38 protein-coding genes, 4 tRNA genes, 1 rRNA gene and 1 pseudogene are annotated in these 44,808 nt (G+C 37.9%); 34 read left to right on the forward strand and 10 right to left on the reverse strand.

Going from position 1 to position 44,808, the window contains the following annotated elements; all coding sequences use genetic code 11:
- The 9 genes from GD441_RS13120 to dnaA all read right to left on the reverse strand — a co-directional run.
- A 16S ribosomal RNA gene (locus GD441_RS13120) occupies window positions 1-361 on the reverse strand; the annotation flags it as partial.
- 449 nt (window positions 362-810) lie between these two features.
- The gene (locus tag GD441_RS13125; RefSeq protein WP_338091712.1) at window positions 811-1,896 is read right to left on the reverse strand and encodes an HD-GYP domain-containing protein; all 1,086 of its coding nucleotides are present in this window, start codon (window positions 1,894-1,896) and stop codon (window positions 811-813) included.
- A 199-nt stretch (window positions 1,897-2,095) separates the two neighbouring features.
- A complete protein-coding gene (gene gyrA / locus GD441_RS13130; protein WP_153126890.1) occupies window positions 2,096-4,564 on the reverse strand; it encodes a DNA gyrase subunit A in 2,469 nt (822 codons plus the stop codon).
- Window positions 4,565-4,733: 169 nt separating this feature from the next.
- Window positions 4,734-6,656: a DNA topoisomerase (ATP-hydrolyzing) subunit B gene (gene gyrB / locus GD441_RS13135; RefSeq protein WP_153126927.1), complete on the reverse strand. Its 1,923-nt coding sequence runs from the start codon at window positions 6,654-6,656 to the stop codon at window positions 4,734-4,736.
- A 58-nt stretch (window positions 6,657-6,714) separates the two neighbouring features.
- Window positions 6,715-6,978 carry an extracellular matrix regulator RemB gene (gene remB, locus GD441_RS13140; RefSeq protein ID WP_153126891.1) on the reverse strand — a complete coding sequence of 88 codons (264 nt, stop codon included), beginning with the start codon at window positions 6,976-6,978 and terminating at the stop codon, window positions 6,715-6,717.
- A gap of 12 nt (window positions 6,979-6,990) precedes the next feature.
- Window positions 6,991-8,109: a DNA replication/repair protein RecF gene (gene recF / locus GD441_RS13145; RefSeq protein ID WP_153126892.1), complete on the reverse strand. Its 1,119-nt coding sequence runs from the start codon at window positions 8,107-8,109 to the stop codon at window positions 6,991-6,993.
- A gap of 14 nt (window positions 8,110-8,123) precedes the next feature.
- The gene (gene yaaA / locus GD441_RS13150) at window positions 8,124-8,339 is read right to left on the reverse strand and encodes a S4 domain-containing protein YaaA (protein ID WP_153126893.1); all 216 of its coding nucleotides are present in this window, start codon (window positions 8,337-8,339) and stop codon (window positions 8,124-8,126) included.
- A 110-nt stretch (window positions 8,340-8,449) separates the two neighbouring features.
- On the reverse strand, window positions 8,450-9,583 hold the full coding sequence (gene dnaN / locus GD441_RS13155; protein WP_153126894.1) for a DNA polymerase III subunit beta: 1,134 nt from the start codon (window positions 9,581-9,583) through the stop codon (window positions 8,450-8,452).
- Window positions 9,584-9,771: 188 nt separating this feature from the next.
- Window positions 9,772-11,121, reverse strand: coding sequence for a chromosomal replication initiator protein DnaA (gene dnaA, locus GD441_RS13160; protein ID WP_153126895.1), 1,350 nt, complete (start codon window positions 11,119-11,121; stop codon window positions 9,772-9,774).
- A gap of 663 nt (window positions 11,122-11,784) precedes the next feature.
- Between dnaA and rpmH the strand changes: the two genes are divergently transcribed.
- The 11 genes from rpmH (at window position 11,785) to GD441_RS13215 (ending at window position 22,410) form a co-directional block, all read left to right on the forward strand.
- Window positions 11,785-11,919, forward strand: a complete 135-nt coding sequence (gene rpmH / locus GD441_RS13165) for a 50S ribosomal protein L34 (protein ID WP_108672280.1) — start codon at window positions 11,785-11,787, stop codon at window positions 11,917-11,919.
- Window positions 11,920-11,990: 71 nt separating this feature from the next.
- Window positions 11,991-12,350: a ribonuclease P protein component gene (rnpA, locus tag GD441_RS13170; protein ID WP_153126896.1), complete on the forward strand. Its 360-nt coding sequence runs from the start codon at window positions 11,991-11,993 to the stop codon at window positions 12,348-12,350.
- A gap of 77 nt (window positions 12,351-12,427) precedes the next feature.
- On the forward strand, window positions 12,428-13,201 hold the full coding sequence (gene spoIIIJ, locus GD441_RS13175) for a YidC family membrane integrase SpoIIIJ (RefSeq protein ID WP_153126897.1): 774 nt from the start codon (window positions 12,428-12,430) through the stop codon (window positions 13,199-13,201).
- On the forward strand, window positions 13,198-13,815 hold the full coding sequence (gene jag / locus GD441_RS13180; protein WP_153126898.1) for an RNA-binding cell elongation regulator Jag/EloR: 618 nt from the start codon (window positions 13,198-13,200) through the stop codon (window positions 13,813-13,815). The genes spoIIIJ and jag overlap by 4 nt, the downstream gene beginning before the upstream one ends.
- 747 nt (window positions 13,816-14,562) lie before the next feature.
- Window positions 14,563-15,948: a tRNA uridine-5-carboxymethylaminomethyl(34) synthesis GTPase MnmE gene (gene mnmE, locus GD441_RS13185; protein ID WP_153126899.1), complete on the forward strand. Its 1,386-nt coding sequence runs from the start codon at window positions 14,563-14,565 to the stop codon at window positions 15,946-15,948.
- 35 nt (window positions 15,949-15,983) lie between these two features.
- Complete coding sequence (gene mnmG / locus GD441_RS13190) at window positions 15,984-17,870, forward strand: tRNA uridine-5-carboxymethylaminomethyl(34) synthesis enzyme MnmG (protein ID WP_153126900.1); 1,887 nt, start codon at window positions 15,984-15,986, stop codon at window positions 17,868-17,870.
- A gap of 18 nt (window positions 17,871-17,888) precedes the next feature.
- Complete coding sequence (gene rsmG / locus GD441_RS13195; protein WP_153126901.1) at window positions 17,889-18,605, forward strand: 16S rRNA (guanine(527)-N(7))-methyltransferase RsmG; 717 nt, start codon at window positions 17,889-17,891, stop codon at window positions 18,603-18,605.
- 136 nt (window positions 18,606-18,741) lie between these two features.
- Window positions 18,742-19,599: a nucleoid occlusion protein gene (gene noc / locus GD441_RS13200; protein WP_153126902.1), complete on the forward strand. Its 858-nt coding sequence runs from the start codon at window positions 18,742-18,744 to the stop codon at window positions 19,597-19,599.
- Window positions 19,600-19,974: 375 nt separating this feature from the next.
- A complete protein-coding gene (locus GD441_RS13205) occupies window positions 19,975-20,736 on the forward strand; it encodes a ParA family protein (protein ID WP_153126903.1) in 762 nt (253 codons plus the stop codon).
- The gene (locus GD441_RS13210) at window positions 20,729-21,571 is read left to right on the forward strand and encodes a ParB/RepB/Spo0J family partition protein (protein ID WP_153126904.1); all 843 of its coding nucleotides are present in this window, start codon (window positions 20,729-20,731) and stop codon (window positions 21,569-21,571) included. Before GD441_RS13205 ends, GD441_RS13210 begins: the two co-directional genes overlap by 8 nt.
- Before the next feature lie 125 nt (window positions 21,572-21,696).
- Window positions 21,697-22,410, forward strand: a complete 714-nt coding sequence (locus tag GD441_RS13215; RefSeq protein WP_153126905.1) for a DUF554 domain-containing protein — start codon at window positions 21,697-21,699, stop codon at window positions 22,408-22,410.
- Window positions 22,411-22,444: 34 nt separating this feature from the next.
- Here the strand turns inward: GD441_RS13215 and yyaC are convergent, their stop codons facing one another.
- A complete protein-coding gene (gene yyaC, locus GD441_RS13220) occupies window positions 22,445-23,065 on the reverse strand; it encodes a spore protease YyaC (protein WP_153126906.1) in 621 nt (206 codons plus the stop codon).
- 222 nt (window positions 23,066-23,287) lie between these two features.
- Between yyaC and GD441_RS13225 the strand changes: the two genes are divergently transcribed.
- From GD441_RS13225 to GD441_RS13335, 23 genes and pseudogenes are all read left to right on the forward strand, one after another.
- The gene (locus GD441_RS13225) at window positions 23,288-24,172 is read left to right on the forward strand and encodes a mechanosensitive ion channel family protein (RefSeq protein WP_153126907.1); all 885 of its coding nucleotides are present in this window, start codon (window positions 23,288-23,290) and stop codon (window positions 24,170-24,172) included.
- A 14-nt stretch (window positions 24,173-24,186) separates the two neighbouring features.
- A complete protein-coding gene (locus GD441_RS13230) occupies window positions 24,187-24,384 on the forward strand; it encodes a DUF951 domain-containing protein (protein ID WP_153126908.1) in 198 nt (65 codons plus the stop codon).
- Between the two features lie 150 nt (window positions 24,385-24,534).
- Entirely contained in the window at window positions 24,535-26,544 is a 2,010-nt protein-coding gene (locus tag GD441_RS13235) for a molybdopterin-dependent oxidoreductase (protein ID WP_420849698.1), read from the forward strand.
- A 119-nt stretch (window positions 26,545-26,663) separates the two neighbouring features.
- Window positions 26,664-27,764 carry a redox-regulated ATPase YchF gene (ychF, locus tag GD441_RS13240; protein WP_153126910.1) on the forward strand — a complete coding sequence of 367 codons (1,101 nt, stop codon included), beginning with the start codon at window positions 26,664-26,666 and terminating at the stop codon, window positions 27,762-27,764.
- A gap of 370 nt (window positions 27,765-28,134) precedes the next feature.
- Window positions 28,135-28,422: a 30S ribosomal protein S6 gene (rpsF, locus tag GD441_RS13245; RefSeq protein ID WP_153126911.1), complete on the forward strand. Its 288-nt coding sequence runs from the start codon at window positions 28,135-28,137 to the stop codon at window positions 28,420-28,422.
- Window positions 28,423-28,489: 67 nt separating this feature from the next.
- Window positions 28,490-28,981, forward strand: coding sequence for a single-stranded DNA-binding protein (gene ssb / locus GD441_RS13250; protein WP_153126912.1), 492 nt, complete (start codon window positions 28,490-28,492; stop codon window positions 28,979-28,981).
- A 60-nt stretch (window positions 28,982-29,041) separates the two neighbouring features.
- A complete protein-coding gene (gene rpsR, locus GD441_RS13255) occupies window positions 29,042-29,281 on the forward strand; it encodes a 30S ribosomal protein S18 (RefSeq protein ID WP_153126913.1) in 240 nt (79 codons plus the stop codon).
- A gap of 301 nt (window positions 29,282-29,582) precedes the next feature.
- Window positions 29,583-30,527 carry a YybS family protein gene (locus GD441_RS13260; protein WP_153126914.1) on the forward strand — a complete coding sequence of 315 codons (945 nt, stop codon included), beginning with the start codon at window positions 29,583-29,585 and terminating at the stop codon, window positions 30,525-30,527.
- Between the two features lie 46 nt (window positions 30,528-30,573).
- Window positions 30,574-32,547: a DHH family phosphoesterase gene (locus tag GD441_RS13265; protein ID WP_153126915.1), complete on the forward strand. Its 1,974-nt coding sequence runs from the start codon at window positions 30,574-30,576 to the stop codon at window positions 32,545-32,547.
- Window positions 32,544-32,993, forward strand: coding sequence for a 50S ribosomal protein L9 (gene rplI, locus GD441_RS13270; RefSeq protein ID WP_153126916.1), 450 nt, complete (start codon window positions 32,544-32,546; stop codon window positions 32,991-32,993). The genes GD441_RS13265 and rplI overlap by 4 nt, the downstream gene beginning before the upstream one ends.
- A 116-nt stretch (window positions 32,994-33,109) precedes the next feature.
- Window positions 33,110-34,474: a replicative DNA helicase gene (dnaB, locus tag GD441_RS13275; RefSeq protein ID WP_153126917.1), complete on the forward strand. Its 1,365-nt coding sequence runs from the start codon at window positions 33,110-33,112 to the stop codon at window positions 34,472-34,474.
- A gap of 248 nt (window positions 34,475-34,722) precedes the next feature.
- A complete protein-coding gene (locus GD441_RS13280) occupies window positions 34,723-36,015 on the forward strand; it encodes an adenylosuccinate synthase (RefSeq protein ID WP_153126918.1) in 1,293 nt (430 codons plus the stop codon).
- A 767-nt stretch (window positions 36,016-36,782) separates the two neighbouring features.
- Window positions 36,783-36,858: transfer RNA gene (locus GD441_RS13285), tRNA-Lys, on the forward strand.
- Window positions 36,859-36,865: 7 nt separating this feature from the next.
- Window positions 36,866-36,937: transfer RNA gene (locus tag GD441_RS13290), tRNA-Glu, on the forward strand.
- Between the two features lie 187 nt (window positions 36,938-37,124).
- Window positions 37,125-37,200: transfer RNA gene (locus GD441_RS13295), tRNA-Asp, on the forward strand.
- A gap of 52 nt (window positions 37,201-37,252) precedes the next feature.
- Window positions 37,253-37,325 (forward strand) — tRNA-Phe (locus GD441_RS13300).
- Between the two features lie 211 nt (window positions 37,326-37,536).
- A pseudogene (locus GD441_RS13305) lies at window positions 37,537-37,644 on the forward strand (M23 family metallopeptidase); the annotation flags it as partial.
- A gap of 162 nt (window positions 37,645-37,806) precedes the next feature.
- Complete coding sequence (gene yycF / locus GD441_RS13310; protein WP_153126920.1) at window positions 37,807-38,517, forward strand: response regulator YycF; 711 nt, start codon at window positions 37,807-37,809, stop codon at window positions 38,515-38,517.
- 5 nt (window positions 38,518-38,522) lie between these two features.
- Complete coding sequence (gene walK / locus GD441_RS13315) at window positions 38,523-40,346, forward strand: cell wall metabolism sensor histidine kinase WalK (RefSeq protein WP_153126921.1); 1,824 nt, start codon at window positions 38,523-38,525, stop codon at window positions 40,344-40,346.
- Complete coding sequence (locus GD441_RS13320; RefSeq protein ID WP_191992192.1) at window positions 40,343-41,668, forward strand: YycH family regulatory protein; 1,326 nt, start codon at window positions 40,343-40,345, stop codon at window positions 41,666-41,668. The genes walK and GD441_RS13320 overlap by 4 nt, the downstream gene beginning before the upstream one ends.
- On the forward strand, window positions 41,655-42,446 hold the full coding sequence (locus GD441_RS13325) for a two-component system regulatory protein YycI (RefSeq protein WP_153126923.1): 792 nt from the start codon (window positions 41,655-41,657) through the stop codon (window positions 42,444-42,446). Before GD441_RS13320 ends, GD441_RS13325 begins: the two co-directional genes overlap by 14 nt.
- Before the next feature lie 6 nt (window positions 42,447-42,452).
- A complete protein-coding gene (locus GD441_RS13330) occupies window positions 42,453-43,247 on the forward strand; it encodes an MBL fold metallo-hydrolase (RefSeq protein ID WP_153126924.1) in 795 nt (264 codons plus the stop codon).
- Between the two features lie 170 nt (window positions 43,248-43,417).
- Window positions 43,418-44,617, forward strand: coding sequence for a S1C family serine protease (locus GD441_RS13335; RefSeq protein WP_153126925.1), 1,200 nt, complete (start codon window positions 43,418-43,420; stop codon window positions 44,615-44,617).
- Window positions 44,618-44,808: the final 191 nt, after the last annotated feature.

Here is a 44,808-nt window from a genome sequence, read left to right on the forward strand (position 1 = left end):
TGCCTCCCGTAGGAGTCTGGGCCGTGTCTCAGTCCCAGTGTGGCCGATCACCCTCTCAGGTCGGCTACGCATCGTCGCCTTGGTGAGCCGTTACCTCACCAACTAGCTAATGCGCCGCGGGCCCATCTGTAAGTGACAGCAGAAACCGTCTTTCCCTTCCTCCTCATGCGAGGAGAAAATCTATCCGGTATTAGCCCCGGTTTCCCGGAGTTATCCCAGTCTTACAGGCAGGTTGCCCACGTGTTACTCACCCGTCCGCCGCTAACTTCTCAAAAGCAAGCTTTTAAGAAGTCCGCTCGACTTGCATGTATTAGGCACGCCGCCAGCGTTCGTCCTGAGCCAGGATCAAACTCTCCAAAAAGTTTTATAAGCGTCGAATCTCTTCGTCAGCTTTGCTCGCTCACGTCCTCATTTATCAATAATAAACTCCGGCGTTCGCTCACTTTGCTTCCTCGACCTTCTCGCTTCTAAAATTTTTTTCGCTTTAAAAGAGAGAAAATCCGATTCTCAACTTCATCCTTTTCGAGCTTGATTTGCTCATAAATTGTGTTGCTTAAAAGCAACTAGAATTAACGTTGACGTATTGTTTTGTTTAGTTTTCAAAGTGCAATTTTTAATACCCGTCGCCCATAAGCGACTCTATTATAATAACAATTTAAGTTTTTAATGTCAACAACTTTTTTATTATCGCTGTCGACTTTTCTTATTATATAGAGGTTTTATTAATAAATCAATACAAAAATTAATGTTAGAAAATTTTTATTTTAGAGGCTAGAAAGCAACGTTTTTTTACTCTCAAGCCTCTTACATTTAAATAAGAATTTCATCAATATAGATATCACATTGCTTTGCAAGATCAATAATTGTATTTGTATCAACCACTTTTACTAGCGGTCTAGTAGGATTATGACTGTCAATAAATATAATTTCTGCTAAATAACCATTTGAAAGTTTCACTTTGTTTCCTATTGTGAAATTAGCTAAACCTGAAGTTAAAGCCTTGAGTACTTTGACATCAAATTTTCCAAAATCATCACGCATGATCATTTCTAGAACTTTAAAAGGGGAGTGCTTTTTGCGATAAACCCGTTCAGATGTCATAGCATGATACACATCTGCTACTGCAATAATTTTAGAGAATAGGTGCAGATCTTTTCCATTCAATCCTTTAGGATAACCAGTTCCATTTATACGCTCATGATGTTGCAGGACGGCTAATTTTGCATAATCTTTTAAAAAAGGATTATTTTGAAGCATTCGATATCCAAAAATCGGATGTTTTTTTATTTCTTCAAAATCCTGATAAGTAAGGCTTGTTTTCTTTTTTAAAACAGTAGGAGAAATTTTAGACATCCCTACATCACTTAAACAGCCAGATAAGGTAAGTTGGACAATATCACCTTTATCCATATTAAGTTTTTTTCCAATAAAACCGGATAACAAACCAACTGAAACTGCATGGTGGTAGAAATAATCTTCTTTTGTTGAATAATGATGAAGAAGGAAAATCTCTTTTTGATTTTCAAGTGCTTTTTCTAACAAAGGAATTAAAAATTCACGGACTTTTGTAATATCAACTGGGCTTCCTGCTTCCCAGTTTGTAAAAAGTCTTTTATAAATCTGTACAGCGTTTAAATATTGAGATGTAAAAGAAGTAGACTGCTGCAGACCTTCTTGCTCATCATCAATTATTTCTTTTGGAACGTATGGTTTTCCATCGACCAATGTTTTTTCAACACTTACCTCTGTTATTAAAAACGCCCTTAATACTTCTAATAAATCGTTAGTGATTACAGTTTTTTTTAACATAATTGGTCGATTTGTCATGCTGGTAATATCTTGTGCAAGAATACAACCTTCGACTAAATAATGAGTTTTTACTTTCAAGCCGTTCACCCTTTTACAGCTTTTTTATATTAACAACCTATTTTTATAATACTTTATTTAATTGAGCAAAACTACCAAGAATTGTGAATTATTATTGGGAATTGAACACGGATAGAGCTCCAATTAATACATTTAAAAAAGACTCCTAAATGCCCCGATCCCTCTATTCATTGGAGGGGGCAGGACATAGGAGTCTTCTTTGTATATCTTATTGGACGATATTGTCTTCATTTTGTTCTGATTCTTCGCGTTCTACCTTCGCAACTGTTGAAACATATTCGTTTTCATTAGCTTCTAAGCGAATAAGCTTAACACCTTGTGTATTTCTTCCAGTTTGAGAAATATCACTTACAGCCATACGAATAATCACGCCTGATGCTGTTATAATCATTAAATCTTCGTCACCATTAACAGTTTTAACAGCTACAAGTGGACCGTTTTTCTCTGTTATGTTGCACGTTTTTATACCTTTTCCACCACGGCTTTGTACTCTATATTCTTTTTCATGCGTTCTTTTTCCGTACCCATTTCGTGTTACGATTAAGATTTCGGAGCCCTCTGTTACTAGCTCCATTCCGATAACCTCATCATCTTTACCTAATGTGATTCCTTTTACACCTGTTGCAGTTCGACCCATGGAACGTACATCGGTTTCAGGGAAACGGATTAACATACCATTTTTTGTTCCAATGACAATATGCTTAGTACCGTCCGTCAATTTAACAGAAATGAGCTCGTCCCCTTCTTTAAGACTAAGAGCAATCAATCCGTTGTTTCGGATATTAGCAAAAGATGAAAGCGGGGAACGTTTAGAAATTCCGTGCTTGGTTGTAAAGAATAAATACCAATCTTCCTTAAATTCTTGGACTGGGATGATGGCATTGACCCATTCCCCTTTTTCTACCTCAAGAAGGTTAATAATCGGTATCCCTTTAGCAGTCCTTCCGTATTCAGGAATCTCATATCCTTTTGCTCTGTATACCTTTCCTTTGTTTGTAAAGAATAAGAGAGTATCGTGAGTGGATGTCGTCAATAGATGCTCAACAAAATCATCTTCGTTCGTTCCCATACCCTGAATTCCTCGACCGCCTCGCTTTTGGCTTCTATATGTAGAAACCGGCTGACGTTTGATATATCCGTTATGGGTAAGGGTAATGACGATATTTTCCTGTGGAATTAAATCCTCATCTTCTATATTTTCTAAGCCGCTTAGGACGATTTCTGTTCTTCTTTCGTCGTTAAAGCGCTCTTTAATTTCTGTTAGCTCCTCGCGAATGATTTGGAGCACCTTTTCCTCATCTGCAAGAATTGCTTTAAGTTCAGCAATTAGTTTGACCAGGCTTTGGTACTCTTCTTCGATTTTTTCGCGTTCCAACCCTGTTAAACGCTGTAATCGCATATCTAAAATTGCTTGAGCTTGTTTTTCAGAAAGGGAGAATTTCGTCATTAGCCCTTCTTTTGCAATTTCAGTCGTTTGAGAGTTTCGGATTAACGAAATCACTTCATCGAGATGGTCGAGTGCTACTCTTAAACCTTCTAAAATATGCGCTCTAGCTTCAGCTTTTCGCAGCTCGAATTCCGTTCTGCGTCGGATTACAACCTTTTGATGGTCGAGATAGTGCTGTAAACACTGTTTTAAATTCAAAACTTTCGGTTGCCCATCAACAAGAGCCAATAGATTAATTCCAAAGCTTGTTTGAAGAGCTGTTTGCTTATACAAATTATTAAGAAGAACATTTGCATTCGCATCTTTTCGCACTTCAATAACAATACGCATACCGTTACGATCTGATTCATCCCGTAAGTCGGTAATGCCATCGATTTTCTTATCACGAACAAGCTCGGCAATCTTTTCTATCAACTTCGCTTTGTTTACTTGATACGGTAATTCTTTAACGATAATAACTTGTTTACCATTTGATTTTTCTTCAATTTCAACCTTCGCTCGAATGGTAACTGAGCCGCGCCCCGTTTGATATGCTTTTCGGATGCCGCTTCTTCCTAAAATGAGACCTGCTGTTGGAAAATCAGGGCCAGGAATATATTCCATTAATTCATCAATCGTGAGTTCAGGGTTCTTGCTAATGGCCAAAACGCCATCAATTACTTCGCCCAACTGATGTGGAGGAATATTGGTAGCCATCCCTACAGCAATACCAGAAGATCCGTTCACTAGAAGGTTCGGAAAGCGAGAGGGAAGAACAACCGGTTCTTTTTCTGATCCATCGTAGTTGTCCTGATAATCAATCGTGTCTTTATTAATATCTCGTAGAAGCTCCATTGAAATTTTGGACATACGAGCCTCTGTATAACGCATAGCTGCAGCTGCATCTCCGTCTACTGAACCGAAGTTGCCGTGCCCATCGACAAGCATATAGCGATAGTTAAAATCCTGAGCCATCCTTACCATCGTGTCGTAAACAGCAGCATCTCCATGAGGATGGTATTTCCCAATGACTTCTCCTACGATACGGGCTGATTTCTTATACGGCTTGTCTGATGTCATACCCAAATCATTCATCGCATATAAAATACGGCGGTGAACAGGCTTTAATCCGTCTCTAACATCAGGTAAAGCACGCGAAACAATAACACTCATTGCATAATCCAAGAAAGAAGAACGCATTTCCTGGCTAATATTGACTTCTTTAATATTTGACCTTTGATTTTCTGCCATGGAGACAACCTCCTTTATCGAAGCATCTGCTTCGTTGGTTTTTATACTAAGCTTTAGAAAGAACCAAATAATCTATTTCGGCACAAAAATACCTTTTACAACCAATAAAATTTTCCTTGTAATATGTAAAAGACAGGATAGAAATAATTTTGATCTATCCTGCAAATCTTTAAATGTCTAGATTTTTAACATAAAGAGCATTTTCTTCAATGAAATTACGACGTGGTTCAACCTTATCGCCCATTAGGATTTCAAATGTTTCATCTGCTTCAATTGCATCCTTCAAGCTAACTTGAAGCAGTGTTCTGGTATCAGGGTTCATGGTTGTTTCCCACAATTGCTCTGGGTTCATTTCTCCAAGACCTTTATAACGTTGAATACCAGGTTTTGGTTGACTAGGAAGCTCGCTCAGAATTTGCTCAAGCTGACGATCATTATAAGCATATTCAACTTTTTTGCCCTGACTAATTTTATATAAAGGCGGCTGTGCAATATAAATATATCCATGCTCAATTATTTTTCTCATATATCGATAAAAGAACGTTAATAATAATGTTCGAATATGAGCTCCATCGACATCGGCATCAGTCATAATCACAATTTTATGATAACGTGCTTTTGAAATATCGAAATCTTCTCCAATTCCCGTTCCTAAAGCGGTAATGATCGCACGTATTTCATTATTTGATAAAATTTTATCTAGACGGGCTTTTTCTACGTTAATAATTTTCCCGCGCAATGGTAAAATCGCCTGAAAATGACGGTCACGACCTTGTTTAGCCGAACCACCTGCTGAATCTCCTTCTACTACGTATAGTTCACTGATTGAAGGGTCTTTAGACGAACAGTCAGCCAGTTTTCCTGGAAGACTAGACACTTCAAGCGCACTTTTTCTTCTAGTCAGTTCACGTGCCTTCTTAGCTGCAAGACGAGCCCTAGCTGCCATTAATCCTTTTTCTACGATTTTTCTTGCCACAGATGGATTTTCTAACATAAACGATTCTAGCTTTTCAGCAAGAATCGAATCTGTGATGGCTCTTGCTTCTGAATTACCAAGCTTTGTTTTAGTCTGACCTTCGAATTGCGGTTCAGGATGTTTAACAGAGATGATAGCTGTTAATCCTTCCCTTACGTCATCACCTGTTAAATTTTGATCGTTTTCTTTGATCATTCCTTGCTTACGTGCATAATCGTTGATTACACGAGTTAAAGCCGTTTTAAAGCCGGACTCATGGGTCCCACCTTCATAAGTATGAATGTTATTGGCGAATGAATAGATGTTACTAGAATAACTGTCGTTATACTGAAGAGCAATTTCGACCGTAATCCCATCTTTTTCACCTTCGATATAGATGGGCTCTTCATGAAGCACTTCTTTTGTACGGTTTAAATGCTCAACGTAAGATATAATTCCGCCTTCGTAATAATATTCATTCTTTTTATTTTCAACTCGCTTATCCTCAATAGAAATTCTAATTCCGCGATTTAAAAAAGCCAATTCTCTTAATCGAGAGGCTAGCGTTTCGTAGTCATATTCCAAAGTCTCAGTAAAAATTTCACTATCCGGTTTAAAATGAATGGTTGTACCGGTCCGATCTGTTTCACCAATGATCTTTAAATCTTCAACAGGAACCCCACGATGGTATTTTTGATAATAAATCTTTCCATCTCGGTGTACAAATACTTCAAGTTCAGTAGAAAGTGCGTTAACAACAGAGGCTCCTACACCGTGTAAACCTCCAGAAACTTTGTATCCTCCGCCACCAAATTTACCGCCGGCATGAAGCACCGTCATAATAACTTCTACAGCCGGGCGACCCATTTTTTCATGAATACCTACAGGGATACCTCGACCATTATCAATAACGGTGATACTATTATCTTCTTCAATGATTACTTTGATTTCGTCACAAAAGCCAGCCAATGCCTCATCAATACTGTTATCTACAATTTCCCACACAAGATGATGCAACCCTTTATCACTAGTGGATCCAATATACATTCCAGGACGTTTACGAACTGCTTCAAGACCCTCTAGAACCTGAATCTGATTTTCATCATAGGATTGGGCTTGTACTTCTTTTTGTTCCATAGTCAATCTGTATCACCTACACTTTTCTATTAGACGTAATCAATCGCTCTTATTTTTTCTATGTCAAAAAACTCTCATCGAATTGGATATGTCTTTGTGATGAACGTTTTAACAAAGTGGTTGAAGCTAGCGGAGATAAAAATAATTCATTTTTCGTAATGATAATTGACTTCACTTGGCCTTTTGCCAAATTAACTGTACTGTCTTCCATGTTTTTAAAGAAATTCTTCATTGACGGTACTTCAGAAAGTATATGTTTATCTAATATTGCTATAATTTCTTCTGTTTTTATTAATAGATCTTCACCAATATGGAGATACATGATGGCACCTCATCACTTAACTTTTGACATTCTGCCATGAGTAACTTGAAAAGTGGAAGCTTCTTTTAAGGTTTGATGGTCGATTCCCTCCACGCTAGTTGTCGTAACAAAAGTTTGTACTTTCCCTTGAATCGTATTAAGAAGATGCGACTGTCTATAATCATCGAGTTCGGATAAAACATCATCCAAAAGTAAAATAGGATATTCTCCGATTTCTGCATGAATGAGCTCAATCTCTGCCAGCTTAACCGACAAAGCCGTCGTCCTTTGCTGACCTTGAGACCCATAGGTTTGTACATCACGATCATTCACAAAAAAAGCAAGGTCATCTCGATGAGGTCCTATTAAAGTGACTCCACGATCAATTTCTCTCTGCTTTATTTTAGCAAATTTTTCTTGAAATACTTCTACCATTTTCGACAAATCCATAGTATCTGATACATCAACGGAGGGATTGTACTTAATTTTTAGCGTTTCCAAATTCCGAGAAATGCCAGAATGGATAGGTTCAGCCCATTTTTGTAACAGCTTCAGAAACTGAAATCTTTTTTCAATAATTTTCACAGCGTATTGGATAAACTGTTCCGTAAGTACATCTAGCATCGCTAAATCTTGTTGTTTTTTTTGCTGAAGCATCTTCAGGAAATGGTTTCTTTGATTCAAAACCTTCTGATACTGTGCCATATCATGTAAGTAAACAGAAGAAACCTGTCCGATTTCCATATCAATAAAACGCCGTCTTACCTGTGGACTTCCTTTTACAAGATTAAGATCTTCAGGTGCAAACATGACGACGTTCATATTCCCTATATATTGGCTTAATCTTTGCTGCTCTATATGATTAAACCGTGCTTTTTTCCCTTTTTTTGATATGACAAGCTCTAAGGGAACCGTTGAGTTTCGTTTATGGACTCTACCTTCTATTTTAGCATACTCTTCATCCCAGCGAATAAGTTCTTTATCATTAGAGGTACGATGAGATTTAGCCATTGCTAAAACATAAATAGATTCCATGATATTGGTTTTACCTTGAGCATTTTCCCCCAAGATTACGTTAACTTTATTCTCAAAAGAAACATCTAGCTCATCATAATTTCTATAGTTTTTTACTTTAAGCGACTCAATGTACATATTACCGGTCCTTTTTAAACTCCTTTGATCAGAAAAGTACCAAACCCAGGAATTTCGATTCGATCTCCATCCTTAAGCTTTCTTCCTCTTCTCACATCAAGCTCGTCGTTTATAAATACTTCATGCTCACTGAGAAACCATTTTGCCATACCACCTGTTTGAATGACATCTGCAAGTTTCAAAAATTGTCCAAGCGTAATATATTCCGTTTCAATCGGAATTTTTTTCATAAAATTTCTCACTCTTTCATCAGTTTGATCTCTAATATTTTATTTTACTAAACTTTTGAGAAATAGACAAAAAAGCTGTTAGTCGTTTTATACTAACAGCCGATTTTAAATTAATAGGTTCTGACAGGCAGAATCAATTGAAGCATGGAATCATCATTTTGAGATTTGATTAAAAATGGGCGCATTGCACCTGTAAAACTGATTTGAATATCTGTTCCTTCAAGGGCACGAAGGGCATCCATCATAAATTTTGCATTAAAAGAAATTGTCAATTCTTCTCCTTCAATACTTTCTGCTTGTACTTCTTCTACAACCTTACCGATTTCAGGAGTATTCGAAGATATTTCTACAAAATTTGGTTCTATTGTAGATAGCTTAACGACATTATTTTTTCCTTCTCCAAGCAAAGAGGCACGAACAATAGCTTGTAAAAACTCTTTTGTATTAATTATTACATCTGTTTTGCTTTCATTCGGGATCAATCTTGAAGTGTCCGGATAGTTCCCTTCAAGAAGTCTTGAGAAAAATAATAAATGCTTCGCTTTAAACAATATTTGATTCTCTGTAATGACAATATCTACAGGATCTTGGGTTTCATCTAGAATTTTACTTAATTCATTTAAACTCTTCCCAGGAATTACTACATTATAACTTCCTTGGGAATCAGTTTTTACTTTAGCTTTTCTCATGGCTAATCGATGACTATCTGTTGCAGTACAGGTTAACTCTCCGTTCTCGATCTTCCAGTTGACACCTGTCAAGATAGGACGTGTTTCTGACGTGGACACTGCAAAGACTGTCTGGCGAATTAAAGCTTTTAATAAATCGGTAGGCAGTTTAATGATATTCTCTTCTTCAATTTGAGGAAGATGTGGGTATTCTTCTGGATCTAATCCATTCAAATTAAATTCCGCTTTTCCAGATTTAATAATAGTTTGAAATCCGTTTTCAACGGAAATTTCAACAGAATCCATAGGAAGCTTTTTAACAATTTCATTGAAAAATCTTGCCTGGAGCACAATGCTTCCTGTTCTCTTTATTTCAACTAATTCGTCTCCCTCTTCCTCTAGTGGAATAAAGGATTCAATTGAAATATCGGAATCACTTCCTGTTAGAATAACTCCTTCATTTGTTGCTGAAATTTTAATTCCTGTTAATATCGGAATCGTTGTTCTTGAAGCTACAGCTTTCATAACATCTTGGACACTTTGAACTAATCGATCTCGCTGAATAATAAATTTCATTTTTTCCTCCAACTAAGTCATATTTTTTAGGGATCATTTTATTAATTATTTATTAAAAAATTAGTAATAATAGTAATAGGGGTTGTTAACATGTGGATAACTATAAAAATATAAGGAAAAACAGTCTATCCACATGTGGACAGACTGTGTATAAACTATTAGATTTTACTAACATATTTCCACAACATTTATATTTTTAACCGATCGGTAATCTCTTTTAGCTGTTTTTGTAGCTGGGCATCAGTTTGTAGTAGTTTTGAAATTTTTTCATGAGCATGAATGACAGTTGTGTGATCTCGACCACCAAATTCATCCCCGATTTTTGGAAGAGAGAAATCTGTTAGCTCTCTTGATAGGTACATAGCAATCTGTCTAGGAAATGCTACAGATTTTGTTCGTTTTTTTGCTTTGAAATCATCTAATTTCACATTAAAGTGTTCTCCGACTGCTTTTTGGATATCTTGGATTGTAATCATCTTCGGCTTAGAGCTTGGGATGATATCTTTTAATGCTTCTGCGGCTAAATCAGCATTAATATCTTTATTAATTAAAGATGAATATGCGACAACTCGAATAAGGGCACCTTCAAGTTCCCGAATGTTAGAGTCAATTTGGTTCGCGATGTATAGCATAACTTCATTCGGAATATCTAGGCCTTCGGCTTTGGCTTTCTTACGAAGGATGGCAATCCTAGTTTCTAAATCAGGTGGTGTAATATCCGTTATTAGTCCCCATTCGAATCTAGAACGAAGTCGGTCTTCCAATGTTGGTATTTCTTTTGGAGGTCGATCACTTGAAATAACAATTTGCTTGCTTTCTTCATGCAAAGTATTAAATGTATGGAAAAATTCTTCTTGTGTTTGTTCTTTTCCCGCCAAAAACTGAATATCATCAATCAATAAAACATCTACATTTCGGTATTTATTGCGAAAATCTACCGCTTTATTGTCACGAATAGAATTAATAAATTCATTCGTAAATTTTTCAGAAGATAGGTACACAACTTTTGCAGAAGGATTATGTTCAAGTACATAATGACCGATCGCATGCATTAAATGCGTTTTCCCTAATCCTACTCCCCCGTAAATAAAGAGAGGATTATAAGCTTTGGCTGGAGCTTCTGCTACGGCTAATGAAGCGGCATGGGCAAAGCGATTACCTGAACCGATAACAAACGTGTCAAATGTATATTTTGGATTTAGCATATTTTGTGGTATATCAATAGGATCATCATCACGTTTTCTAGGTTTTTGAGCTGGAACAGGAATATCAAAATCCTCTTCCCCTTGATTTGGCGGAATAATAAATTTAACCATTAAATCCTCGCCTGTTACATCAAATAAAACACCTGAAATAAGATGTGCATATCTTTCTTCCAACCAATCACGTGCAAACTCATTTGGGGCGGTGATCGTTAAAGTGTCACCTTGCAAGGAATGAGCTTTTGTAGATTTGAGCCAAGTTTCATAGCTTGGTTTACTTATTTTTTTTTGAATTTCAGTGAGAGCCTGGCTCCATAATGCAGCAATGTTTTCCAAATTGTTCCCTCCTTTGCAAGGAAAACAGTATTTTAAGGTTGCTTGTACAAGTTTTGTACAAAGTAATTTCGGGAATAAAATTGAAGAGATTAATTTTTATACATACATATGAATGCGGAAATATATAATAAGGAAACAAACCAATTTTCGACAATATCCACTACTTGTGGACAAAAAAATATACACACGCTGAATAAACTGTCCACAAGTTATTCACAATTTGTGGATAAGTAGAAATTGTGGATAAAGTTATCCAGAGTGAAAACATGATTATAATATCAAATAATTTAAAGGGTTGCAATGATTATTATTGGTTATCCACAGTAGTATTCAGACGTGGAAAATAATTTTCCACAGGCACTTAATTTGTTGAAAAACTGTCAATTAGTGTTGTGGATATGAAAAAAATGTCGAAATTATTATCCACAAAATACTTTTTAGCTAAAAAAATTTTTTTGTATAAAAGCAGAAATTATCCTCAGTAAGGATCCAAAATTGTATTGGAAGTTGCTGATCTGAAATAGTATGGCATTCTTCAGAGAAAATAGGTTTAAAGTAGAAGGGCCTGGTTTTACCATTAAATAGTGTTGACAATTTTTATCTAGCATCTATATAATTAATAAGACTGTCTTTGATTGATATTCCTCAGGGAGGTGTCATATAATGAAAAGAACTTATCAACCAAATAAGCGCAAGCGCAGTAAAGTTCACGGTTTCCGTGCGCGTATGAGCACAAAAAACGGACGCAAAGTGTTAGCTGCACGTCGTCGCAAGGGCAGAAAAGTATTATCTGCATAGGCCACTGATCAGTCTCAGTGGTCTTTTTTCGATATCTCAAGCGAGCTCTAGCTGATTTGTAGGTGTAAAGAATGAAAAAAAAGTTAAGGATTAAAAAAAATAGTGAATTTCAGCATGTTTTTCAAAAAGGGGAATCGTTTGCGAATCGACAATTTGTCATATATGTTTTAGAAAAACCGGAACAGGATTTTTTTAGAATTGGATTGTCTGTCAGTAAAAAAATTGGAAACGCTGTAGTAAGGAACCAAATTAAACGATACATAAGACAATCTTTTCTTGAATTAAAGGATGAGATATCTACTGGGAAGGATTATGTGATCATAGCGAGAAAGCCTGCTAGTGAAATGGATTTTTTTCAAGTAAAAAGCAGTCTTGTCCACGTATTAAAGAGGGCTAAAGTTTTAAGAAGGTTTCCTGGTGAAAAAAACTGAAAAAACTGACAGTATAATATATCAAAAAATGTTACAATACAGATCAGATTGGTAGCATAGTTAGGAGGAAAAAACGTTTGAAGAAACGAATATTACTCATACTTGGAGTTGTTTCAATCATGCTCCTGTTGTCTGGATGTACTGAAGTGAATCAGCCGATTACATCTGAGAGTGAAGGATTTTGGAATAGGTATATCGTTTATCCGCTATCCTTATTAATTACTACGGTGTCTGAAGCACTTGGAGGAAGTTATGGGTTAGGAATCATTGTTGTAACAATTCTTATTCGCTTACTTATCTTACCTCTTATGATCAAACAGACTAAAAGCGCAAAGGCAATGCAAGCGTTGCAGCCGGAATTACAAAAGCTTCGTGAAAAATACAGCTCTAAAGATGCTCAAACCCAGCAAAAGCTTCAGCAAGAAACAATGGCATTATTTCAAAAGCATGGAGTCAATCCATTAGCGGGTTGTTTTCCAATATTGGTCCAAATGCCAATCTTGATTGGTTTCTATCATGCAATTATGCGGACGCAAGAAATAGCTAAACACAACTTTCTTTGGTTTGATCTTGGAGAAAAGGACCCGTTCTTTATTCTTCCAATCATCGCAGGTATTACAACGTTTATTCAGCAAAAAATGATGATGGCTGGACAAGAAGCAAATCCTCAAATGGCCATGATGCTTTGGATTATGCCAATCATGATTGTTGTATTTGCCATTAACTTCCCATCAGCGTTATCTCTGTATTGGGTAGTGGGTAACTTATTTATGATTGCCCAAACATACTTTATTAAAGGACCGGATCTTAAAGCACAAGCTGCCGGCAATTCGGGAGGAGCCAAAAAGTGAAACAAGTAACTGCTACAGGACAAACCGTCGAAGAAGCAGTAGAATCCGCTTTAGCTCAACTGAACACAACAAAGGATAAAGTAGAAATTGACATCATTGATGAAGGTAAAAAAGGCTTTTTAGGAATCTTTGGTTCAAGAGAAGCGATCGTAAAAGTTACGCTTCAGCCTGATCCAATAGAGGAAGCAACAAACTTTTTGAAAAACGTCAGTGAAAAAATGGGAGTAAATGCAGATATCAAAATCGTTAGAGACGGAAAACTTGTTACGTTTCATCTGTCTGGAGAAAAAATCGCCCTTCTCATTGGTAAAAGGGGACAAACTCTCAATTCTCTTCAATACTTGACACAGCTGGTGGCCAATCGTTATTCAAAACAGTATTTGACGATTATGTTGGATGCAGAAGATTATCGTCAAAGAAGAAATGAGACACTTGTTCAATTGGCAGACCGCATGGCCCAAAAAGTTTTGAAAACTAAAAAAGAAGTTGCTTTAGAGCCTATGCCTTCCTATGAGCGTAAAGTAATTCATACAGCTTTAATGAAATACGATAATCTTAAAACGTATTCTTCTGGTACAGAACCATATAGACATATTGTAATATCAGTTAAATAAGAAGAATCCTCGACATCAGTCGGGGATTTTAGGTTGGAGACAAAGTATATTTCTCGCACATTCAGACTGATTGAAAACGCTTGTCAGTCGAGGAACGAACCCGTGCGAGGAGCGGAGTTACCCTAAATGGTAATGAGCACCGGAAGAGGGTTCGTGACGAAGAATGCGAGCGTTTGTCAACAGTCTGGAATCCTCGACATCAGTCGGGGATTTTTTTTGATTGTTACATTCAAAAATTTTTTGAATGATATGATGTAATCTTGATTTCTAAAAATGAGTGCATAATCTGTGTGAAGATTCTATGTACTGAAAGATTGTTATTCACATGTGGATAAGTTAAAATGAACGATACAAATGTTTTTAATGTGGATAAGTCCGCGTTTTTTATCCCGCATTAACGGGCAGTAAGACCCCCACTTTAAGATTTAAAGGGATCCTGAAGTCTAAGGTGGGGGACAACTGCTCGTAAAAGCCCGAACATAAGGATCACAGACTAAAAACGCCACATCGTGTGGCAACGTCTGTGTGACCCACATCCTGTGGGCCTCAACTAACCATCAGTGGGGGATAAAGAAAACCCCAACTGATGGAAGTTTCACTTTATCATTTTTCTTTTTTTAGAGATATGTCTGTGATATTGTAGTGATTTAGGGGATTAACGAGCATAATCTTTTTGAAATAGGTACCCATTATTTCGTCTAAACTTTGTTTATTATAGAAAGCCTAATAATGAAAAGAGGTGACAGTATGGAATTTGATACAATTGCTGCTATTTCCACGCCGATGGGAGAGGGAGCGATTGCGATTGTAAGATTGAGCGGAGATGAGGCCATTCGTATTGCCGATCGATTATATAAAGGACCTGGTGGGAAAAAATTAACGGATGTGAAGTCCCATACGATTCATTATGGCCATTTAATTGACCCTAAAACAGAAGAAGTTATTGAGGAAGTCATGATAAGTGTCATGAAGGGACCTAAAACTTTTACACGAGAAGATGTCGTCGAAATTAACTGTCACGGCGGGTTAGTATCTGTAAATCGTGTTCTTCAAGCTGTCCTCGAACAAGGAGCTCGTTTAGCAGAACCAGGAGAATTTACTAAACGAGCATTTTTGAATGGAAGAATTGATTTGTCTCAAGCAGAAGCGGTCATGGATTTAATTCGAGCAAAAACAGATCGAGCAATGAATGTGGCTTTGAAACAAATGGAAGGAAGACTTTCCAAATTAATTCGAAAGCTACGACAAGAAATTTTGGAAACTCTTGCACATGTTGAAGTGAATATAGATTACCCAGAATACGACGATGTAGAGGAAATGACACACCGTTTATTTTTGGAAAAAGCTGAGTATGTGAAAAAAGAGTTAGAAAAGCTTTTACAAACCTCTCAGCAAGGGAAGATTTTAAGAGAAGGGCTTTCTACTGTGATTATTGGACGACCAAATGTCGGAAAATCCTCTTTATTAAATAGCCTTGTTCATGAAAATAAAGCAATTGTAACAGATATACCAGGAACAACCCGTGATGTGATTGAAGAATATGTAAACGTTCGCGGTGTCCCTTTACGATTACTTGATACAGCGGGAATACGTGAAACAGAAGATATTGTTGAAAGAATCGGTGTAGAGCGTTCGAGAGCGGTATTAAAAGAAGCGGATTTAATTCTTTTAGTCCTAAACTATTCAGAGGATTTAACACCTGAAGATGAAAACCTCTTCAAAGCAGTTCAGGGAATGGATGTTATTGTGATCGTCAATAAAACAGATTTGCCGCAAAAAATCAATATGAATCGTGTAAAAGAATTAGCGGGAAATTATCCAATTATCACTACTTCTCTTTTAGAGGATAGGGGAGTAGATGAACTAGAGGAAGCTATCTCAGCCTTATTCTTTAAAGGAACGCTAGAAGCAGGTGATTTAACGTATTTATCAAACACACGTCATATTGCATTAATTCAACAATCATTAGGAGCTATTGAGGATGCAATAGCGGCCATTAAAGCAGGAACACCGATTGACCTAGTGCAAATTGATTTTACGAGGGCATGGGAGCTATTAGGAGAAATTATCGGTGATAGCGTTCATGAAAGCCTAATTGATCAACTATTTTCTCAGTTTTGTTTGGGTAAATAGGATGGTTTACGTTTTCTATAAAAGGAGGAAAAATTATGTCTTATGAAGCAGGAAGCTATGATGTCATAGTGGTCGGTGCAGGACATGCAGGTTGTGAAGCAGGATTAGCAGCTGCACGTTTAGGTGCAAAAACGCTAATGCTTACCATTAATTTGGATATGGTTGCCTTTATGCCTTGTAATCCATCTGTCGGCGGTCCTGCAAAAGGAATCGTAGTACGTGAAATTGATGCTCTGGGTGGTGAAATGGGTAAAAATATCGACAAGACTCACATTCAGATGCGCATGCTGAATACAGGAAAAGGTCCTGCAGTACGAGCACTTCGAGCCCAAGCAGATAAATTTTTATATCAACAAGAAATGAAAAAGACAATCGAAAACGAACCGAACTTAACTTTAATGCAAGGGATGGTCGAAAGATTAATTGTTGAGGACGGTGAATGTAAAGGAGTTATTACTCAAACAGGTGCTCATTATAGGGCAAAGACTGTTGTAATTACAACAGGTACTTTCCTTCGTGGTGAGATTATTATCGGGGAATTAAAATATTCTTCCGGTCCGAACAACCAACAGCCGTCCATTAAACTTTCGGAGCATTTAGAAGAACTAGGTTTTGATTTGGTTCGCTTCAAAACAGGAACACCTCCTCGAGTGAACAGTCATACAATCGATTATAGCAAAACTGAAATTCAGCCAGGTGACGAAGTCCCTCGTGCTTTTTCATTCGAAACAACGAAGTTTATCACTGATCAGCTTCCATGCTGGTTAACATATACAAGTGAAACAACACATCAAATTATTGATGAAAATCTTCATCGTTCACCAATGTATTCCGGTATGATCAAAGGGACTGGACCTCGCTATTGTCCATCCATTGAAGATAAGGTCGTACGCTTTAACGATAAGCCGCGTCATCAAATATTCCTTGAGCCGGAAGGAAGAAACACGCAGGAGGTATATGTACAGGGATTATCAACGAGCTTGCCTGAGGACGTTCAAAGACGAATTTTAACAAGTATCCCTGGTCTAGAAAAAGCTCAAATGATGCGTGCAGGGTATGCTATTGAATATGATGCGATCGTTCCAACACAGCTATGGCCAACTTTAGAAACGAAAAAAGTGAAGAATTTATATACTGCTGGTCAAATTAACGGGACATCCGGTTATGAAGAAGCGGCAGGTCAAGGATTGATGGCAGGTATTAATGCCGGACTAAAAGCTTTAGGAAAAGAAGAGTTAATTTTGAGCCGTTCTGATGCTTATATTGGCGTACTCATTGATGATCTAGTGACTAAAGGAACAAACGAACCTTACCGATTGCTTACTTCTCGAGCAGAATACCGTTTGCTTCTTCGTCATGACAATGCAGACTTACGCCTAACTGAAATAGGCTATAAGATTGGGTTAATTAAAGAAGAACGCTATAAAGCATTCCAAGCCAAAAAACAAGCGATTGATGAAGAAATAAAAAGGCTCAAGTCCATTATTATCAAGCCTAGCGAAGAGGTACAAAATCTTATTAAAAGCGTTGGGGGAAGTGAGCTAAAAGATGGCATCCGTGCTTCCGATCTTTTAAAAAGACCTGAAATGAATTATTCACATATCGAACAACTTGCACCTAGCTCTGAAGAACTCCATGAAGATGTCAAAGAACAAGTGGAAATACAAATTAAATATGAGGGATATATCGAAAAATCCCTTCAGCAGGTTGAAAGACTTAAGAAAATGGAAGATAAAAAGATTCCGGAAAATATTGATTACGATGCGATTACAGGTCTTGCTTCTGAGGCACGCCAAAAGCTTAAACAAGTACGGCCTCTTTCAGTTGCACAAGCTTCCCGTATATCTGGAGTAAATCCTGCAGATGTGTCCATCTTATTAGTTTATTTAGAACAAGGAAGAATAGCTCGAATTCAGTCATAAATTAAATGAGGTAATAACATGAATGTTGAACAATTCCAGCAGCTGCTTAACGAGAAAGGGATTTCCCTTTCTCGTAATCAGCTTGAACAGTTTGAACTATATTTTCAAACGCTTGTAGAATGGAACGAAAAAATGAATCTAACCGCTATTACAGAAAAAGACGAAGTTTATTTAAAACACTTTTTTGATTCGATCAGTGCTGCTTTTTACTTTGATTTTTCAAAACCATTAAAAATTTGTGATGTAGGAGCAGGTGCAGGGTTTCCAAGCATACCATTAAAAATATGCTTTCCTCATCTTTCTGTCTCTATTGTCGATTCTTTAAACAAAAGAATTTCTTTTTTAGAGCATTTGGCAAAGATTCTTAAGCTAGAAAATGTTCATTTTTATCATGACCGCGCTGAAACGTTTGGACAAAATATTAAACATAGAGAAAATTATGATGTTGTTACAGCAAGAGCTGTTGCTAGGATGTCAGTACTCTCTGAGCTCTGTCTTCCCTTAGTAAAACCAGGTGGATTTTTTATTGCGATGAAGGCCGCTAATGCAAAAGATGAACTTACAGCTGGAAAAAAAGCCATTTCTACTTTGGGTGGAAAACTCGAAAAAATAGATTCCTTTCTTCTCCCTTATGAAGAAAGTGAACGAAATATTATTACAATCAAGAAAATCAAATCTACTCCAAAAAAATATCCAAGAAAGCCTGGTACACCGAATAAAATCCCTATAGAATAATAAGGGTGTATGTTTCACGTGAAACTAAGGATCCTTTGCAAGTTTTTGTATGATTTTGTCGCTAATTTTTAGAAGGATATTGTCGTTTATATAGAGAATATGTATGGCGGGAGTTTCTTAAAGGTGGTGTAGGGATATGAAGCATCCTTTTTCGCGTTTTTTCGGGATTGGCGAAAAAGAAGTCCAGATTATAGAAATGGATAAGCCAGAAAGCAACGAGGAAATCAAGAAAATTCCCATTTCTGATATTGTGCCAAACCGCTATCAGCCTAGAACGGTATTTAATGAGGAGAAAATAGCTGAGTTAGCACAAACTATTCATACCCACGGAATTATTCAGCCAATTGTTGTCCGTGAATATGAGTCTGGAAAATATGAAATCATTGCAGGAGAGCGACGTTTTAGGGCATTGCAACGATTAGGTTGGGAAACAGCTCCTGTCATTGTGAAAAATTTTAATGATACAGAAACCGCTTCTGTGGCGTTAATTGAAAATTTACAAAGAGAGGAATTATCGCCTATCGAAGAAGCGATCGCTTATGGAAAATTACTAGAGCTCCATTCATTGACACAGGAAGCATTAGCTCAAAGATTAGGAATTGGTCAATCGACAGTTGCCAATAAGCTCAGATTGCTTAAGCTTCCACAAGAGGTTCAAGATGCTCTTTTAGCGAAAAAGATAACAGAGCGACATGCCCGTTCATTGATCCCTCTAAAGGATCCTGAAAAACAGGTAAAGCTATTAAATGAGATTATTGAGAAAAGCTTGAATGTAAAGCAAACGGAAGAACGAGTTATGAAAATGCTCAATTCTCCTGAAAAGAAAGCAAAGCCAAAAAGAAAAGCCTTTAGTAAGGATTTGAGGATTGCCGTTAACACAATCCGACAGTCATTGTCGATGGTAACAGATAACGGTATTAATCTTGATTCAGAAGAAGAAGAGTTTGAAGACTATTATCAGTTCACAATTAAAATCCCAAAGAAAAAATCTTAACATGCCTACACTCGGGGACGATTCAAAGTCATGGTGATTTCTCTCGTTTTTTAGGAAATCGCTGTTACTTTTGAGGCGTCCCTTTAAAAATATCAGAAATCGCTACTTTATTAACACCTCTTTTTCCTCTAAGTCTAATCTCCTCTCTGAAGGAAAAATATTCTTTTGAAATTTTTTGTATTTCTGAAAGTTTTTTATAAAAAAAATCAATCGATCTATTTTCATGCTAAAATAGATATTGCCTGTCATATCGTTAGAAAAAAGTACATGTCTTTAGGTAGTATGAAAAAGCTTTCTATTATTCATCACATATATAACTACAAATAAATAAAAATGCGATATAATTTTTGTGAAAGGAAAAAGGTAGGTGACATCATGGGTAAGATTATTTCCATTGCCAATCAAAAAGGGGGAGTTGGTAAGACAACAACTTCTGTCAACCTTAGTGCTTGTTTGGCTTACATAGGAAAGAAAGTATTAATGGTAGATATAGATCCACAAGGTAATGCTACGAGCGGTATAGGAATTGAAAAAGCCGATGTGGACCAATGCATATATGATGTTCTTGTAGATGATGTAGGAGTATCTTCAGTAATAAAACCTGCAAAAGTAGAAAATTTATATGTTGTGCCTGCTACGATTCAATTAGCAGGAGCAGAAATTGAACTTGTACCTACAATTTCCCGTGAAGTTAGACTGAAAAGAGCTCTAGAAGAAATTAAGGATCAATTTGATTATATTATTATTGATTGTCCTCCTTCTTTAGGTTTGTTAACAATTAATGCACTTACTGCTTCAGATGCTGTTTTAATCCCTGTTCAATGTGAATATTACGCTCTTGAAGGATTAAGCCAATTGCTTAATACAGTGCGTTTAGTTCAAAAGCATTTAAATCAAGATTTGAAAATAGAAGGGGTTCTTCTCACAATGCTGGATGCAAGAACCAATCTAGGCATTCAAGTGATTGAAGAGGTAAAAAAATACTTCCAAGATAAAGTATATAAAACGATTATTCCTAGAAATATTCGCTTAAGTGAAGCTCCTAGCCATGGAGAGCCAATTATTATTTATGATCCAAAGTCAAGAGGAGCAGAAGTATACTTAGATCTTGCAAAGGAAGTGGTTTCGAATGGCTAAAGGATTAGGAAAAGGAATCAATGCTTTATTTTCAACCCTTGAAGCTAGTAAAGAAGATACTGTGCAAGAAGTTAGTATTAAGGAGCTAAGACCGAATCCTTATCAACCAAGGAAGATTTTTAATCAGGAGTCTCTTGATGAATTAAAACAATCGATTTTACAGCACGGTATTTTGCAGCCTATTATTGCTAAAAAATGTCTTAAAGGATACGAAATTGTTGTTGGAGAAAGACGTTTCCGTGCAGCAAAAGAAGCGGGATTAAAAAAGGTACCAATCGTTGTAAGAGAACTTACAGATCAGCAAATGATGGAACTTGCTGTTTTAGAAAATTTACAACGTGAAGACCTTAATCCAATTGAAGAAGCTATTGCCTATCAATCCTTATTAGAAAAATTATCGCTTACACAAGAACAGCTTGCTAAACGTCTTGGAAAAAGCCGCCCACATATTACCAATCATATTCGCTTGCTTTCTCTTCCAAAGGATATTCAAGAAGCAATCTCTCAAGGGAAGATTTCTATGGGACATGGGAGAGCCTTGCTTGGGTTAAAGAAAAAATCTCAGTTAAAGCCGCTTGTAGAAAAGGTTATAAAAGAAGAATTGAATGTTCGGCAACTCGAACTATTGATCCAACAGTTAAACTCAAATGTTTCACGTGAAACAAAGAAAAAAACTGTCAAAAAAGACTTGTTTATAGAGGAACGAGAAAATATTTTGAGGGAACGATTCGGAACGAATGTCACCATTACTCAATCTAAGAAAAAAGGAAAAATCGAAATTGAATTTTTCTCACAGGAAGATTTAGAAAGAATACTAGAATTATTGGAAAAATAATTATTTTAATTAAACACACAACCATAGGGTGGTGTGTTTTTTTAATAAAAGAATGTTTATTATTTTAAAGTAATAAAGGATAATATAGGTAGAAATACAAACGAATAAGGGGAAAAAGAGATAAAATGGTACTTTTAGGGACAATTGTAAATGGATTGTGTATTATTATGGGGACGTTAATTGGTAAGGTGTTCCATAAAATTCCACAAAGAATGAAAGAAACTGTTATGAGTGGTATCGGACTAGCCGTAATTGTTCTGGGACTTCAAATGAGTTTTAAAAGCCAGCAGTTTTTAATTGTTATTTTAAGTTTAGTATTGGGAGCAGTGATTGGAGAATGGATTGATTTGGATTGTAAATTAAATCAAATGGGAAATTGGTTAGAGAATAAGCTCGGAGCGAAAGAAGGAAATTCCATTTCTCAAGGTTTTGTGACGGCTACTCTTATTTTTGTCATTGGAGCAATGGCCATTATCGGAGCTTTGGATAGTGGAATTCGCAGAGATCATGATGTGCTTTATACAAAATCAATCATTGATGGTTTTACTTCAATTATTTTGACAACTACCTTAGGGATAGGCGTTATTTTTTCAGCTGTACCAGTTATGCTTTATGAAGGGTCTATTGCTCTTTTTGCAACCCAAATCGATCGATGGGTACCAAAAGAGTTAATGGATTCCTTTATACTTGAAATGACATCAGCAGGTGGTGTGATGATTTTTGCAATTGGATTAAATTTGGTTGGATTGACTAAAATCAGGGTCGCAAATCTATTGCCAAGTATTTTGGTAACAGCGCTTTTGGTTGCTTGCTTTTATTATTTTAATATACAATTATAATGGAAAAGAAGGGGCTATGATATAGGTCCTTCTTTTATTGAGTTGCTTGTTCGGGACCTATTTTCCAGTTTGAGCGATTATTGTTTTTATATTGGATACTGGCTAAATAGATACCATCTGCAATAATTCGAGCCATTTTAAGGACAAGATTCAATCTAGTATTTTGTAAAACGAAAAACTCCATAAATCCACTTACATTTACAATTCCTGTAATGTGTGCATTCCCTACAGGAGTTAATTCTTTATTTACACCAGCCCCTGGTTTAACAGGACCAGATCCAATTTGAACGATTCCTACACTTTTTAATCTTCCTAAGCAAGCATCGACACCAACAATAAAAGGATTTCTATGCTTAGAATGAATTTCTTCCAGCTTTTCTACTAAATTTACTGCATGTATGGGATCTTCTAATGTACCATAAACATGAAAAAATGAAGTTGCTGACTTTTCAGAAAGGAATGTACCTACAAGTGGACCAAGAGAATCGCCGGTCGATCGATCCGTTCCGATACAGACAAACACAATGGGTTGAATGCGAGAAGTAGGAAATAATGATAGAAGGTCTGTTGAAATTTTTTGTGCTGCATTCATTTCTTCGTACGAAACGCGTGTGACTTTATTGCTGTAATCAAAAAAGCCGGGTTTAAAGTTCATAAATTTGCCACTCCTCTGTATATGTAGTAACAGTATACGGATAAATTCAAAAATGTATACATGCGGCTGTGGAGATTCTTAAAAAAGGGCACTATAATGAAGATATTGAAAAAATGGGGTGCTGTATTTGAATGGATTATTATATTGATAATATTTTTATTTATATACCCATTAAAAACCTATTACAGCTATAAACAAGGTTATTAGAAAGTGAGGGTTTTTATGAGCTATACACAAAAAATTATTAACAGATATATGGAGAAATTATCGAATGAGGATACATGGATTGCAATAGGTGAGTCATTGTTTAAAATCATTTTGATTATATTAGTTGCCGGATTGGCTATTAGAATAGGAAAATCCATTATCAGAAAGTTTTTTCTTGTTCGTGCAAAGAGTCCGTTAAGAATTTCTGAACGAAGAGAAGCAACTCTTTTAAAATTATTAGAAAATGTTTTAACATATGCTGTTTTTTTTATTGCTTTTATCATGGTTTTAGAAGCGATGACGTTTGATGTGAAAGCATTATTGGCAGGAGCGGGAATTGTCGGTCTAGCTGTGGGTTTCGGTGCTCAAAGCTTGGTGAAAGATGTGATTACTGGCTTTTTTATCATCTTAGAGGATCAATTTTCCGTGGGTGATTATGTTCGAATTAATCATTTTGAAGGAACTGTTGAAGAAATAGGGTTAAGAACAACAAAGATTAAAAGCTATACAGGTGAACTGAATATTATTCCGAATGGAAATATCGTTGAGGTTACCAATTTCTCAATTCATAACAGTGTAGCAGTTGTGGATGTGAGCATTGCTTATGAAGGAGATATGGAAAAAGCGGAAAGAGTAATCAGGGACCTGCTTGAACGACTTCCGGAAAAATATGAAGACTTGGTAAGCACACCTGAATTACTAGGAGTCCAGAATTTAGGGCCTTCGGAGATTGTTTATCGAATTACCGCTGAAACGACACCAATGAGACACTTTTTTATCGCGAGGGCGATTAGGAAGGAAATTAAGATGTGTTTAGACGAGCATGGCATTGAAATTCCATATCCACGTCTGGTTATGTATAATCGACAAGAAGAGAAAGGCAGTATGCAAAAGGGATAAGGAGGTATATCGAAATGGAACAAAAGGATTTTGGTTTATATGATATCGTAGAAATGAAGAAGCCTCATCCTTGTGGGATAAATCGCTGGAAGATTATCCGATTGGGTATGGATATTCGTATTAAATGCGAAGGATGCCAGCATAGTGTCCTTATACCTCGGAAAGAATTCGTAAGGAAAATGAAAAAAGTATTAGTAAAGCATGAAGGCTAGATGGCTCCTTCTAAGCAGTTTTTTGTTACAGTAAACTGCTTAGAAGGGCTTTTTTTATTTATTCAAAGAAAGTTCATTTCATTTATGTGATCCTTGATCTTCTGCTTTATAATGGAATTAATACGATTGATTATAAAGGGGTATGAGAAATTGGAACAGACATTTTACTCCTCTTGTCCGTTAAACTGCTGGGATTGCTGCGGTTTTGAAGTGAAGGTTGAGGATGGGAAAATAAAATCGATTGACGGTGACCGAAATCATCCAATCACACAAGGGAAAATTTGCAGCCGGGGAAGAAATCTTGAACTGCGAACCAACTCTCCTGAACGCTTGGTGTATCCGCAAAAGAAGGTGAATGGAGCGTTTGTAAGAGTTAGCTGGGAGCAAGCGTTAGATGAGATTGCTGATAAAATGAAAGAGCTAAAAGAAAAGTATGGAACTACCTCAATCCTTCATTCTCATGATTACGCAAATAGCGGTTTACTTGTTAACTTAGATCAACGATTTTTCAATTGCTATGGTGGTGTTACGGAGCTGGTAGGAAGCATATGCTGGGGTTCGGGTATTGAAGCTCAAAAATGGGATTTTGGTGATGTATATAGCCACCATCCCGATGATCTTTTTAACAGTAAGCATATTGTTATATGGGGAAGAAATGTAGCAAGAACCAATATGCATCTATTTCAAAAACTTCAAGAAGCTAAAAAAAGAGGAGCAAAGCTCACTGTAATTGATCCTATATATAATGCTACAGCAAAAATTGCCCATCATTATTTTACGATAAAGCCTGGGATGGATGGATTACTAGCTTTAGGAATTATGAAAGTCCTGAAAAATGAGGATAAGCTAGATTATCATTTTATATCCAATTATTCTGTGGGCTTTGAGGATCTAGATAAGCTGTTAGATTCTGTTACTCTGGAAGAAATCATGGAAAAAACAGAAGTTTCACATGAAACATTTTCTTTCTTAGCAAGAGTTTATGCTGATAAGCCAGTTTCTACTTTTATAGGCTTAGGTATGCAAAGATATGATAATGGTGGAAATACGATTCGTCTGATTGATGCGTTAGTTGCAGTAAGCGGTAATATCGGAATTCCGGGAGGCGGTGCAAATTATGGGAATCTTCAAGTTGGACAGAGCTTCGATATTGAAGCCCTTACTTTGCCGGAAAGAAAGCAAGCAAGCCGTAAGTTTACAATGATGAAGCAGGCGGAAGGTATATTAACTGCTCAGGACCCACCAGTTAAAATGATATTTGTAACATGTGGTAACCCTTTTTTGCAGGTACCTGACACGACTTTAGTAGAAAAAGCATTTACGAGCACAGAAATGCTTGTTGTAATAGATCAGTATATGACCGATACAGCTTTGGCTGCCGATTATGTACTGCCTACTACTACCGTTTTTGAGACGGAAGATATTTATTATGCATCTATGTATCATACTTATGCGAACTATGGTCCGAAGCTTGTAGATCCGCCAGGAGAAGTGAAATCTGATTTATGGATTTGGACAGAGCTCGCAAAGCGCTTAGGCTTTGGTGAAGAATTCCAATATAGCAGGAAAGATTTTATTGAAATGGGATTAAGTAAATTAAAAAAACACGAAATTTCTTATGAGCGTTTTGTTCAAGAAAGACATGTTGAATTGCCTTCGGTTAAAGTTCCGTGGTCCGATTATTCTTTTAAAACACCTAGTGGAAAATATGAATTCACCTCTCAACTTGGAATTCAAAAGGGTTTTGATGGTAAATTAGCTGTTTCCTTACCGAGAGAAAGTAAGTGGAATAATCAAAAATTAGCGGAGAAATATCCCTATACATTTTTAACCATTCATCCAATGCGATCCAATCATTCCCAACATTATCATCTTGTAAAAGGAATGGAAAAACTTAAAGTCGAGATTAGTCCTGATATCGCAGAAGAAAAAGGAATACGAGAGAGTGATTATGTCAGGTTTTGGAATGATCGTGGAGAAATAAAGGGATGGGCATCGATTATGAAAAAGGCTCATCCAAAGACAATAAATGTTGATGAAGGAATCTGGAAAAAGTACGGTGGAAGTGTAAATGTACTGACCCCAGCTCGAGAATCAGATAATGGATTGGGAAGCACTTTGTATGACTGTTTAGTGAATATAGAGAAATTATCTGGATAATCGGATAACCCTTGTAGGCTTGTTTTTTTACCTGTTAATCTCTATAATTGGATAGGGTTTATGTTGTTTACGGTGTTTTTTTACTATGCGTTTGAAATCCAGGAGGAGTGAATAGATAGATGGCTTTAACAGCTGGAATTGTTGGTTTACCGAACGTTGGTAAATCGACTTTATTTAATGCAATAACACAAGCAGGTGCAGAATCTGCTAACTACCCTTTCTGTACGATTGACCCGAATGTGGGTATTGTTGAGGTGCCAGATCACCGTCTTCAAAAGTTGACGGAGCTTGTTCAGCCTAAAAAGACGGTTCCAACTACATTTGAGTTCACGGATATTGCGGGGATCGTAAAAGGTGCAAGTAAAGGGGAAGGATTAGGAAACAAATTCTTGTCTCACATCCGTCAGGTAGATGCGATTTGTCAGGTTGTTCGCTGTTTTGCTGATGAAAATATTACGCACGTAGCAGGCAAGGTTGATCCAATTGCTGATATCGAGGTAATTAACCTAGAGCTTATTTTGGCGGACCTTGAAACCGTTGATAAGCGTATTGAACGAGTTGGAAAAATGGCGAAGCAAAAAGATAAAGACGCTATGTTCGAGCATGAGATACTAGTACGCTTAAAAGAAGCTTTTGAAAATGAAAAGCCTGCTCGTACAGTTGAATTTACAGAAGAAGAAATGAAAGTCGTTAAAGGTCTTCACCTTCTAACTATTAAACCAATGTTATATGTAGCAAACGTTGGTGAAGAAGATGTGGTGGATCCTTCTAACAATGAATTCGTTCAACAGGTTCGTGATTTTGCTGCAAAAGATAACGCAGAAGTGATTGTTGTTTGTGCAAAGATTGAGTCAGAGATTGCTGAATTAGACGGAGAAGAAAAGGCTATGTTCCTTTCTGAGCTTGGCATTGAAGAATCTGGTTTGGATCAATTAATTCGTGCAGCATACAGTCTACTTGGATTAGCTACTTACTTCACAGCGGGTGTTCAAGAGGTACGTGCTTGGACATTCAGAAAAGGAATGAAGGCTCCTCAATGTGCTGGTATTATCCACTCTGATTTTGAACGTGGATTTATCCGTGCTGAGACTGTATCTTTTGATGATTTAGTAGCAGCTGGAAGCTATAATGCTGCAAAAGAAGCAGGAAAAGTTCGCCTAGAAGGTAAAGATTACGTTGTACAAGACGGAGACATTATTCATTTCCGTTTTAATGTTTAATGATGGAAACCCTGTTTATGACAGGGTTTCAGACTGCCCGCAAACGCTCGCATTCATCGTCACGAACCCTACTCCGGTGCTCATTACCGTCTAGGGTAACTCCGCTCCTCGCACGGGTTCGTTCCTCGACTGACAAGCGTTTTCAATCAGTCTGAATGTGCGTAGAATATATTTTGTCTACACACTAAAACCCTGTTTATGACAGGGTTATTTTTGTCTAGTGCCAGCACCTCGGAGCAATGCATGAGCATTCTTCTTTTCTAAGTTGCAAATATGTAACTAGTATGCTATAATTTCAACTTGTGAGTAATTATGATAATTGCTCCTTGCCCTTTTTTATGGGCCGTTAGACCAAAAGGAGGTGACAGTGATGAGAAAATACGAAATTATGTACATCATCCGTCCAAACATTGAGGAGGAAGCTAAAAAAGCTTTAGTTGAGCGTTTCAACACAATCCTTACTGACAATGGTGCGGAATTAACAGAAGTAAAAGACTGGGGTAAGCGTCGTCTTGCTTACGAAATCAATGACTTCCGTGACGGTTATTACATGATCGTGAACACAACAGCAGAGCCTGCTGCAGTTCAAGAGTTCGATCGTCTTGCTAAAATCAGCGAAGACATTATCCGTCATATCGTAATTAAAGAAGAAGAATAATTCCGATTGAATAAATAAATCCGGTAATGTTTCACATGAAACATTTCGGTCCTGGGAGTTGATTCTGATGATGAATCGCGTCATATTGGTAGGGCGCTTAACAAAAGATCCCGATTTACGTTATACACCTAGTGGAGTACCTGTTGCAACTTTCACCTTGGCTGTTAACCGTACGTATACGAATCAACAGGGTGAACGTGAAGCGGATTTCATTAACTGTGTAGTTTGGCGCAAGCCGGCTGAAAACGTAGCTAACTACCTGAAAAAAGGAAGTTTAGCAGGTGTAGACGGTCGCATTCAAACTCGTAATTATGAAGGGCAAGATGGTAAGCGAGTGTATGTTACTGAAGTGGTAGCTGAAAGTGTTCAATTCCTTGAACCAAAAGGCGCTGGTGGTAACAGAAATGAAGGCGGTTCTTTCGGTGGTCCAAGAGATGATTTCTATTTTGGACAAGATCGAAGTCAGAATCAACGCAGCAATTACACTCGTGCAGATGAAGATCCATTTGCAAACGGTAGTTCATCAATTGATATTTCAGATGATGACCTGCCGTTCTAATCTTAACTTGATTAACTTGAACGTTTAAATAAATTCTAAAATAGAAGGAGGGAAACAACAATGGCAGGTGGACGCAAAGGAGGACGCGCTAAGCGTCGTAAGGTTTGCTACTTCACAGCAAACGGAATCAATCACATCGACTACAAAGATGTAGATCTTCTTAAAAAATTCATCTCTGAACGTGGTAAAATTTTACCTCGTCGTGTAACTGGCACAAGCGCTAAATACCAACGTAAATTAACAGTTGCGATCAAACGCGCTCGTCAAATGGCTTTACTTCCATATGTAGCTGGTGAATAATAAGAGATTAAAGGCACAATCAGGTTTCTGGTTGTGCTTTTTACTTTAATGAAAACTTTTTGAACATAATATTTATCACAGTGTTCGTTAAGGAAGTAACATAAGTAGTTTGATCTACATGTGAATTTCGGAAAAAGACATCTCTTTTATGCTTTTTCAAATGAAGAAATAGAAAATGCAGCATGATTGTAACAAAAGGGTATAATATCTAAAATAGGGGGAGACCGTTAAGCTAAAACGAGTGAACCAGCTGATTTGGTTTGAAGCTTAGGTCTTTAAAATAGAAGGGTGGTTGATCTTTTTGAATAATGGAAGAAGAGTTGCAGAAAGTGGTGTTTTACTGGCCATTTTCAGTATGATGCTGTTTTTATCTATGCAGCTTCCGATTTTAGGAACAATTATTGCTTTTTTTCTGCCTGTCCCATTTATCTTGGTTTCTGCTAAATATAGTTTTGGGTGGGCTTTAGGTTTTACAGCGGTCGCATCTGTTTTAGCTGCTTTGTTTGGAACAATCTTATCAGTCCCAATGGCTCTAATTTTTGGAACGACTGGTATTACTATAGGTTATCACATTCAAAAAAATAAAAGCAGTATCCAGTCATACATAAGCGCAGTGCTTGTTTTTTTAGTCGGAACATTGATTTTTTACGGGGCATCCGTCATATTTTTTGAGATTAATTTTATCGACGAAAGTATAAAAAGTGTAGAATTAGCCTTTGAGCAATCATTAGGAATTCTGAATAGTATAGGTCAAGGAGCAAATGAGGAAGTAGTTAAAAGCTTTAAAGCCTCATTGGATATGGTAAAAACTATTCTACCAAGTTTACTTGTTATTTCATCAATGATTGTGGTTTTGCTCTTCTTTTTAGCAGCAAATCCGATTGTAAAAAGATTTACTGATAAAAGGGTTACTTCTGTCCCTTTTCGGGAAATAAAGCTTCCAAAGAGTCTTTTATGGTATTATTTAATTGTAATTGCCGCTTCATTTGTATTAAATCCTGAGCGGACAGATTTCACATATACAGTTCTATCTAACCTACTATTTATTTTGCAATTCTTTATGCTAATCCAAGGTTATTCTTTTATCTTCTTTTATAGCCATTTGAAGAGATGGTCGAAGGCAGTACCGATTACAGCCCTGTTTCTGTCTTTTGTCCTTCCAATCCTTCTTTATATTATTAGAATTTTAGGTATAATTGACTTGGGATTCAATCTGAGAGAAAGAGTTATGCAAACCGGGAAGTAAGCTAAAGCTCCCATCTCTCAAAGACATGCTTTTAGGAGCTGAAAATATGCCGTCTTATTTAAAAAATCAATCTATACGCTACCCGATTTATGGGTTAATAGGTGTATCTGGGGTGCTTCTCCTAATACTGACCTATTATCAATGGCTTTTCGGACTCATAGGCTTTCTGCTTCTATCAGGTTTGTTTTACGTTATATTACAAATTGAAAAAAATAATCGACGGGAAACGGAAGAATATATCACGACCCTTTCCTATCGTTTGAAAAAAGTTGGGGAAGAAGCCCTACTGGAAATGCCAATTGGGATCATGCTCATCAATGACGATTTATATATAGAGTGGACAAACCCATTTATGGCCTCCTGCTTCCATGAAGATACATTGGTGGGGCGTTCGCTGTATGATGTGGCCGAGTCGATTGTTCCCCTTGTAAAGCAGGAAGTAGAGATGGATACGGTCTCATTGGAAAATCGGAAATTTAAAGTCATTCATAAGCCAGAAGAGCGGTTATTATACTTTTTTGATGTGACGGAACAAGTAGAAATTGAAAAGCTGTATGAAGATGAGCGAACTGTTATTTCTATTATCTTTTTAGATAATTATGATGAGCTTACGCAAGGGATGGACGATCAACGTAGAAGCAGCTTGAATAGTCTTGTTACTTCCTTATTAGATAAATGGGCAAGGGATAACGGTGTATTTTTAAAAAGAATTTCTTCTGATCGTTTTATCGCAATCTTTAATGAACATATTCTCCAGCACTTAGAAAAAGGGAAATTCTCCATTTTGGATGAAATAAGAGAAACGACAGCGAAACAAAATGTACCGCTTACGCTTAGTATCGGTGTAGGTTCAGGGGTTTCCTCTCTTCCTGAATTAGGATCTCTAGCTCAATCTAGTCTGGATTTAGCCCTAGGACGAGGCGGAGATCAGGTAGCCATCAAGATGACGAACGGGAAGGTTAAGTTTTACGGAGGAAAAACGAATCCTGTTGAAAAAAGAACGAGAGTACGTGCGAGGGTCATTTCCCACGCAATTAAAGATATTATAGTAGATAGTGATAAAGTAATTGTGATGGGCCATAAATATCCGGATATGGACGCGATTGGTGCTTCAATTGGTATCCAAAAGGTTGCCCAGATGAATGAGAGAGAGGCATTCATCGTTATAAACTTTGAGGAAATTGATACGGGTGTACAGCGGCTTATGCAGGAAATCAAGCAAAAATCCGAGCTCTATTCTAAGTTTATCACCCCGGAAGAAGCACTGGATATGATAACGGATGATACGCTGCTGGTTGTTGTGGATACTCATAAACCTTCAATGGTTATCGAGGAAAAAATACTTCGGGAAGCTGAAAAGATCATTGTAATCGATCATCATCGACGAGGAGAGGAATTTATCAGTAATTCTCTGCTTGTCTATATGGAGCCATATGCATCTTCTACTGCTGAGCTCGTAACAGAACTATTGGAGTATCAGCCAAAACGCAGTAAAATAGACATGTTGGAAGCAACTGCGTTATTAGCTGGTATTGTTGTCGATACAAAGAGCTTCACGCTAAGGACTGGATCTAGAACATTTGATGCCGCCTCTTATTTAAGAGCTCATGGAGCTGACACGGTACTTGTGCAAAAGTTTTTAAAGGAAAATGTTGATACGTATATTAAGCGTGCCAAACTCATAGAGTCTGTTTCTTTTTATAAAGATGGCATTGCCATAGCAAAAGGAAGCAGTGAGCAAATGAATGACCAAATCTTAATTGCACAAGCAGCTGATACACTTTTGACAATGGACGGTGTCATCGCTTCCTTCGTAATATCTAAACGTTCGGAGGATGTAATAGGAATAAGTGCCCGCTCGCTTGGTGACATAAATGTCCAGGTTATTATGGAGGATTTAGAAGGCGGAGGTCACCTAACAAACGCAGCTACACAATTACATGGTATTTCAATAGATGAGGCAGAACAGAGATTAAGGGCTGCCATTGACGCATATTTAGAAGGAGGTAAAAAGGAATGAAAGTAATTTTTCTGAAAGACGTTAAAGGAAAAGGAAAAAAAGGTGAAGTGAAAAATGTAGCAGATGGCTACGCACATAACTTCCTATTCAAGCAAGGCCTTGCAGTGGAAGCGAATAAAGCAAACATGAGCAAACTTGAAGCACAAAAAAACAAAGAAAAGCAATTAGCGGCTGAAGAGCTAGAAAATGCAAAGGAAATGAAAGAAAAGCTCGAAAAAATCACGGTAGAAATCCAAGCTAAAGCTGGAGAAGGTGGTAGGCTTTTCGGTTCTATTACAACAAAGCAAATTGCTGAAGAGCTTGAAGCAAAACACGGTATCAAGATTGATAAGCGTAAAATGGAATTGAATGAAGGGATTCGTGCATTAGGCTATACAAAAGTTCCTGTTAAGCTTCATCCTGAAGTTCAAGCTACTCTCACAGTTCACGTGAAAGAAGTAAAATAAACACCTTTACCATTTAACATAAAAACTGTAAAATGTGATGAAGCTTCATTATTTTTTAGGGGCTCATCACATTTTTTTTGATAGAAGTAATCCTCTTAAGATAGGAGGTAAGATAAATGAACGAAATATTTAAAGATCGCATTCCGCCACAGAATATTGAGGCTGAGCAAGCGGTTTTAGGTGCAATATTTTTGGAGCCTTCATCCTTGACATTAGCTTCTGAAATATTGATTCCTGAAGACTTTTATAGAACCTCTCATCAAAAGATCTTTAGTGTCATGCTGAGCTTGAATGATCATGGTAAAGCAGTGGATTTGATTACTGTAACAGAAGAGCTGTCTGCTTCTAAAAGCCTTGAAGATGTGGGTGGCATCACCTACTTGAGTGAGCTGGCATCTTCTGTTCCGACTGCTGCTAATATCGAATATTATGCACGCATTGTAGAAGAAAAATCTTTGTTGAGACGGTTGATTCGAACGGCCACAAATATTGCCCAAGATGGGTACACTCGGGAAGACGAAGTCGAAGTTCTCTTAAGTGAAGCGGAAAAAAGTATCATGGATGTCGCCCAGCGGAAAAATGCCGGCGCCTTTCAAAATATTAAAGATATATTGGTAAGGACTTATGATAATATTGAAGTCTTAGCTAACCGGAAAGGTGACATTACCGGGATCCCGACCGGTTTCACCGAACTTGACCGAATGACCGCAGGCTTTCAGCGTAACGACTTAATAATTGTAGCTGCACGTCCTTCTGTCGGTAAAACAGCCTTCGCCTTAAATATTGCCCAAAATGTTGCGACCAAAACAGATGAAAATGTTGCGATTTTCAGTCTTGAGATGGGTGCTGAGCAGCTAGTGATGCGTATGCTTTGTGCGGAAGGCAACATTAATGCTCAAAACTTAAGGACAGGCTCTTTGACTGACGAGGATTGGAGAAAGCTTACAATGGCGATGGGAAGTCTCTCAAACGCTGGAATCTATATCGATGATACACCTGGTGTACGTATCAGCGATATCCGTTCCAAATGTCGCCGATTGAAGCAAGAGCATGGTCTTGGTATGATTTTAATCGACTATCTACAGCTTATCCAAGGTAGTGGTCGCTCTGGCGAAAACCGTCAGCAAGAGGTTTCTGAAATTTCCCGCTCCTTGAAAGCTTTGGCTCGTGAGCTTCAAGTGCCGGTTATTGCACTGTCTCAGCTTTCCCGTGGAGTTGAGCAGCGCCAAGACAAGCGTCCGATGATGTCTGATATCCGTGAATCTGGTAGTATCGAGCAGGACGCCGATATCGTTGCCTTTTTATATCGTGACGATTACTACGATAAAGAAACGGAAAACAAAAATATTATCGAAATTATTATTGCTAAGCAGCGTAACGGTCCGGTTGGTACTGTACAGCTTGCTTTTGTAAAAGAATATAACAAATTCGTTAACCTAGAGCGGCGCTTTGATGACAGTGCTATACCGCCTGGGGCTTAGATTGGGCTTGTCTTTTCGACAGCCCTTTTTTTCATATAAAACTTGTAAACTTTGATTTCCTCTTATTTTTTTGGATAATTTTTATAAATAAGGGGGATGTATTTTAAAAAATACGAACATAAACAATTAGGTTATAAAATAATGTTCGGTATTTGTTGACTTCTATTAAAGATTACTGGTAAAATTAGAATGTTTGATTAGGCCCGTTCTTTGAATCGGTAAAACGTGAACCTTTGGAGGTGCAGGTAATGTCTTCAGTAGTTGTTGTAGGAACACAATGGGGAGATGAAGGTAAAGGTAAGATTACAGATTTTTTGTCTGAGCATGCAGAAGTGGTTGCCCGCTATCAAGGCGGAAACAACGCAGGACATACGATCAAATTTAATGGTGAAACATATAAGCTTCATTTAATTCCATCTGGAATTTTTTACAGTGATAAAATATGCGTGATTGGAAATGGTATGGTTGTAGATCCGAAAGCACTTGTAAAAGAGCTTGAGTATTTACATAGTCACGGGGTAACAACGGACAACCTCCGTATCAGCAACCGTGCACATGTCATTCTTCCTTATCACCTTAAATTGGATGAGGTCGAAGAAGAGCGCAAAGGTGCAAACAAAATCGGCACAACGAAAAAAGGAATTGGTCCTGCTTATATGGATAAAGCAGCGCGTATGGGAATCCGCATGGCTGATCTTTTAGATCGTGAAGTGTTTGAAGAGAAGCTAGCACATAATTTAAAAGAAAAAAACCGTCTTTTAGAAAAGTTTTATGAAACAGAAGGATTCCAGCTAGAAGATATTTTGGATGAATACTATGAGTACGGGCAGCAAATTAAGAAGTACGTTTGCGATACATCTGTTGTTTTAAATGATGCATTAGATGAGGGTCGCCGTGTACTTTTTGAAGGTGCTCAAGGTGTAATGCTAGATATTGATCAAGGAACTTATCCGTTTGTTACATCCTCAAACCCAGTAGCTGGCGGCGTAACAATCGGTTCAGGCGTTGGTCCAACTAAAATTAATCATGTAGTAGGAGTATCCAAAGCTTACACAACACGTGTTGGAGATGGTCCATTCCCGACAGAGCTTGATAACGAGATTGGTAACCGAATTCGTGAAGTCGGTCGTGAATACGGTACAACAACAGGACGTCCGCGACGCGTGGGTTGGTTTGACTCAGTCGTTGTTCGTCATGCTCGTCGCGTAAGCGGTATTACGGATCTTTCTTTAAACTCTATTGACGTGTTAACAGGTATTGAAACCCTAAAAATTTGTGTAGCTTACCGTCATAATGGAAAAATCATAGAAGAATTCCCTGCAAGCTTGAAAGTTTTATCTGAATGTGAGCCGGTATATGAAGAGCTACCAGGCTGGACAGAAGATATAACAGGCTGCAAATCATTGGATGAGCTTCCTGCAAATGCCCGTCATTATTTAGAGAGAGTTTCTCAATTAACAGGGATCCCGTTATCCATTTTCTCTGTCGGTCCAGACCGTACACAAACAAATGTAGTTCGCAATCCTTGGAGACAAGTTTAATGAATCAAAAGAAGGTTGTCTAAAAGTTATTCTTTTGGACAGCCTTTTTTTGCGAAAAAAAGAAGAGTAAAAGAAAAGGTAAGGTCTTTAATCGAATATATGACCATGTTTCAGGTGGGAACCCTAACTCCCTAAATGTCTCATCTGGGAGATGACGCATAAGGTATGCCGTTTTTGCAAAAATCAAACCTGCCCGTTCTGCCGCTGTCCGTACGCCGAATGTGAGTCTTGCAAAAAAAGTAGAGGAAGGAAATGTAGCGATCGGCTTCAGTCTTTTCTCACCTGCAATCGTGGTAGAATTATCGTTGCGGCAAGTTTAACATATTGATCGATTTAGGGATTTTCTAGAGTATACAGCTTTGGAAAATCCTTTTTATTTGAAAAAATTTTTTTCAAAAATAGTATTGCATTCTTAGTATTTTCTATGCTACTATTAAAAACGTCGCTGACGAAGTAACGAACGATTTAAATATGGAATTAATTTAGATTAATGAGCCATTAGCTCAGTCGGTAGAGACGAGCGACACATCTGTGAAGTTGCTACGAGTTGCGTAGTTTCATGTCTTGAAAAGAGATGAGACGGAGCATCTAATGCTTTCAATATGAGCGGAGTTAATTTAAAATTAATGAGCCATTAGCTCAGTCGGTAGAGCAACGAGCATACGCTTCACCGATTAAACTACGAGTTGCGTAGTCTCATGTCTTGAAAAGAGATGAGACGGAGCATCTAATGCTTTCAATATGAGCGGAGTTAATTTAAAATTAATGAGCCATTAGCTCAGTCGGTAGAGCATCTGACTTTTAATCAGAGGGTCGGAGGTTCGAGTCCTCCATGGCTCACCATTTTATTGGCCCGTTGGTCAAGTGGTTAAGACACCGCCCTTTCACGGCGGTAACACGGGTTCGAATCCCGTACGGGTCATCGGCACATGGTTGGCCAGTAAGAAGCTGGCAAGGACGGCTCCCTTGCTGGCCACCATTTTACATAGATTAATAGATTCCGTCGTGTAGCGACGAGCGACACATCTAGGAAAAATACTGCGAGTTGTCTCGACGCATTAACATCCTGGATTTTTGTTGTAGGATAGACAATTTATAAATATTTAGTTGGTCCCGTGGTGTAGCGGTTAACATGCCTGCCTGTCACGCAGGAGATCGCGGGTTCGATTCCCGTCGGGACCGCCATTATACATAATTTTAAAGAGAAATAAAAGCTAAAGATTAGAATTTAATATACGGCTCGGTAGCTCAGTCGGTAGAGCAAAGGACTGAAAATCCTTGTGTCGGCGGTTCGATTCCGTCCCGAGCCATCTCAAAAGGGTGTCATCAAAATGATTTGGTGGCATTCTTTTTTTAAAAAAAATTTTAGTTAAATTATTAGGATTTGAATGAAAAAATACTCAAAGGTATAACATTCAACACTTCAATTATGAAAATAGATTGGATCCTTACAAAGATAAAAGTACATTAAGGAAGTAGATCATTTTTATTTAAGTGAAAATTAGTATGATTTAAGCGGCAGGCTCCGAAATAGGAGTAATGGGTTCAACTGGACATTCAACTGGTGTTCACCTTCATTTGGAAGTAATTAAAAACGGCAAGCTAGTTAACCCACTTCTTTATCTATAATGATTTTGCCCTCGGATATTCCGAGGGTTTTTGATTATGTTAAAATGGAAAAATAAGATAGATGATGAAATTTCTGTAAGCTATCCCCAATAGATGAATTAAAGATAAGAACATGATAAAGTAATATAGAGGAACTATACCTATTAAAAAGGAGATTATTCTATGGATAAAAAAATCCTTGTAATAGATGATGAAAAACCGATTGCTGACATATTGCAATTTAATTTAAAGAAAGAAGGCTTTGAAGTCTATTGTGCATATGATGGAAATCAAGCATTAGAGATGGTTGAGGAGATTCAGCCGGATTTGATCCTGCTTGATATTATGCTTCCTCAACGGGATGGCATGGAAGTGTGCCGAGAAGTGCGTAAAAAATACGAAATTCCGATTATTATGTTGACAGCGAAGGACTCGGAAATCGATAAAGTGTTGGGGCTTGAGCTTGGAGCGGATGATTATGTGACAAAACCGTTCAGCACAAGAGAATTGATCGCTCGAGTGAAAGCGAACTTACGCAGACAGCAAGCTATTGTAAACCAAAGCCAGGAAGAGGATGAAACGAAAGAGATTACCATTGGCTCCTTAACCATTCATCCGGATGCATATGTTGTTTCAAAACGAGGAGAAACTATTGAGCTGACCCATCGTGAGTTCGAGCTTCTACATTATTTAGCGAAGCATATTGGACAGGTCATGACTCGTGAGCACTTGCTTCAAACGGTTTGGGGCTACGATTATTATGGTGATGTGAGAACGGTTGACGTAACAGTAAGACGTTTACGAGAAAAAATTGAGGATAATCCAAGCCATCCAGGCTGGATTGTTACAAGAAGAGGAGTAGGCTATTACCTTCGTAATCCTGAACAGGAGTAAGTTTCATGAAAAAGGTTGGTTTTTTTCAATCCATACATCTTAAGTTAGTGTTGATTTACGTGCTCTTGATCCTTGTAGCTATGCAAATCATCGGAGTATATTTTAATAATCAGCTGGAGGATCGGCTAATTGAAAACTTTCAGAAATCACTTCGGGAAAGAATAAATCTTTTGGCTTACAACATTGAAGAGGAAATGATTAAGGAACGGGAAGAAGACGGTCCGACCCTAGAAGAGGACATACGTTCGATTCTTTTTGATTTCTCAGCAGTGGATATTTCCGAGGTGAGGGTCATTGATAGCCGAAGCAAAATTATCGGCACATCTGCCCCTGAAAATCAAGGGATTGTAGGAAAAAGGTCGACGGAACGGCTGATAAAGCGGACGCTTGTTTTGGGTTCTGAGGAGCATCGATTGCAGATTGATCCAAAAACAAAAAGCAGGCTGTGGGTATTGTCGGCACCAATTGAATCCAAAGGAGAAGTAATCGGTGCCATCTACTTAATTGCCAAAATTGAAAGTGTATTTAAGCAGATGCGTGAAATCAATAATATTTTTGCGTCGGGTACAGCTATCGCACTTGGAATAACTGCGATTCTTGGGATCATACTTGCACAAACGATCACAAGGCCTATGTCTGATATGAGAAGACAAGCTCTCGCAATGGCAAAAGGAAACTTTTCGAGAAAGGTTAAAGTATACGGATATGATGAAATTGGGCAGCTTGCTATAACCTTTAATAATCTGACCAAAAAGCTGCAGGATGCCCAAGCGACAACAGAAGGTGAAAGAAGAAAGCTGTCCTCGGTTCTTTCGTATATGACGGACGGTGTTATTGCGACAGACCGTCGCGGCAGAGTCATTCTTATCAACGATCCGGCAGCCAAAATGTTGAATGTTTCACGTGAAACAGTGCTCTCTCAGCCGATTGTTACACTGCTTGGATTAGAAGATGAATATACATTTGAAGACTTATTAAATGAACAGGAATCTGTCATTTTAGATTACAGTACAAAAAACGAGCCTTATATTTTACGGGCGAATTTTTCCGTTATCCAAAAAGAAACGGGTTTCGTGAATGGTTTAATTACTGTGTTGCATGATATTACCGAGCAGGAAAAAATTGAAGAAGAAAGAAGAGAATTCGTTGCGAACGTATCTCATGAGCTTCGTACACCTTTGACTACTATGAGAAGTTATCTTGAGGCTCTGGCGGACGGTGCTTGGAAGGATGAGAGCATTGCACCGAATTTCTTAAGCGTTGTACAAAACGAAACGGAGCGAATGATCCGTCTCGTCAATGATTTGCTGCAGCTTTCTAAAATGGACAGTAAGGATTATCGCCTTTCAAAAGACTGGGTTAATTTCAGTGTGTTTTTTAACCATATAATTGACCGTTTTGAAATGGCTAAGCAGCAAAATATTACTTTCAAACGGCAAATTCCAAAAGAACCGATTTTTGTAGAAATTGATGAGGATAAAATTACCCAGGTGCTCTATAACATCATCTCAAATGCGATGAAGTATTCTCCTGAAGGCGGGCAAATTACTTTTACATTAAAAGAACTTGAAAACACAATTGAGGTTAGTATAAAAGATGAAGGTGTGGGCATTCCAAAGGACAAGCTGGATAAGATTTTTGATCGCTTCTACCGTGTGGACAAGGCACGTTCGAGAAATCTTGGTGGCACGGGTTTAGGTTTAGCAATTGCAAAAGAAATGGTAACAGCCCATAAAGGAAGGATTTGGGCAACGAGTGTAGAAGGAAAAGGGACCACCATTTACTTCACCCTTCCATATGAGCGTGAACAAGAGGATGAATGGTCATGAACTTAGAAACTATTAAAACGGTCGTTCTCACAATATTAGTGTTTACAAGTGTGTATTTGACATGGAGTATATGGACGTATCAGCCCAATCTTGATCCAATTGAGCAATCTCCTTATATTCAGGAGGTTGCTATTTCCGATAAACAGGAGCTTGCGAGTGTCATTAAGCCCAGTCAAATCCTATATCATCTAGATGGCAAGCATTATGCCACAACGGACGAGAAAGAAATTAGCAAGGTTATGAAAGAACTTGCTAAATGGACGCTTTTTAATATGAAAAATGTTTCTGACACCATTTCTAAAAAAGAATTTACTGCCTTTATTCATGGAAATGGAAATACAGAAATTAAATTCTCGAATGATATTCCGATTTCGACCTTTAAAAGTATTTTAGATATCGAAGATAAAGATCTCCCGGATGCTTCATTTGATCGAATTGTGTTCAATACAGGACAAGGAAAAAATGAGGAAGATAGCTTATATTTTATTTCCTATAAAAATCGTTTAATATATAAAAGCAGTGTAAACGCCTCTTATATTGAAGATTTTTATAAAAACTATTTTCGATTCGCTTATCGTTATCCAGAATATTTTTCGGTAGAGCTAACAGAAGGAAAGACTCTGTTTTTACCAAAGCAATCTTTAAAGATGAACAAATATAAATATTATCCAGTCTTTCACGACACGAAAAAATTTCGTGATGCCCTATTCAGCGACCCGAGCTTTGTGAAACAGGATCTAATTACTCAGGGAGAGGAATATACGGACGGTTCAAGCTTGATGAATGTCTACTATGATACGATGATGATTTATTTTGTAAATCCTGCACAAAGAAAGCCGTATCCTGTCCGTGCAGACGAACTGTTAAAAAAGAGCGTAGAATTTATTAATGATCATGCAGGCTGGGAAGACCAGTACCGTTTCGCTGGGCTAAACGAAGCAGAACAAAAAACAGTCTTTCGTCTTCATTTGCAAGGTCTGCCGGTCTTTAACGAAGCAGGTATGAGTGAAATCGTTCAGGTATGGGGAAAGGACGAGATTTACCAATATAAAAGACCGTTCTTTTCACTTGATTTCCCGCTTCCTTCCGAAATTAAGCCAGAAAGCCTTCCTTCTGGAAAAGAAGCGATTGAAATGGTGATGAACACAAGAGACTTTAACGCAAAGCTTCTTGATGACCTCACAATCGGTTATCATTTAACCAGGGATGTGGAAGAACCAAAAATTATTTCGTTGGAGCCTGCCTGGTATTACCGTTATGACGGTGCTTGGATCCGTGTCTCATTTCAAAAGCGGGGAGGCAAGCTGAATGGATTGGAGTAAAACAAAAACCATTTTCATTCTCGTTTTTCTCATTCTGGATATTTTTCTTGTTTATCAATACTTTGAAAAACGGAATTCCAATCAGTTGGAATTTATTGCGGAATCTTCTTTTGAAGAGCGTTTAAAAGAAAATGAAATCAAATACAGTAACCTGCCGAAGGAAACAACAAAAGAGCGCTATTTGAGCGCAAAAAGTAAAAACTTCAGTAAGGATGATTTGAAAAAGTTAAAAGGTCAAAAGGTTACGATATATGATAACCAGAAGATCTTTTCAAAGCTCGATAAACCCTTTGCACTTGGAGAAAAAATTTATTCTGAAGCGCTCGATGCTTTCGTGAAAGAGAATATTTTGAATGGCAACCAGTACAAATATTGGGGTGTGGACGAGGATTCAAACGCTATTATTTACTATCAGATGCATGAGGAGAAAATGTTTTACAATAATGTGAATGGGAAGCTCACGTTATTCTTTAATGAAAATAAGGAAATCGTCTCATACGAACAAACCCTACTTGAAAATATTGAAGAATTCAATGAAGAAGAGGAAGTTTTACCGGCGATAAAGGCTATTGAAACTCTTTATTATAAAGGATACTTGCGACCAAAAAGCGAAGTAACGAAGGTGGAGCTCGGCTATTATACGCTCGTTCAGCTAACGGCTTCTCATGTTTTAACACCTACATGGCACGTGGTGATTGATGGAAAAGAGGATTTGTTTGTGAATGCATTTGAAGGGCAAATTATTCAACTAAATACAGAAGAAAATATATTGGAGTGAAGTTTCATGTCTATGCATTTTAGTGTTCTCGCAAGCGGGAGTACAGGAAATGCGTTTTATGTCGAGACAGAGGATAGCTCGATCTTGGTGGATGCAGGATTAAGCGGCAAACAAATGGATTCGTTGTTCCAGCAAATCAATCGAGATCCTTCCAAGCTCTCTGCTATACTAGTAACTCATGAGCATAGCGATCATATCAAAGGCTTGGGAATATTGGCGAGAAAATATAAACTACCGATCTATGCGAATGAGAAGACGTGGAAGGCAATGGAGAGTAGTATAGGCCAAATTCCACTAGAACAAAAATTCATCTTTGAAATGGAAAGTGTCAAAAGCTTCGGCAGCCTTGAGGTGGAATCATTTGGTGTGTCTCATGATGCGGCTGAACCGATGTTTTACGTATTCCATCATACTGGCAAAAAGCTGGTATTAATCACGGACACAGGCTATGTGAGTGATCGGATGAAAGGGATTATTTCTAATGCCGATACGTACATTTTTGAAAGCAATCATGATGTGCAAATGCTTCGTATGGGTCGCTATCCTTGGAGCGTAAAACGCCGAATCTTAAGCGATGTAGGCCACGTTTCCAATGAAGATGCTGCCATTGCAATGAGTGAGGTTATTGGCGATCGAACTAAACGCATCTATCTTGCACATTTAAGCCTTGATAACAATATGAAGGATCTTGCCCGTATGTCTGTAACACAAACACTAGAATCACAGGGTCTACGAGTCGGTGAAGGCTTTTCTTTATACGATACTGATCCGAAAAAACCGACTGAACTAGTTTGTGTATAAGGGATTTTGGGTATAAAGGAATGGAGAAAGGGTTCTTCATTCCTTTTTTGGTTCTAGACCAAGGTTGTATCGTTTTTTAAGACAAAATTAAGATTTGCTGATTATAATGAAGCTATAATACAAACACTAAACATTGCCATTATTTAAAGGAAAGAGAGGATTGAGCAGTTATGGGATATTATGATCAGGATTACCAACAAAACAGATCACCTAGAAGAGGAAAAGGTGGTCCTTTCTTTGCAGGTCTACTCGGCGTTATTATTGGTGCTTTACTAGTCATGATTGCTTTTCCTCAATTCGGTTTGGGAGGACTTCCATTAGGAGATACAGATACAGCGGAGGAAAATGGCAGAACGGCTGGTCCAACGATTGAGCAAAAAGTTTCAGTAGATGTAACTACCTCCGTCACAGAGGCTGTAGATAAAACAGGAGATGCTGTGGTTGGCATCACAAATATTCAGCAATCAAGCTTCTTCCAACAGGGTGGTGAAGCGGGGACAGGTTCAGGTGTTGTTTACAAAAAAGCTGGAGGCAAGGCTTTTATCGTGACCAACCACCACGTGATTGATGGGGCAAACGAGCTTGAAGTGACCCTTTCAGACGGAACCAAGCTCCCTGCAAAGCTGCTAGGAAGTGATGTGTGGACAGATTTGGCTGTCATTGAAGTAGATGGATCCAAGGTAAAAACGGTTGCGGAATTTGGGAACTCTGACAGCTTGAAACCGGGAGAGCCAGTGATCGCCATCGGTAACCCACTCGGTCTTCAATTCTCCGGTTCTGTCACACAAGGGATCATTTCCGGTCTAGAGCGTTCAATTGAAATTGACATTAACCAAGATGGCGTAGTAGATTGGAATGCCGAGGTTATCCAAACAGATGCCGCGATAAACCCTGGGAACAGCGGCGGAGCACTTGTAAATTTAAAAGGACAAGTCATCGGGATAAATTCCATGAAAATTGCACAATCTGCAGTGGAAGGTATCGGACTTTCCATACCAATCAATTCAGCGATCCCAATCATTGAAGACTTAGAGAAATTCGGTGAGGTCCGCAGACCATATATGGGCGTGAACCTAGCTAGTGTGGAAGAAATTTCACAATATCACCAAGAAAATACGTTGAAGCTACCGAAGGATGTCACAAAAGGGGTTGCAATTACAGAGGTTGCACCTAATTCTCCAGCTGACAAAGCAGGTATGAAGGAATTTGACGTTATTGTAGAAATGGATGGTGAGGAAATTTCGGATGTGGCCAGCCTGCGTAAGCACCTGTATGTAAAGAAGAAAATCGGCGACAAGCTGAAGGTAAAATTCTATCGTAACGGAAAATTGGAAGAAGCAACAATCGTATTAAGTAGCCAAACATTTTAATGTGGATAAGTAAGAGAGCTGTTAAAAGGAGTAGACAGCTCTCTTTTTTTCTTGTGTGCGCCCGGCATGGGTGTAATCTATAGGGTGAGAGTCCCGAACTGCGAAGGCAGAAGTAGCAGTTAGCTTAACGCAAGGGTGTCCGCGGTGACGCGGAATCTGAAGGAAGCGAGCGGCAAACTTCCGGTCTGAGG

Origin of the sequence: Peribacillus tepidiphilus (assembly GCF_009466385.1) — a bacterium.
GTDB lineage: Bacteria > Bacillota > Bacilli > Bacillales > DSM-1321 > Bacillus_BN > Bacillus_BN tepidiphilus.

Coding starts and splice junctions, on each gene's coding strand:
- rpmH (WP_108672280.1), top strand. CDS start 11,785: ATGAAAAGAACTTATCAACCAAATAAGCGCAAGCGCAGTAAAGTTCAC.
- dnaN (WP_153126894.1), bottom strand. CDS start 9,583: ATGAAATTTATTATTCAGCGAGATCGATTAGTTCAAAGTGTCCAAGAT.
- GD441_RS13210 (WP_153126904.1), top strand. CDS start 20,729: ATGGCTAAAGGATTAGGAAAAGGAATCAATGCTTTATTTTCAACCCTT.
- rpsF (WP_153126911.1), top strand. CDS start 28,135: ATGAGAAAATACGAAATTATGTACATCATCCGTCCAAACATTGAGGAG.
- GD441_RS13230 (WP_153126908.1), top strand. CDS start 24,187: ATGGAACAAAAGGATTTTGGTTTATATGATATCGTAGAAATGAAGAAG.
- GD441_RS13325 (WP_153126923.1), top strand. CDS start 41,655: ATGGATTGGAGTAAAACAAAAACCATTTTCATTCTCGTTTTTCTCATT.
- gyrB (WP_153126927.1), bottom strand. CDS start 6,656: ATGGAACAAAAAGAAGTACAAGCCCAATCCTATGATGAAAATCAGATT.
- dnaB (WP_153126917.1), top strand. CDS start 33,110: ATGAACGAAATATTTAAAGATCGCATTCCGCCACAGAATATTGAGGCT.
- GD441_RS13330 (WP_153126924.1), top strand. CDS start 42,453: ATGTCTATGCATTTTAGTGTTCTCGCAAGCGGGAGTACAGGAAATGCG.
- yyaC (WP_153126906.1), bottom strand. CDS start 23,065: ATGAACTTTAAACCCGGCTTTTTTGATTACAGCAATAAAGTCACACGC.
- noc (WP_153126902.1), top strand. CDS start 18,742: ATGAAGCATCCTTTTTCGCGTTTTTTCGGGATTGGCGAAAAAGAAGTC.
- yaaA (WP_153126893.1), bottom strand. CDS start 8,339: ATGAAAAAAATTCCGATTGAAACGGAATATATTACGCTTGGACAATTT.
- GD441_RS13205 (WP_153126903.1), top strand. CDS start 19,975: ATGGGTAAGATTATTTCCATTGCCAATCAAAAAGGGGGAGTTGGTAAG.
- GD441_RS13320 (WP_191992192.1), top strand. CDS start 40,343: ATGAACTTAGAAACTATTAAAACGGTCGTTCTCACAATATTAGTGTTT.
- remB (WP_153126891.1), bottom strand. CDS start 6,978: ATGTATCTCCATATTGGTGAAGATCTATTAATAAAAACAGAAGAAATT.
- GD441_RS13335 (WP_153126925.1), top strand. CDS start 43,418: ATGGGATATTATGATCAGGATTACCAACAAAACAGATCACCTAGAAGA.
- rsmG (WP_153126901.1), top strand. CDS start 17,889: ATGAATGTTGAACAATTCCAGCAGCTGCTTAACGAGAAAGGGATTTCC.
- rpsR (WP_153126913.1), top strand. CDS start 29,042: ATGGCAGGTGGACGCAAAGGAGGACGCGCTAAGCGTCGTAAGGTTTGC.
- mnmG (WP_153126900.1), top strand. CDS start 15,984: ATGTCTTATGAAGCAGGAAGCTATGATGTCATAGTGGTCGGTGCAGGA.
- rnpA (WP_153126896.1), top strand. CDS start 11,991: ATGAAAAAAAAGTTAAGGATTAAAAAAAATAGTGAATTTCAGCATGTT.
- mnmE (WP_153126899.1), top strand. CDS start 14,563: ATGGAATTTGATACAATTGCTGCTATTTCCACGCCGATGGGAGAGGGA.
- ychF (WP_153126910.1), top strand. CDS start 26,664: ATGGCTTTAACAGCTGGAATTGTTGGTTTACCGAACGTTGGTAAATCG.
- yycF (WP_153126920.1), top strand. CDS start 37,807: ATGGATAAAAAAATCCTTGTAATAGATGATGAAAAACCGATTGCTGAC.
- gyrA (WP_153126890.1), bottom strand. CDS start 4,564: ATGGCAGAAAATCAAAGGTCAAATATTAAAGAAGTCAATATTAGCCAG.
- recF (WP_153126892.1), bottom strand. CDS start 8,109: ATGTACATTGAGTCGCTTAAAGTAAAAAACTATAGAAATTATGATGAG.
- GD441_RS13280 (WP_153126918.1), top strand. CDS start 34,723: ATGTCTTCAGTAGTTGTTGTAGGAACACAATGGGGAGATGAAGGTAAA.
- ssb (WP_153126912.1), top strand. CDS start 28,490: ATGATGAATCGCGTCATATTGGTAGGGCGCTTAACAAAAGATCCCGAT.
- walK (WP_153126921.1), top strand. CDS start 38,523: ATGAAAAAGGTTGGTTTTTTTCAATCCATACATCTTAAGTTAGTGTTG.
- GD441_RS13225 (WP_153126907.1), top strand. CDS start 23,288: ATGAGCTATACACAAAAAATTATTAACAGATATATGGAGAAATTATCG.
- GD441_RS13265 (WP_153126915.1), top strand. CDS start 30,574: ATGCCGTCTTATTTAAAAAATCAATCTATACGCTACCCGATTTATGGG.
- rplI (WP_153126916.1), top strand. CDS start 32,544: ATGAAAGTAATTTTTCTGAAAGACGTTAAAGGAAAAGGAAAAAAAGGT.
- GD441_RS13215 (WP_153126905.1), top strand. CDS start 21,697: ATGGTACTTTTAGGGACAATTGTAAATGGATTGTGTATTATTATGGGG.